The sequence below is a fragment of the Salmonella sp. SJTUF15591 genome (genome assembly GCF_043356435.1).
GTDB lineage: Bacteria > Pseudomonadota > Gammaproteobacteria > Enterobacterales > Enterobacteriaceae > Salmonella > Salmonella enterica.
The window spans coordinates 1-57,217 of record NZ_JBEUJO010000012.1 but is presented as its reverse complement, the minus strand read 5'-3'; the positions used below and the strand labels follow the sequence as shown (position 1 = coordinate 57,217).

General features: G+C 52.8%; 55 protein-coding genes, 4 tRNA genes, 1 rRNA gene and 1 pseudogene (1 of these 61 cut by a window edge). 44 read left to right on the top strand and 17 right to left on the bottom strand.

Annotation, left to right across the window (positions count from 1 at the left end):
• The 6 genes from wecG to ABVM99_RS21420 form a co-directional block, all read left to right on the top strand.
• Window positions 1-262: the 3' portion of a lipopolysaccharide N-acetylmannosaminouronosyltransferase gene (gene wecG / locus ABVM99_RS21445; RefSeq protein WP_000183617.1), read on the top strand. Its footprint begins 479 nt before the window's first position; 262 of the gene's 741 nt are visible here — the last part of the coding sequence; its start codon lies beyond the left edge, outside the window; its stop codon occupies window positions 260-262.
• A gap of 206 nt (window positions 263-468) precedes the next feature.
• Entirely contained in the window at window positions 469-1,854 is a 1,386-nt protein-coding gene (locus ABVM99_RS21440; RefSeq protein WP_000818378.1) for an amino acid permease, read from the top strand.
• 102 nt (window positions 1,855-1,956) lie between these two features.
• A tRNA-Arg gene (locus ABVM99_RS21435) sits at window positions 1,957-2,033 on the top strand.
• 54 nt (window positions 2,034-2,087) lie between these two features.
• A tRNA-His gene (locus tag ABVM99_RS21430) sits at window positions 2,088-2,163 on the top strand.
• A gap of 20 nt (window positions 2,164-2,183) precedes the next feature.
• A tRNA-Leu gene (locus ABVM99_RS21425) sits at window positions 2,184-2,270 on the top strand.
• Window positions 2,271-2,312: 42 nt separating this feature from the next.
• Window positions 2,313-2,389, top strand: a tRNA-Pro gene (locus ABVM99_RS21420).
• A gap of 581 nt (window positions 2,390-2,970) precedes the next feature.
• Here the strand turns inward: ABVM99_RS21420 and hemY are convergent.
• From hemY to hemC, 4 genes are read right to left on the bottom strand one after another with little or no spacing between them, the layout of a single operon-like run.
• Window positions 2,971-4,167: a protoheme IX biogenesis protein HemY gene (gene hemY, locus ABVM99_RS21415; protein ID WP_001546072.1), complete on the bottom strand. Its 1,197-nt coding sequence runs from the start codon at window positions 4,165-4,167 to the stop codon at window positions 2,971-2,973.
• 2 nt (window positions 4,168-4,169) lie between these two features.
• Window positions 4,170-5,339 (bottom strand): uroporphyrinogen-III C-methyltransferase, encoded by a 1,170-nt coding sequence (hemX, locus tag ABVM99_RS21410; protein WP_000138962.1) that lies wholly within the window; start codon window positions 5,337-5,339, stop codon window positions 4,170-4,172.
• A gap of 21 nt (window positions 5,340-5,360) precedes the next feature.
• Window positions 5,361-6,101 carry a uroporphyrinogen-III synthase gene (hemD, locus tag ABVM99_RS21405; protein WP_000025491.1) on the bottom strand — a complete coding sequence of 247 codons (741 nt, stop codon included), beginning with the start codon at window positions 6,099-6,101 and terminating at the stop codon, window positions 5,361-5,363.
• Window positions 6,098-7,039: a hydroxymethylbilane synthase gene (gene hemC / locus ABVM99_RS21400; RefSeq protein ID WP_001521319.1), complete on the bottom strand. Its 942-nt coding sequence runs from the start codon at window positions 7,037-7,039 to the stop codon at window positions 6,098-6,100. Before hemC ends, hemD begins: the two co-directional genes overlap by 4 nt.
• A gap of 376 nt (window positions 7,040-7,415) precedes the next feature.
• Here hemC and cyaA point away from each other — a divergent pair, with 376 nt between their 5' ends.
• From cyaA to ABVM99_RS21380, 4 genes are all read left to right on the top strand, one after another.
• A complete protein-coding gene (cyaA, locus tag ABVM99_RS21395; RefSeq protein WP_000281718.1) occupies window positions 7,416-9,962 on the top strand; it encodes a class I adenylate cyclase in 2,547 nt (848 codons plus the stop codon).
• Between the two features lie 107 nt (window positions 9,963-10,069).
• On the top strand, window positions 10,070-10,426 hold the full coding sequence (locus ABVM99_RS21390; RefSeq protein ID WP_000752580.1) for a hypothetical protein: 357 nt from the start codon (window positions 10,070-10,072) through the stop codon (window positions 10,424-10,426).
• Between the two features lie 185 nt (window positions 10,427-10,611).
• A complete protein-coding gene (locus tag ABVM99_RS21385) occupies window positions 10,612-11,154 on the top strand; it encodes an STM3941 family protein (RefSeq protein WP_001747560.1) in 543 nt (180 codons plus the stop codon).
• 11 nt (window positions 11,155-11,165) lie between these two features.
• On the top strand, window positions 11,166-11,528 hold the full coding sequence (locus ABVM99_RS21380) for a hypothetical protein (RefSeq protein WP_001651118.1): 363 nt from the start codon (window positions 11,166-11,168) through the stop codon (window positions 11,526-11,528).
• A 70-nt stretch (window positions 11,529-11,598) separates the two neighbouring features.
• Here ABVM99_RS21380 and cyaY read toward each other — a convergent pair whose 3' ends face one another.
• From cyaY to ABVM99_RS21360, 4 genes and pseudogenes are all read right to left on the bottom strand, one after another.
• Complete coding sequence (gene cyaY / locus ABVM99_RS21375) at window positions 11,599-11,919, bottom strand: iron donor protein CyaY (protein WP_000999920.1); 321 nt, start codon at window positions 11,917-11,919, stop codon at window positions 11,599-11,601.
• A gap of 69 nt (window positions 11,920-11,988) precedes the next feature.
• Window positions 11,989-12,378, bottom strand: a complete 390-nt coding sequence (locus tag ABVM99_RS21370; RefSeq protein ID WP_023194999.1) for a DUF3021 family protein — start codon at window positions 12,376-12,378, stop codon at window positions 11,989-11,991.
• Window positions 12,366-12,668 (bottom strand): annotated as a pseudogene (locus ABVM99_RS21365) (hypothetical protein); the annotation flags it as partial. The gene ABVM99_RS21370 and the pseudogene ABVM99_RS21365, both read right to left, overlap by 13 nt.
• Complete coding sequence (locus ABVM99_RS21360) at window positions 12,638-12,889, bottom strand: hypothetical protein (RefSeq protein WP_024145461.1); 252 nt, start codon at window positions 12,887-12,889, stop codon at window positions 12,638-12,640. The pseudogene ABVM99_RS21365 and the gene ABVM99_RS21360, both read right to left, overlap by 31 nt.
• A gap of 185 nt (window positions 12,890-13,074) precedes the next feature.
• Between ABVM99_RS21360 and ABVM99_RS21355 the strand changes: the two genes are divergently transcribed.
• The 8 genes from ABVM99_RS21355 (at window position 13,075) to corA (ending at window position 20,177) form a co-directional block, all read left to right on the top strand.
• A complete protein-coding gene (locus ABVM99_RS21355; protein ID WP_000799903.1) occupies window positions 13,075-13,278 on the top strand; it encodes a lipoprotein in 204 nt (67 codons plus the stop codon).
• 36 nt (window positions 13,279-13,314) lie between these two features.
• Window positions 13,315-14,139 (top strand): diaminopimelate epimerase, encoded by an 825-nt coding sequence (dapF, locus tag ABVM99_RS21350; protein WP_001160671.1) that lies wholly within the window; start codon window positions 13,315-13,317, stop codon window positions 14,137-14,139.
• Window positions 14,136-14,843 (top strand): DUF484 domain-containing protein, encoded by a 708-nt coding sequence (locus ABVM99_RS21345; protein WP_023194997.1) that lies wholly within the window; start codon window positions 14,136-14,138, stop codon window positions 14,841-14,843. The genes dapF and ABVM99_RS21345 overlap by 4 nt, the downstream gene beginning before the upstream one ends.
• Window positions 14,840-15,742: a tyrosine recombinase XerC gene (gene xerC / locus ABVM99_RS21340; protein ID WP_000132874.1), complete on the top strand. Its 903-nt coding sequence runs from the start codon at window positions 14,840-14,842 to the stop codon at window positions 15,740-15,742. The genes ABVM99_RS21345 and xerC overlap by 4 nt, the downstream gene beginning before the upstream one ends.
• Entirely contained in the window at window positions 15,742-16,458 is a 717-nt protein-coding gene (gene yigB / locus ABVM99_RS21335; protein ID WP_023194996.1) for a 5-amino-6-(5-phospho-D-ribitylamino)uracil phosphatase YigB, read from the top strand. Before xerC ends, yigB begins: the two co-directional genes overlap by 1 nt.
• A gap of 134 nt (window positions 16,459-16,592) precedes the next feature.
• On the top strand, window positions 16,593-18,755 hold the full coding sequence (gene uvrD, locus ABVM99_RS21330) for a DNA helicase II (protein ID WP_000383436.1): 2,163 nt from the start codon (window positions 16,593-16,595) through the stop codon (window positions 18,753-18,755).
• 259 nt (window positions 18,756-19,014) lie between these two features.
• Window positions 19,015-19,071, top strand: coding sequence for a YsgD/CorL family protein (gene ysgD, locus ABVM99_RS21325; RefSeq protein WP_213083418.1), 57 nt, complete (start codon window positions 19,015-19,017; stop codon window positions 19,069-19,071).
• A gap of 155 nt (window positions 19,072-19,226) precedes the next feature.
• A complete protein-coding gene (corA, locus tag ABVM99_RS21320) occupies window positions 19,227-20,177 on the top strand; it encodes a magnesium/cobalt transporter CorA (protein WP_000947139.1) in 951 nt (316 codons plus the stop codon).
• Between the two features lie 47 nt (window positions 20,178-20,224).
• On the opposite strand, the gene ABVM99_RS21315 is transcribed toward corA, so the two are convergent.
• Window positions 20,225-20,605 (bottom strand): hypothetical protein, encoded by a 381-nt coding sequence (locus ABVM99_RS21315; protein ID WP_023139942.1) that lies wholly within the window; start codon window positions 20,603-20,605, stop codon window positions 20,225-20,227.
• A gap of 174 nt (window positions 20,606-20,779) precedes the next feature.
• On the opposite strand from ABVM99_RS21315, the gene ABVM99_RS21310 reads away from it, so the two are divergent.
• Window positions 20,780-21,076: a hypothetical protein gene (locus ABVM99_RS21310; protein ID WP_001156607.1), complete on the top strand. Its 297-nt coding sequence runs from the start codon at window positions 20,780-20,782 to the stop codon at window positions 21,074-21,076.
• Window positions 21,077-21,115: 39 nt separating this feature from the next.
• On the opposite strand, the gene rarD is transcribed toward ABVM99_RS21310, so the two are convergent.
• Both rarD and yigI read right to left on the bottom strand, forming a co-directional pair.
• Window positions 21,116-22,003: an EamA family transporter RarD gene (gene rarD / locus ABVM99_RS21305; protein WP_000339081.1), complete on the bottom strand. Its 888-nt coding sequence runs from the start codon at window positions 22,001-22,003 to the stop codon at window positions 21,116-21,118.
• Window positions 22,004-22,046: 43 nt separating this feature from the next.
• Window positions 22,047-22,514, bottom strand: a complete 468-nt coding sequence (yigI, locus tag ABVM99_RS21300) for an acyl-CoA thioesterase YigI (RefSeq protein ID WP_001277136.1) — start codon at window positions 22,512-22,514, stop codon at window positions 22,047-22,049.
• A 164-nt stretch (window positions 22,515-22,678) separates the two neighbouring features.
• Between yigI and pldA the strand changes: the two genes are divergently transcribed.
• The 3 genes from pldA to rhtC all read left to right on the top strand — a co-directional run bounded on the left by pldA (window position 22,679) and on the right by rhtC (window position 26,145).
• Entirely contained in the window at window positions 22,679-23,548 is an 870-nt protein-coding gene (pldA, locus tag ABVM99_RS21295; protein WP_023194995.1) for a phospholipase A, read from the top strand.
• Between the two features lie 83 nt (window positions 23,549-23,631).
• Window positions 23,632-25,461, top strand: coding sequence for an ATP-dependent DNA helicase RecQ (recQ, locus tag ABVM99_RS21290; RefSeq protein ID WP_023194994.1), 1,830 nt, complete (start codon window positions 23,632-23,634; stop codon window positions 25,459-25,461).
• A 63-nt stretch (window positions 25,462-25,524) separates the two neighbouring features.
• Entirely contained in the window at window positions 25,525-26,145 is a 621-nt protein-coding gene (gene rhtC, locus ABVM99_RS21285) for a threonine export protein RhtC (RefSeq protein WP_000928814.1), read from the top strand.
• A gap of 39 nt (window positions 26,146-26,184) precedes the next feature.
• Here rhtC and rhtB read toward each other — a convergent pair whose 3' ends face one another.
• A complete protein-coding gene (gene rhtB / locus ABVM99_RS21280) occupies window positions 26,185-26,805 on the bottom strand; it encodes a homoserine/homoserine lactone efflux protein (RefSeq protein WP_023194993.1) in 621 nt (206 codons plus the stop codon).
• Window positions 26,806-26,915: 110 nt separating this feature from the next.
• Here rhtB and pldB point away from each other — a divergent pair, with 110 nt between their 5' ends.
• The 3 genes from pldB to ABVM99_RS21265 all read left to right on the top strand — a co-directional run bounded on the left by pldB (window position 26,916) and on the right by ABVM99_RS21265 (window position 29,728).
• Window positions 26,916-27,932 carry a lysophospholipase L2 gene (pldB, locus tag ABVM99_RS21275; protein WP_000487682.1) on the top strand — a complete coding sequence of 339 codons (1,017 nt, stop codon included), beginning with the start codon at window positions 26,916-26,918 and terminating at the stop codon, window positions 27,930-27,932.
• A 15-nt stretch (window positions 27,933-27,947) separates the two neighbouring features.
• A complete protein-coding gene (gene yigL, locus ABVM99_RS21270) occupies window positions 27,948-28,748 on the top strand; it encodes a sugar/pyridoxal phosphate phosphatase YigL (protein WP_000285338.1) in 801 nt (266 codons plus the stop codon).
• An 80-nt stretch (window positions 28,749-28,828) separates the two neighbouring features.
• Entirely contained in the window at window positions 28,829-29,728 is a 900-nt protein-coding gene (locus ABVM99_RS21265; protein WP_001196257.1) for a carboxylate/amino acid/amine transporter, read from the top strand.
• Here ABVM99_RS21265 and metR read toward each other — a convergent pair.
• Complete coding sequence (metR, locus tag ABVM99_RS21260; RefSeq protein WP_000569786.1) at window positions 29,616-30,569, bottom strand: HTH-type transcriptional regulator MetR; 954 nt, start codon at window positions 30,567-30,569, stop codon at window positions 29,616-29,618. The genes ABVM99_RS21265 and metR overlap by 113 nt on opposite strands.
• Before the next feature lie 248 nt (window positions 30,570-30,817).
• Here metR and metE point away from each other — a divergent pair, with 248 nt between their 5' ends.
• Window positions 30,818-33,082 carry a 5-methyltetrahydropteroyltriglutamate--homocysteine S-methyltransferase gene (gene metE, locus ABVM99_RS21255; RefSeq protein WP_023194992.1) on the top strand — a complete coding sequence of 755 codons (2,265 nt, stop codon included), beginning with the start codon at window positions 30,818-30,820 and terminating at the stop codon, window positions 33,080-33,082.
• A 334-nt stretch (window positions 33,083-33,416) separates the two neighbouring features.
• On the top strand, window positions 33,417-34,760 hold the full coding sequence (locus ABVM99_RS21250) for an anaerobic sulfatase maturase (RefSeq protein ID WP_021294455.1): 1,344 nt from the start codon (window positions 33,417-33,419) through the stop codon (window positions 34,758-34,760).
• Between the two features lie 79 nt (window positions 34,761-34,839).
• Here ABVM99_RS21250 and ABVM99_RS21245 read toward each other — a convergent pair whose 3' ends face one another.
• On the bottom strand, window positions 34,840-35,652 hold the full coding sequence (locus tag ABVM99_RS21245) for a dienelactone hydrolase family protein (protein WP_000213959.1): 813 nt from the start codon (window positions 35,650-35,652) through the stop codon (window positions 34,840-34,842).
• A 258-nt stretch (window positions 35,653-35,910) separates the two neighbouring features.
• Between ABVM99_RS21245 and udp the strand changes: the two genes are divergently transcribed.
• From udp to tatD, 9 genes are all read left to right on the top strand, one after another.
• On the top strand, window positions 35,911-36,672 hold the full coding sequence (gene udp, locus ABVM99_RS21240; protein ID WP_000045169.1) for a uridine phosphorylase: 762 nt from the start codon (window positions 35,911-35,913) through the stop codon (window positions 36,670-36,672).
• A gap of 139 nt (window positions 36,673-36,811) precedes the next feature.
• Window positions 36,812-38,242 (top strand): DNA recombination protein RmuC, encoded by a 1,431-nt coding sequence (gene rmuC / locus ABVM99_RS21235; RefSeq protein ID WP_023194991.1) that lies wholly within the window; start codon window positions 36,812-36,814, stop codon window positions 38,240-38,242.
• Window positions 38,243-38,337: 95 nt separating this feature from the next.
• Window positions 38,338-39,093, top strand: a complete 756-nt coding sequence (gene ubiE / locus ABVM99_RS21230) for a bifunctional demethylmenaquinone methyltransferase/2-methoxy-6-polyprenyl-1,4-benzoquinol methylase UbiE (protein WP_000229009.1) — start codon at window positions 38,338-38,340, stop codon at window positions 39,091-39,093.
• 9 nt (window positions 39,094-39,102) lie between these two features.
• Window positions 39,103-39,708, top strand: coding sequence for a ubiquinone biosynthesis protein UbiJ (gene ubiJ, locus ABVM99_RS21225; RefSeq protein WP_001116091.1), 606 nt, complete (start codon window positions 39,103-39,105; stop codon window positions 39,706-39,708).
• The gene (ubiB, locus tag ABVM99_RS21220; RefSeq protein ID WP_000187559.1) at window positions 39,705-41,345 is read left to right on the top strand and encodes a ubiquinone biosynthesis regulatory protein kinase UbiB; all 1,641 of its coding nucleotides are present in this window, start codon (window positions 39,705-39,707) and stop codon (window positions 41,343-41,345) included. The genes ubiJ and ubiB overlap by 4 nt, the downstream gene beginning before the upstream one ends.
• A 205-nt stretch (window positions 41,346-41,550) precedes the next feature.
• A complete protein-coding gene (gene tatA, locus ABVM99_RS21215; RefSeq protein WP_000508972.1) occupies window positions 41,551-41,805 on the top strand; it encodes a Sec-independent protein translocase subunit TatA in 255 nt (84 codons plus the stop codon).
• A gap of 3 nt (window positions 41,806-41,808) precedes the next feature.
• Window positions 41,809-42,357, top strand: a complete 549-nt coding sequence (gene tatB, locus ABVM99_RS21210; protein ID WP_000459612.1) for a Sec-independent protein translocase protein TatB — start codon at window positions 41,809-41,811, stop codon at window positions 42,355-42,357.
• Between the two features lie 2 nt (window positions 42,358-42,359).
• Window positions 42,360-43,139: a Sec-independent protein translocase subunit TatC gene (gene tatC / locus ABVM99_RS21205; RefSeq protein WP_000257554.1), complete on the top strand. Its 780-nt coding sequence runs from the start codon at window positions 42,360-42,362 to the stop codon at window positions 43,137-43,139.
• 41 nt (window positions 43,140-43,180) lie between these two features.
• The gene (gene tatD / locus ABVM99_RS21200) at window positions 43,181-43,963 is read left to right on the top strand and encodes a 3'-5' ssDNA/RNA exonuclease TatD (RefSeq protein ID WP_023194990.1); all 783 of its coding nucleotides are present in this window, start codon (window positions 43,181-43,183) and stop codon (window positions 43,961-43,963) included.
• A gap of 7 nt (window positions 43,964-43,970) precedes the next feature.
• Here tatD and rfaH read toward each other — a convergent pair whose 3' ends face one another.
• Window positions 43,971-44,459 (bottom strand): transcription/translation regulatory transformer protein RfaH, encoded by a 489-nt coding sequence (gene rfaH / locus ABVM99_RS21195; RefSeq protein ID WP_001192410.1) that lies wholly within the window; start codon window positions 44,457-44,459, stop codon window positions 43,971-43,973.
• A gap of 185 nt (window positions 44,460-44,644) precedes the next feature.
• Between rfaH and ubiD the strand changes: the two genes are divergently transcribed.
• From ubiD to ABVM99_RS21180, 3 genes are all read left to right on the top strand, one after another.
• Window positions 44,645-46,123 carry a 4-hydroxy-3-polyprenylbenzoate decarboxylase gene (gene ubiD, locus ABVM99_RS21190; RefSeq protein WP_024145460.1) on the top strand — a complete coding sequence of 493 codons (1,479 nt, stop codon included), beginning with the start codon at window positions 44,645-44,647 and terminating at the stop codon, window positions 46,121-46,123.
• 85 nt (window positions 46,124-46,208) lie between these two features.
• The gene (fre, locus tag ABVM99_RS21185) at window positions 46,209-46,910 is read left to right on the top strand and encodes an NAD(P)H-flavin reductase (protein ID WP_000209832.1); all 702 of its coding nucleotides are present in this window, start codon (window positions 46,209-46,211) and stop codon (window positions 46,908-46,910) included.
• A 253-nt stretch (window positions 46,911-47,163) separates the two neighbouring features.
• A complete protein-coding gene (locus ABVM99_RS21180) occupies window positions 47,164-48,987 on the top strand; it encodes an aryl-sulfate sulfotransferase (RefSeq protein ID WP_000669887.1) in 1,824 nt (607 codons plus the stop codon).
• Window positions 48,988-49,183: 196 nt separating this feature from the next.
• Here ABVM99_RS21180 and fadA read toward each other — a convergent pair whose 3' ends face one another.
• Both fadA and fadB read right to left on the bottom strand, forming a co-directional pair.
• Window positions 49,184-50,347, bottom strand: coding sequence for an acetyl-CoA C-acyltransferase FadA (gene fadA / locus ABVM99_RS21175; protein WP_000438783.1), 1,164 nt, complete (start codon window positions 50,345-50,347; stop codon window positions 49,184-49,186).
• A 9-nt stretch (window positions 50,348-50,356) separates the two neighbouring features.
• Window positions 50,357-52,546, bottom strand: coding sequence for a fatty acid oxidation complex subunit alpha FadB (gene fadB / locus ABVM99_RS21170; protein WP_000966001.1), 2,190 nt, complete (start codon window positions 52,544-52,546; stop codon window positions 50,357-50,359).
• 189 nt (window positions 52,547-52,735) lie between these two features.
• Here fadB and pepQ point away from each other — a divergent pair, with 189 nt between their 5' ends.
• The 5 genes from pepQ to ABVM99_RS21145 all read left to right on the top strand — a co-directional run.
• Window positions 52,736-54,067 (top strand): Xaa-Pro dipeptidase, encoded by a 1,332-nt coding sequence (gene pepQ, locus ABVM99_RS21165; RefSeq protein WP_023194988.1) that lies wholly within the window; start codon window positions 52,736-52,738, stop codon window positions 54,065-54,067.
• Window positions 54,067-54,681, top strand: a complete 615-nt coding sequence (locus tag ABVM99_RS21160) for an IMPACT family protein (protein ID WP_000378897.1) — start codon at window positions 54,067-54,069, stop codon at window positions 54,679-54,681. Before pepQ ends, ABVM99_RS21160 begins: the two co-directional genes overlap by 1 nt.
• 38 nt (window positions 54,682-54,719) lie before the next feature.
• A complete protein-coding gene (gene trkH / locus ABVM99_RS21155; protein WP_000545688.1) occupies window positions 54,720-56,171 on the top strand; it encodes a Trk system potassium transporter TrkH in 1,452 nt (483 codons plus the stop codon).
• 11 nt (window positions 56,172-56,182) lie between these two features.
• Window positions 56,183-56,728, top strand: a complete 546-nt coding sequence (gene hemG / locus ABVM99_RS21150) for a menaquinone-dependent protoporphyrinogen IX dehydrogenase (protein ID WP_000853982.1) — start codon at window positions 56,183-56,185, stop codon at window positions 56,726-56,728.
• A 377-nt stretch (window positions 56,729-57,105) separates the two neighbouring features.
• Window positions 57,106-57,217 (top strand): 16S ribosomal RNA (locus ABVM99_RS21145); the annotation flags it as partial.

Here is a 57,217-nt window from a genome sequence, read left to right as displayed (position 1 = left end):
CGCGAAAATTGTCACCGTCGCGATGGGATCGCCAAAACAGGAATTGCTAATGCGCGATTGTCGGGAAGTGCATCCCCATGCGTTATATATGGGGGTGGGCGGTACCTATGATGTGTTTACTGGTCACGTCAAACGCGCTCCAAAAATATGGCAGAACCTGGGGCTGGAGTGGTTGTATCGTCTGCTTTCGCAACCGAAGCGTATTACCCGCCAGATGCGTCTGCTGCGCTACCTTCGCTGGCACTATACTGGCGATCTCTAATTCTCCCTTCTGATGACTTGAGCAGCGGATTGTGCTTATGGCGCTGCTCATTTACAACATAATCGATGATTTTTTACACAATAAGTGCATTTTTTTAATGCTCCATTTGCCATTTGTCCAAATTTAAGAAAATATTCGCAACAATCGATGTACCCATAACAATAACCGGTACTACCGGAACCGTTGCAAACACGACATGAGGATTTATGGCAGAGAAAAAACCGGAGCTACAGCGTGGGCTGGAAGCTCGTCATATTGAATTGATTGCCCTCGGGGGCACCATCGGCGTCGGACTCTTTATGGGCGCCGCCAGTACGCTGAAATGGGCGGGCCCGTCAGTGCTGCTGGCGTATATCATCGCCGGATTGTTCGTCTTTTTCATCATGCGCTCGATGGGGGAGATGCTCTTTCTGGAACCTGTTACCGGCTCCTTTGCCGTGTACGCCCACCGGTATATGAGTCCTTTTTTTGGCTATCTTACCGCCTGGTCATACTGGTTTATGTGGATGGCGGTCGGGATCTCGGAAATTACCGCCATTGGGGTCTACGTCCAGTTCTGGTTTCCGGAGATGGCGCAGTGGATACCGGCGCTGATTGCCGTCGGACTGGTCGCGTTGGCGAATCTGGCTGCGGTGCGCCTGTATGGTGAAATCGAGTTCTGGTTTGCGATGATCAAAGTCACCACGATTATTGTGATGATCATCATCGGTCTGGGGGTGATTTTCTTCGGCTTTGGTAACGGAGGCCAGGCGATTGGCTTTGGTAATCTGACCGAGCATGGCGGCTTTTTTGCCGGCGGCTGGAAAGGCTTTCTGACCGCATTATGTATCGTGGTGGCCTCTTATCAGGGGGTTGAGTTGATCGGTATTACCGCCGGTGAAGCGAAGAATCCGCAGGTGACGTTGCGTAGCGCGGTGGGTAAAGTGCTGTGGCGTATCCTGATTTTTTATGTTGGCGCGATTTTCGTGATCGTCACCATTTTCCCGTGGAATGAGATTGGCAGCAACGGCAGCCCCTTTGTACTCACCTTCGCGAAAATCGGCATCACCGCCGCGGCGGGCATTATCAACTTTGTCGTGCTGACGGCGGCGCTCTCCGGCTGTAACAGCGGAATGTATAGCTGTGGGCGTATGCTTTACGCGCTGGCGAAAAACCGTCAACTGCCGGCGGCAGTCGCGAAAGTCTCTCGCCACGGCGTGCCGGTCGCGGGCGTGGCGCTCTCTATTTTGATTTTGCTGGTAGGTTCTTGCCTGAACTACATCATCCCCAATCCGCAGCGCGTCTTTGTTTACGTTTATAGCGCCAGCGTACTGCCGGGGATGGTGCCGTGGTTTGTCATTCTGATTAGCCAACTGCGCTTTCGTCGGGCGCATAAAGAAGCGATTGCGGATCATCCTTTTCGTTCCATTATGTTTCCGTGGGCGAACTATTTGACGATGGCGTTTCTGGTTTGCGTTTTAATCGGCATGTACTTTAATGAAGATACGCGCATGTCGCTGTTTGTCGGCGTCATCTTCCTGCTGGCCGTCACGCTGGTCTACAAAGTTTTCGGTCTGAATCGTCACGGAACCGCCCACAAGGTGGGGGAATAAGCGCCAAAATGCGCAAAGCATAACCAAACGCGCATTTTATTTAAAAAGGCACTGGACAGCGGGGTGTGAAGTCCGTATTATCCACCCCCGCAACGGCGCTAAGCGCCCGTAGCTCAGCTGGATAGAGCGCTGCCCTCCGGAGGCAGAGGTCTCAGGTTCGAATCCTGTCGGGCGTACCATTTATTTAGGTGCTTGAGCTGCGGTGGTTTAATACCGCGTAAAAAGTTTCAGTGGTGGCTATAGCTCAGTTGGTAGAGCCCTGGATTGTGATTCCAGTTGTCGTGGGTTCGAATCCCATTAGCCACCCCATTAATATAGAGTTGTGAAACGCGAAGGTGGCGGAATTGGTAGACGCGCTAGCTTCAGGTGTTAGTGTCCTTACGGACGTGGGGGTTCAAGTCCCCCCCCTCGCACCACGACTCAATGAATTGAACTAAAAATTCAAAAAAGCAGTATATCGGCGAGTAGCGCAGCTTGGTAGCGCAACTGGTTTGGGACCAGTGGGTCGGAGGTTCGAATCCTCTCTCGCCGACCAATTTTGAACCCCGCTTCGGCGGGGTTTTTTGTTTTCTGTCCATTTTCAACCACTTATCCCACACGTGTTGCCATTATAGTTTATTGGCGATATCCCAGACTTTATTTGTCGCTATTCGGTGACGAATAATCTATTGATTTATAATCACTTTATAAAAAGCATCCTGTTCTGTCTCCGCCGGGCGACACTCTAAAACCTCGCCAGCGGCGGGGGGATGTCAATCGCGTGAATTCTCTACGTTTTTTTAACGCCTGCGCCTGTTTTTTAGCGGTGCAAAGATGGCACGTTATGTGCAATAATGTACGGGTAGATGCTCATTCCATCTCTTATGTTCGCCTTCTGGCCTCATAAACTCAGGAATGATGCAGAGCCGTTTACGGTGCTTATCGTCCACTGACAGATGTCGCTTACGCCTCATCAAACACCCTGGACACAACGTTGAGTGAAGCACCCCTTTATGTTGTCATACAGACCTGTTTTGACGCCTGCCCCTTAACCGGGCAGGCGTTTTTTTATGCATTCCGAATGATTTTGCGTAGGCGGTAAGCCCGGTAAGCGAAGCGCCACCGGGCAAGAGGGAATTACTGCGGGGGATTGTTCTGTAATGTCAGCATCAGGCCGTCGCGCCGCATGGCGGCGGCCTCTTCCGGTTGATGCAGTCGATCAAGCGCATCGGCAAGCCAGGCATAATCATACGCGTCCGGGCGTTGTTTTAGCGCGGCGCGGAAAGCCAGGGTCGCCTCCTGCCATTCACCGTGTTTCATTAGCGACTGGCCGAGCGTGCTCCATAACAGTGGGCGATCGCCTACCGTCTTGATTTGCTGGCGCAGCACTTTCTCCAGTTGTTCCGGATTATTGGTTCTGAGGCGAGGAATGGGCAGCACCAGCCGATCGTCATACTGGCGTTTCAGACCGTCAATGATAATCTGCTGCGCCATATCATGATCGTCACATTCGATCAGATGCTCGGCCATTGCGACCTGCAGCGCCACCTGATGGCGGGTTTTACGGCTTTGGTTTTTCCACCAGGTGCGTAATCCTTCGCTGCCCTGCTCGGCGCGCGCCTGATCCATGAGTCCTATCCACGCCTGTTGTTCGAGCATGGCGCGATGCGCTTCATCGCCGACGTGCGCTTTCGCCATGGATGGGATGATATCCAGTAACGAACTCCATGCGCTGGTGCGAATATAGGCCTGCTCCGCCAGACGCAGAACTTCCGGGTGACGCGGCGTGACCTCCAGCAGTTTGTCCACGCCGTGACGCGCCGCGTGATTTTCATTGCGCGCCAGCTGTAAGCGCACGCGCGTGATCTCGACCGGGATGGTGTCGTTCCCCGCCAGCTCTGCCGCACGTTCAAGGTGCTGATTAGCGCGTGCTTCATCGCCGCGCTGCTGCGCCGCTTCTGCCGCCAGCAGATAATTTACCACCGGTTGTTCAGCATGGTCGGCATTTTTTGACATCAGCTTTTCAACCTGCTGATAGTCGCCCTCCGCCAGCTTCAGCAGTGCCTGTTCGGTCTGCTTGCGGGCGCGACGGCGTTTACGGCCGGCAAACCAACCGCGGGTGTGCGCGCCGGTACGAAACAGACGGCGTAGCAACCACTCAATGGCGAATAGCACCACCATAGCGACGATGAGAATGATCGCCAGTCCGGTGACGCTGGTTTCAATGTTGTAGTTATCGGTCTGGATTAACACATAGCCCTGGTGACCGGCTATCATCGGGCCGACCACGATACCCGCGAGCAACAACACAAAGAGCAATAATACTTTTAGCATCATTATTCTCCTTGCGGCGCGGCTGCCGGAGCGTCTGTCTGCGTGGCAGGCGCTGCCGTAGAGACTGTCGGTTGCGCCAGCAGATTACGCACGCGGGTTTGCATCAGTTTTTCAAGAATCGCCTGGCTTCCCAGGGTTTCCGGCAGATCCATCGTAATATTTTGCTGGCTTAATTTATCGACCTCCTCCAGGAAGGCTTTTGTCGCGGCGTCGTCAGTATCGTAATAAGCGCGAACCCAGGTCGAAACGTTATCCAGCGCCTGACGGTATGTTTCTTCCTGATGGCGTGGCACGGCCTGCGCGGCGACTAACAGGCGGGAGCGAATATTTTCGCGTAAATAGACGTCCTGGTTGGGCGCCAACAGCGGTACGGCGGTATCATCGCGGCGGCGAATGGTAATAAAGCTGTCCATAAAGTTCTGCCAGCTTTTTTGCAGGTTAACGCGCCATTCGCTTAGCGAGCTGGACAGTTCGCTGCTGTCTGAATCCATCGGCGAACCATCGGTATCGTTATCCGCCAGACGCAGGTTATCGATTTGGTTAGAGAGCTGATTGAGCTTGAGAATAATGCCGTCGTAGTCGATCTGCGCAACGGATGACAGGCTGGCGATATCGTCAGTAATCGCGCGTCGTGCGGTAATCAGGCTGGGGTCATTCATGTCCGCCAGACTGGCGTCAGCGCTTTTGAGCAGCGCAGCGGCGGTAGTGACGTCCTGATCGCTCCACAGCTTGCGTCCGGCGAGTTTCACCAGGAAATCAGCCTGCGCCAGCAGCCAGGTTTTAGCATCGCTGCCGGAAATGGTGGCGACTTTTTGTTGTACTTCATCAAGCTGTTTCGCCAGCGCCGCCTGTTGGCGATTCGCGTCATCTAACTGCGCCGCTTGTTTTTTGATAATCCCTTCCAGCTCCGCTTTTTGGCTCTCCTGCGCCTTTTGCAAGGCGGTCAGTTGCGTCGCCAGCGCATCGCTGGTTTCCGTTTGCGCGGTTGCTTGCTGTTTCCCCCAGCCATAAAGCCCAATACCTGCCGCCAGGGCAATCGCAATCGCCACCGCGCTTAATACCAGCGCGGCGCCGTTCTTACTTTTTTTCTCGGTATTAACTGGCTGTGGCGTGGTTTCCACGCTCTCCCTGGTCTCATCAACCACGGCGGAGGATTTTTCTTGTTCCGTCATTATGGCATCCCATTATGAGAGTTATTGTAATGCGCGCAACAGCGCATCGTTGTCGGCGTTATCAGCGACCTTAATATCTTGCCAGCCCAGCTCCCGGGCGAGGTGCGCCAGACGTTCACTGACGACCAATAGCCGACAGCGTAGTAACCAGTGCTCACGATACCACTGGGGAGTCAGCGACCAGAGCCGTTGCAACATCTCGCCGCTGGTAACAACAAGCGTTGTTACGCCGCGAGTATGCCAGCGCATCGCTTCTTCCGCGCCATCGTAATGTTTCGCACATCGTTGATAACATTCACAAAAACTGACTTCGGCTCCGCGAGCTGTCAGGGTTTCGCCCAGCAGTTCGCGGCCGCCATTGCCACGCAAAATCAGCGCGCGTTTGCCCGCAATATTTTGTAATTCAGGTAATTGTAGCAAGGCTTCGCTGATTTCCCGATCCAATGGATAACGAATATCGAACCCGCTAACGGTATGAAGGGCGAGCGCCGTGGTGCGGCCAATCGCGAAATAGCGCGGCGACGCAGGCCAGTTTCGACCATCCCGCTGGAGCTGGGCGTGAGCAAAGGCGACGGCGTGCTGTGAAAGGGCAAAAACCAGATCGTTTTCCGCGAGCGTCGCCAGGCGGTCGGCCAGGGTGGGTAGCTCCCGGCCGGCGACAAATTCAATCAGTGGAAAACTCCAGGCCACCTGCCCCAGTGCGCGCAGACGGCTCACTAACGCTTCCCCTGCGGGAGAGGGGCGGGTGATCAGAATACTCATGCGGGCGTCTCGCCGTTATAAACTTCCGTCAGAATCGCGCGCGCGCCGTTTTCCAGCAGTTCCTCTGCAAGCGAGATGCCCATTTGCTCCGCCTGCTCGGGAGAACCACGACGTTCGCCGCGCACCATCACCGAACCGTCCGGCGCGCCAACCAGCGCGCGTAGCCAAATTTCACCGTTGATGATTTCTGCATAGCTGCCAATCGGCACCTGACAACCGCCTTCCAGGCGGGTGTTCATAGCGCGTTCCGCCGTTACGCGCAGCGCGGTTTGCGAGTGATTCAACGGTGCGAGCAGCGCCTGCGTTCGCGCGTCGTCAAGACGACACTCAATCCCGACGGCGCCCTGGCCTACGGCAGGAAGCGAAACGTCGGGCGGCAAGGCTGTGCGAATGCGCGACTCCAGACCTAAGCGTTTCAGACCGGCCACGGCCAGGATAATGGCGTCATAGTCGCCGTTGTCCAGCTTGCCGAGACGTGTGCCGACGTTGCCGCGCAACGAACGGATAATGAGGTCCGGACGGCGTTCCGCCAGTTGACACTGGCGACGCAAACTGGACGTCCCGACGATACTACCCGCGGGCAGATCGTCCAGACTGTGATATTTATTCGAGACAAACGCGTCGCGCGGATCTTCGCGCTCGCAAATGGTCACCAGACCGAGACCGTCCGGGAAGGCCACCGGAACGTCTTTCATAGAGTGCACGGCGATATCAGCGCGTTTTTCCAGCAGCGCGATTTCAAGCTCTTTAACAAACAGTCCCTTACCGCCCACTTTAGCCAGGGGAGTATCAAGGATCACGTCGCCGCGTGTGACCATCGGCACCAGTTCTACCGTCAGTCCCGGATGGGTTGCCATCAATGCGTCTTTGACATAATGTGCCTGCCAAAGCGCAAGGGGACTTTGGCGTGTGGCAATTCTTAAAACATTGTCTAACATGCTTGTTACCGTCATTATCAATCATTGACCATCCTAACATCCTTATAGAGAGTATGTTAGTTTTCCGGTCACCGTGAGTGAGAGGATAAGGCGCAGTGTCGTCAATGACAGTGAATAATGACGAGAAACCGCCAGCCCGTATTTAAGAATTTACACGCAGCGAACGGTGCTACACTTGTATGTAGCGCATCTTTCTTTACGGTCAATGAGCAAGGTGTTAAATTGATCACGTTTTAGACCATTTTTTCGTCGGTATTAGATAAAAATATGCAGGCGAGAAAGGGTAACGGTTATTTTTGACATACGGTTTATCCCGAATGGCGACGGTCAAGTACTGACCTGCACCATGACGGGTAGCAACATCAGGCGATACGTCTTGTACCTCTATATTGAGACTCTGAAACAGAGACTGGATGCCATAAATCAACTGCGTGTGGATCGCGCGCTTGCTGCCATGGGACCCGCTTTTCAGCAGGTTTACAGTCTTCTGCCGACATTATTGCACTATCACCATCCACTGATGCCGGGTTACCTTGATGGTAACGTTCCCAGCGGTATTTGCTTCTACACGCCTGATGAAACCCAACGCCACTATCTGAACGAACTTGAGCTGTACCGCGGTATGACGCCGCAGGACCCGCCGAAGGGCGAGCTGCCGATTACCGGCGTTTACACCATGGGCAGCACCTCCTCGGTCGGGCAGAGCTGCTCGTCCGACCTGGATATCTGGGTGTGCCATCAGTCCTGGCTCGACGGCGAAGAGCGTCAGTTGCTGCAACGTAAGTGTAGCCTGCTGGAAAGCTGGGCCGCCTCGCTTGGCGTTGAGGTGAGCTTCTTCCTGATCGACGAGAACCGTTTCCGCCATAACGAAAGCGGCAGTCTGGGCGGGGAAGACTGTGGTTCTACGCAGCATATCCTGTTGCTTGATGAGTTTTATCGTACCGCTGTGCGCCTGGCCGGGAAGCGTATCCTGTGGAGTATGGTGCCGTGCGACGAAGAAGAGCATTACGACGACTATGTCATGACGCTCTACGCGCAGGGCGTATTAACGCCAAACGAATGGCTGGATCTGGGGGGCTTAAGCTCGCTCTCCGCCGAAGAGTACTTTGGCGCCAGCCTGTGGCAGCTATACAAGAGCATTGACTCGCCGTACAAAGCGGTGCTGAAAACGCTGCTGCTGGAAGCCTACTCATGGGAATATCCCAACCCACGTCTGCTGGCGAAAGATATTAAACAACGTCTGCATGACGGTGAAATCGTATCGTTTGGACTCGATCCCTACTGCATGATGCTGGAACGGGTCACTGAATACCTGACGGCGATTGAAGATCCGACGCGGCTGGATTTAGTCCGCCGCTGCTTTTACCTGAAAGTGTGCGAGAAATTAAGTCGCGAGCGTGCCTGCGTAGGCTGGCGTCGGGAAGTATTAAGCCAGTTAGTCAGTGAGTGGGGATGGGACGACGCGCGTCTGACCATGCTCGATAATCGCGCAAACTGGAAAATCGATCAGGTGCGCGAAGCTCACAACGAATTGCTCGACGCCATGATGCAAAGCTATCGTAATCTGATTCGCTTTGCGCGGCGCAACAACCTCAGCGTGAGTGCCAGCCCGCAGGATATCGGCGTACTGACGCGTAAGCTGTACGCCGCTTTTGAAGCGTTGCCGGGTAAAGTCACGCTGGTGAACCCGCAGATATCGCCGGATCTGTCCGAGCCGAATTTAACCTTTATCCATGTGCCGCCGGGACGCGCCAACCGTTCAGGCTGGTATCTCTACAACCGCGCGCCGAACATGGATTCCATCATCAGCCATCAGCCGCTGGAATATAACCGTTATCTTAATAAGCTGGTCGCGTGGGCGTGGTTCAACGGCCTGCTGACGTCGCGAACGCATCTGTTTATTAAGGGCAACGGTATTGTCGACCTGCCTAAGTTGCAGGAGATGGTCGCCGATGTTTCGCACCATTTCCCGCTGCGCTTGCCTGCTCCAACGCCGAAAGCGCTCTACAGCCCCTGTGAAATTCGCCATCTGGCGATTATCGTTAACCTCGAATATGACCCGACGGCGGCGTTTCGCAATAAAGTGGTCCATTTTGACTTCCGTAAGCTGGACGTTTTCAGCTTTGGCGAAGAGCAAAACTGTCTGATAGGCAGTATCGACTTGTTATATCGCAACTCGTGGAACGAAGTGCGTACTCTGCACTTTAACGGCGAGCAGGCGATGATCGAAGCGCTGAAAACGATTCTGGGGAAAATGCACCAGGATGCCGCGCCGCCGGATAGCGTCGAAGTGTTCTGCTACAGTCAGCATCTTCGCGGTCTGATTCGCACCCGCGTGCAGCAACTGGTCTCCGAATGTATCGAGCTACGTCTTTCCAGCACCCGTCAGGAGACCGGTCGCTTCAAGGCGCTGCGGGTTTCCGGGCAGACGTGGGGACTATTCTTCGAACGCTTGAATGTCTCGGTGCAGAAGCTGGAGAACGCTATCGAATTCTACGGCGCGATTTCGCATAACAAGCTGCACGGGCTGTCGGTACAGGTGGAAACCAACCAAGTGAAATTGCCGTCAGTGGTGGATGGCTTCGCCAGCGAAGGGATCATCCAGTTCTTCTTTGAAGAAACGGGCGATGAGAAAGGCTTTAATATTTATATTCTGGATGAAAGTAACCGGGCGGAAGTGTATCACCACTGCGAAGGTAGCAAGGAAGAACTGGTGCGCGACGTCAGTCGCTTCTATTCGTCATCGCACGATCGCTTCACGTATGGCTCCAGTTTTATCAACTTTAACCTGCCGCAGTTCTACCAGATAGTGAAAACCGATGGCCGCGCGCAGGTGATCCCATTCCGTACGCAGCCTATCAACACCGTGCCGCCAGCAAACCAGGATCATGACGCGCCGCTATTGCAGCAGTATTTTTCGTAAGTGCTGCGCCGGGCAAAGCTGCCCGGCCGGCGTTCACCGCTTCACATTAACTTCACCCAACTTCGTTACCGTGACCTCCGCATTTGGTTTACAGGAGGAGGTTTGAGGTGGCAGATGCGTTCATTTTGTTAGGGATAGTCATGGCGATGGTCAGCCTCGGCTTCATTCTTATAAATAAGTTATTCTGTTTTATATCCGCTGGGTGCCTGCTCTCGCTATGCGCCAGCATGGCCAGTTTTCAACTCTGGGATGCGTCTTACTGGGGGCGATGGGGAAAAGTATGTCCCGGTCTGGAGGATGTGATCATCTCCTGCGACAATTACCATTTTCTCTATGACTTGGGATGGGAATTGTACGGTATCGCCTTTTTGTTCTTTACCGCGTTAATGCTCACATGTGCGGCCATTATTCTTATCAATATGATTATGGCTTTAGAACGATACTGTGCCGGATGGCGGCGCTAACACGCCTTATCCAGCCTACATTCGAAGAATGCTCATTGAGCGGAACAAGGTTTAGACAATATTTTTTCTTATACAATTTATGTAGTAATATCCAGACCGTTCAAAACGCTATCGCGTCTTTCATTGTTTTCGTAAATATGTTTTGAAAAACCATATTAGAAACAAAAGCTCTTTAATGGTTTCTTATGGATGTTTTTATAAAAGGATATTATATGTCAATAAACAACCCTATTCTTATTTACGTGAATAAGAAACGACAAATAAAATTAGCTCTGTTTTATTCAGTGGTAGCTATAGCTCTTATGATGAGCCTCTTTCTAAATTATAGTATTATGCTAAAGATGGTGTGTGTTTTTTTAATACTCCTCATGATAGCAGGCGCAAGTGCTTACTGGTACTCCGCCTTTTCAGGAAAGCCACAGCTAACGTTGAACCAGGAGGGAGTAACATTACACACAACCAGGCTACCAATAGTTTACTGGCATGAAATCGACTATGTTGGTGAGCGTGTTAGCGATAATACGCCTGTGCTGGCCGTTTTTGTCAAAGATGTTGAGCTTTATTGTCAGCGAATTACTAATGAGAAAATGCGTAATAATTTTCTGTCATTATTAAATAAGCATGGAAGTAATCGCGTGATGAATATCTCTCTAAACGATCTCGATTATGATTCAGATGAGTTACAGGATATTTTTAAAATGGCTGTTGCCAGAAACCTGGAACAATAGGGTAGAGATATATGTTTTTTGTTATTACTCACCATATTGATGTGCTGCCTCTGGCAACCCTACCCACACATGAAACATGCCCTTATTGTAATAATCAGGATGTATGGTTGATTATTCGCCAAAAAAGGACCCGTACATGTGGTCTGTCTCAAGCGAGAAAAAGAGATAAGTTTGGTTTAGCGATATGCAATCATTGCAGCAATGAAATCAAGGAAAAACGTTGGTCACCAGCGTTACGTCAACTTTTTAACGAGCAGAAGCCACTATTTAACCTAACCTTTTGGCAACGCTACGGCTTTTGGGTTGGTTGGTTGAGTGTATGGCCCGCGCTGTTTCTGGCAACCTGGCTGTATTTCACATTTCGGGGTTGGTAATACGACCGCATATCTCGTTAAATATACGCAGGAAAGCGCTATTCTTCTGGCTCTCCTGCGGAATTAAAACTTAGCGAAAACTCACCTTTTCACCCGCTTGCTGCGTCGCCGCCTGCTCCAGCAGCTCCCAGAAGGTTTCGCCGCTGCGATCGCAAACCCACTCGTCGCCTTTCAGATCGAAATGATAGCCGCCCTGTTTGGTCGCCAGCCACACCTGGTGCAACGGCTCCTGACGGTTAATAATGATCTTACTGCCGTTTTCAAAGCTGATGGTCAACACGCCGCCGTTGATTTCACAGTCGATATCGCTGTCGCCGTCCCAGTTATCGAGGCGTTCTTCAATGGTGAGCCACAGGGCGTCAGCCAGGCGATGAAATTCACTGTCGTTCATTGTTTTATCCCGCTATTGAGTGATATCGCCAGTATAAGGGGAAGCGTCAGCTTCTGGAACCGATACGAATTACCGTTGTGAGCGGTAAAGGATAAAACCCAGCGGTAGATAAATGACGATAAATAGCGCACTGGTGATAAGTATGACGGACGCGTTAACCGGGAAATGGTTCAGCGCCGACAGCATTGCCACCATCAGCGCGACGCAGCCGCCGCAGAGGAGAAAATGCAACAGGATTAAGGGGGCGCGCGGCTTTGCTTTGATATCCAAAAGAGCGCTAAGCAGACCGAGTACCGCGCTTATCGTCAGAACCCCGGCAGCTTCAACACCGTTTATCGTGCCGTGCATAACGCTTTCAACAATGACGTAAATGCATGAACCGATCCCCACGCCCCGAAGGGCGTTTTTCAGATGTTTAATCAAGTGCGCAAAACGGTTTAGCGGCGTCATTTTTGGCATTCCTCCGCCTGCGTTATGATGATGATATCTTTATTATTGGTGTACATGACGTTCCTATTCAGAGTATGCGTCTTATCCGGGCAGGGGGATGCTGTTCGGTAAAGCTGGCTGCCAATCCACGTATAAACATAGCGGTTGTCATACGCAAAACGCTCGGTGACTTTTAGCGGCCCATTGATGCTAAAGACATGAATACCCTGACCTTGCTGGCTATCACGCATAAAATAGCCATGCTCTTTTCCGGCGTTAATTTCCCGGTTCAGGAAGGGGGCTGTGCTATCCAGTTCCAGCCCTGAGTTGCCGGGTTAATCAATGAATTGGGTAACCGACGCAGGCGTTTGAAATTCACCTCCGGCAACGAAAGATTGTTCTCCTCTTCTGGCTGGAGATAAACCACGCCGCTGCCTTGCCGTTGATAAACATTGTGCGGAGGTTCACTCAGCCGACATCCCCTGGCGGGAGACAGCAGAAGTGAAAGCGAAAAAAGGCAAAACAAATTACGATATTGCATAAGGTCATCCGGGCGTGGTACGTAAACCTGAAGTGATTAGCAAAGCATGTTTCCTGATGTAAATGCGCAATAATCATGGCAACGCGCCGCTTTTCAGATTTTATAAAGAGCCCCTAAACGCTTGCTTTTACGCCTTCTCCTGCGATGATAGAAAATAGAAAGCATGAACTTACAGGCAATCCATAATGAAAAACGTGTTTAAGACACTCGCTGTACTTCTGACTCTGTTCAGCCTGACGGGCTGCGGTTTGAAAGGGCCGCTTTATTTCCCGCCAGCCGATAAAAATGCGCCGCCGCCGACGAAAAAAGTCGATTCGCAAACGCAGTCCACGATGCCCGATAAGAACGATCGCGCAACGGGAGATGGCCCGTCCCAGGTCAATTACTGAGGATAGTTTTCTGTCCCCGCGTGAACGGAGTGAATGATGCAATTCTCTAAAATGCATGGCCTTGGCAACGATTTTATGGTCGTCGACGCGGTAACGCAGAATGTCTTTTTTTCGCCGGAACTGATTCGTCGGCTATCCGACAGACACCTGGGCGTAGGGTTCGATCAGCTGCTGGTGGTTGAGCCGCCCTATGATCCTGAGTTGGACTTTCATTACCGCATCTTCAACGCCGACGGCAGTGAAGTCTCGCAGTGCGGCAATGGCGCGCGCTGTTTCGCGCGATTTGTTCGCCTGAAAGGGCTAACCAATAAACGCGACATTCGGGTCAGTACCGCGAATGGCCGGATGGTACTGAGCGTCACGGAAGATGAACTGGTGCGGGTGAATATGGGGGAGCCAAACTTTGAACCCGCGCAGGTGCCTTTTCGCGCCAACAAAGCGGAAAAGACGTATATTATGCGAGCGGCGGAACAGACCATACTGTGCGGCGTGGTTTCAATGGGCAATCCGCACTGTGTCATTCAGGTTGATAACGTCGACACGGCGGCCGTTGAAACACTGGGGCCGGTTCTGGAAAGCCATGAGCGTTTTCCGGAACGCGCCAACATTGGTTTTATGCAGGTTGTAAGACGTGAGCATATCCGGCTGCGAGTCTATGAACGCGGCGCAGGGGAGACCCGCGCGTGCGGTAGCGGCGCGTGCGCTGCCGTTGCCGTGGGGATTCAGCAGGGACTGCTGGCTGAAGAAGTACGCGTGGAATTACCGGGCGGTCGGCTGGATATCGCCTGGAAAGGTCCGGGTCATCCGTTATACATGACTGGTCCGGCGGCACATATCTACGACGGATTTATCCATTTATGAAGCAACCAGAGGAAGAACTACAGGAAACGCTCACGAAACTGGACGATCGAGCGGTCGTCGATTACCTGCGCCACCACCCTGAGTTTTTTATCCGTAACGCCCATGCCGTGGAAGCGATGCGTGTTCCACATCCCGTGCGGGGAACGGTTTCGCTCGTTGAGTGGCATATGGCCCGCGCGCGTAATCACATCAATGTGCTTGAAGAAAATATGACGCTGCTGATGGAACAGGCTCATGCCAATGAAAGCCTGTTTTATCGCTTGCTGCATCTGCAAAGCCGTCTGGTCGCCGCGGATAGTCTGGATGAGATGCTGGTGCGGTTTCACCGCTGGGCGCGCGATTTGGGGCTTGCCGGCGCGACGCTGCGTTTGTTCCCGGATCGGTGGCGTCTTGGCGCGCCATCGCGCTATACGCATCTGGCTTTAAACCGTCAGGCCTTCGAGCCGCTGCGTATTCAACGACTGGGACAGTCGCAGCATTATCTTGGCCCGCTAAACGGCCCGGAACTGCTGGTGGTCTTGCCGGAGGCGAAGGCTGTAGGCTCGGTAGCCATGTCGATGATGGGCAGCGATGGCGACCTCGGGGTGATTCTCTTCAGCAGCCGTGACCCGCACCACTATCAGCCGGGACAGGGGACGCAGCTTTTACAGGAGATCGCGCTGATGCTGCCGGAACTGCTGGAACGCTGGATTAAACGCGTATGACGGATGTCGCGCTTTCTCAGGACGTCTCGCGGTTCCTGCGCTATTTAGGCGTGGAGCGCCAGCTTAGCCCTATTACCCTGCTGAACTACCAGCGTCAGCTTGATGCCATTATCGCTTTAGCCGGAGAAACCGGGCTGAAAAGCTGGCAACAATGTGACGCTGCGATTGTGCGCAGTTTTGCGGTGCGCAGTCGGCGCAAAGGGCTTGGCCCTGCCAGTCTGGCGCTACGTCTCTCGGCATTGCGAAGCTTTTTTGACTGGTTAGTCAGTCAGGGCGAATTGAAAGCTAACCCGGCGAAGGGCGTCTCCGCACCGAAAGCGCCGCGTCATCTGCCGAAAAATATTGATGTCGACGACGTTAACCGCCTGCTGGACATCGATCTTAACGATCCGCTCGCCGTACGTGATCGGGCGATGCTGGAGGTCATGTACGGCGCGGGACTGCGTTTATCCGAACTGGTTGGCCTGGATATAAAGCACCTCGATCTCGATACCGGAGAAGTGTGGGTAATGGGTAAAGGCAGCAAAGAGCGACGCCTGCCGATTGGCCGTAACGCGGTGACGTGGATTGAGCACTGGCTGGATCTGCGCGGCCTGTTCGCCAGCGACGAAGAGGCGTTATTCCTGTCGAAGCTCGGCAAGCGTATCTCCGCGCGCAATGTCCAAAAACGGTTCGCCGAATGGGGCATAAAGCAGGGGCTAAACAGCCACGTGCATCCACATAAGCTGCGCCATTCGTTCGCGACCCATATGCTGGAATCGAGCGGCGATCTGCGCGGCGTGCAAGAGCTGCTGGGTCATGCCAACCTTTCCACCACCCAAATTTATACTCATCTTGATTTTCAACATCTTGCTTCAGTGTACGACGCGGCGCATCCGCGCGCTAAACGGGGGAAATAATGCGTTTTTACCGGCCTTTGGGGCGTATTGCCGCGCTCACCTTTGACCTGGATGATACCCTTTATGATAACCGTCCGGTGATTTTGCGTACTGAGCAGGAAGCGCTCGCTTTTATGCAAAATTATCACCCGTCGCTACGTTCGTTTCAAAACGTCGATTTACAGCGGATACGGCAGGCGGTGCGTGAAGCGGAGCCGGAAATCTATCATGACGTTACCCGTTGGCGCCATCGCGCGATAGAGCAGGCCATGCGGGATGCGGGATTATCGGCGCAGGAGGCCATTGCCGGCGCGAATGCGGCGATGATGCATTTTGCCAAATGGCGCAGCCAGATTGAGGTTCCGCAGGCTACCCATGAGACGTTACAGCAGCTTGCGAAAAAATGGCCGCTGGTGGCGATCACTAACGGCAACGCCCAGCCGGAACTGTTTGGCCTCGGCGATTACTTTAAGTTTGTACTGCGCGCCGGCCCAGATGGGCGTTCCAAGCCGTTTAGCGACATGTATTTCCTGGCGGCGGAAAAGCTGCATGTGCCGATCTGCGAGATCCTGCATGTCGGCGACGATCTGACTACCGATGTGGCTGGCGCTATTCGCTGTGGGATGCAGGCCTGCTGGATTAAACCTGAAAATGCCGACCTGATGCGGACGCAGGACAGCCGTTTACTGCCGCATATCGAAATTTCGCGGTTGGCATCTCTCACCTCGCTGATATAATCACCAGTAGTTCTGTATAAATTCCCAGTTATTCTGGTGGATGGCGCTATGCTTATCCGCCCTACGATAAGTAGCCCCGGTAAGCGAAGCGCCCCGGGCGTTTTTAGTTTTCATGTTTTTACGCGGCGGTGCCAATGGACGTTTCTTACCTGCTCGACAGCCTTAATGATAAACAGCGCGAAGCGGTGGCCGCGCCACGTAGCAACATGCTGGTGTTGGCGGGCGCGGGAAGCGGGAAAACCCGCGTGCTGGTGCACCGTATCGCCTGGTTACTGAGCGTAGAAAACAACTCGCCATACTCCATCATGGCGGTGACCTTTACCAACAAAGCGGCGGCGGAAATGCGCCATCGTATTGGCCAGTTGATGGGGACCAGCCAGGGCGGAATGTGGGTAGGGACGTTCCACGGTCTGGCGCACCGCCTGCTGCGCGCGCATCATATGGACGCTAATTTGCCGCAGGATTTCCAGATTCTCGACAGCGAAGATCAGATGCGTTTGCTTAAACGCCTGATTAAGGCGATGAATCTTGATGAGAAGCAGTGGCCGCCGCGTCAGGCGATGTGGTACATCAATAGCCAGAAAGACGAAGGGCTACGCCCGCACCATATCCAAAGCTATGGCAACCCGGTGGAGCAGACCTGGCAGAAGGTGTATCAGGCCTATCAGGAAGCGTGCGATCGCGCTGGTCTGGTGGATTTTGCCGAGCTACTGCTGCGCGCTCATGAACTATGGCTGAACAAGCCGCACATCCTGCAACACTATCGCGAGCGGTTTACTAACATCCTGGTGGACGAATTCCAGGATACCAACAACATTCAGTACGCCTGGGTTCGTCTGCTGGCGGGCGATACCGGTAAGGTGATGATTGTCGGCGACGATGACCAGTCGATCTACGGCTGGCGCGGGGCCCAGGTAGAGAACATCCAGCGCTTCCTCAATGATTTCCCCGGTGCGCAGACCATTCGTCTGGAGCAGAATTACCGCTCGACCAGCAACATCCTTAGCGCGGCGAACGCTCTGATTGAGAATAACAATGGGCGTTTGGGTAAAAAGCTGTGGACTGACGGCGTTGATGGCGAACCGATATCGCTGTACTGCGCTTTCAACGAGCTGGATGAAGCGCGCTTTGTGGTTAACCGTATAAAAACCTGGCAGGACAACGGCGGCGCGCTTGCGCAATGCGCCATCCTTTATCGCAGCAACGCCCAGTCGCGCGTGCTGGAAGAAGCGTTATTACAGGCCAGTATGCCGTACCGGATTTACGGTGGTATGCGCTTCTTCGAACGCCAGGAGATCAAAGATGCGCTCTCTTATCTGCGTTTGATTGCCAATCGCAACGATGATGCCGCCTTTGAACGCGTGGTGAATACCCCAACGCGCGGCATCGGCGACCGCACGCTGGACGTGGTGCGCCAGACCTCGCGCGATCGCCAGCTAACATTGTGGCAGGCGTGCCGTGAATTGTTACAGGAAAAAGCCCTGGCCGGGCGTGCGGCCAGCGCGCTGCAACGCTTTATGGAACTGATCGACGCCCTGGCGCAGGAAACTGCCGACATGCCGCTGCATGTGCAGACTGACCGGGTGATCAAAGATTCCGGCCTGCGCACCATGTATGAGCAAGAAAAAGGCGAGAAAGGCCAGACGCGCATCGAAAACTTAGAGGAACTGGTGACGGCGACGCGGCAGTTCAGCTACAACGACGAAGATGAAGATTTGATGCCGTTGCAGGCCTTCCTCTCTCACGCGGCGCTGGAAGCGGGCGAGGGGCAGGCGGATACCTGGCAGGATGCGGTACAGCTGATGACGCTGCACTCGGCCAAAGGCTTGGAGTTTCCGCAGGTGTTTATCGTCGGCATGGAAGAGGGCATGTTCCCCAGCCAGATGTCGCTGGATGAGGGCGGGCGTTTGGAAGAGGAGCGTCGTCTGGCCTACGTCGGCGTTACCCGTGCCATGCAGAAACTGACGCTAACCTATGCGGAAACGCGTCGTCTGTACGGTAAAGAGGTCTACCATCGCCCGTCGCGTTTTATCGGCGAACTGCCGGAGGAGTGCGTGGAAGAGGTCCGTCTGCGCGCCACCGTCAGCCGTCCGGTGAGCCATCAACGAATGGGAACGCCGCTGGCGGAAAACGACACAGGCTACAAACTCGGCCAACGCGTGCGCCATGCGAAGTTCGGCGAGGGAACTATTGTCAACCTGGAGGGCAGCGGCGAGCATAGCCGGTTGCAGGTGGCTTTTCAGGGGCAAGGGATCAAATGGCTGGTTGCCGCGTATGCGAAGCTGGAAACGGTTTGACCGGCTCTCATATTGCCGGATGGCACCTCTTATCCGGCCTACGCGCTGGCTAACATTTTGATTTGTAGGCCGGATAAGGCGAAGCCGCCATCCGGCGATATAGTGATGTTAATATTCTGAAATCATAGATAAATACTCTCACTCTGCTAACCTTTCTGCATAAGGGGAAATTATTGCTTTTTCGCGTTTCGTTGCGTGTTGACGGCAAATTTTTGCTGGCGTAACATGCGCCCACGATTACGCTAAGAGGACATTCGCCTTGGACACACCCAGTAGATACTGGCTCATTATCCTGTTATCCAGGATCAACTCCTAAGGCTATCCCTTTTTGCTGATAGCCTTAGCGGTTGTCAGCGACCTTTCATTTTTTCCCGTCGCGTTGAGTCAGGCTGTTTAATGGTCTGAAACCCAATTTGTTTCTGTGTGCCCATCTGAACTGTCCGATATTTTTACGCATTGGGAGTCCCGGTCATGCTGAGCGCATTTCAACTGGAAAAAAACCGACTGACCCGGCTGGAAGTCGAGGAGTCACAAAGCCTGATTGATGCCGTATGGGTTGATTTGGTCGAACCGGACGACGACGAGCGATTGCGCGTACAATCTGAGCTGGGCCAGAGTCTGGCGACGCGTCCTGAACTGGAAGATATCGAAGCATCCGCGCGCTTCTTTGAAGACGAAGACGGATTGCATATCCACTCCTTCTTCTTCTTCGAAGATGCGGAAGATCATGCCGGTAACTCTACGGTGGCATTCACTATTCGCGATGGCCGTCTGTTTACGCTGCGTGAACGCGAACTGCCCGCCTTCCGTCTGTATCGTATGCGCGCCCGCAGCCAGGCGATGGTCGACGGTAATGCATACGAATTACTGCTCGATCTGTTCGAAACCAAAATTGAACAGTTAGCGGATGAAATCGAAAACATCTACAGCGATCTGGAAAAACTGAGCCGCGTCATTATGGAAGGGCATCAGGGCGATGAATACGACGAAGCGCTCTCCACGCTGGCGGAACTGGAAGATATCGGCTGGAAGGTACGCCTGTGTCTGATGGATACCCAGCGCGCGCTGAACTTCTTGGTGCGCAAGGCGCGCTTACCGGGCGGGCAGCTGGAGCAGGCGCGTGAGATCCTGCGCGATATCGAATCTCTGCTGCCGCACAATGAATCGCTGTTCCAGAAGGTGAACTTTCTGATGCAGGCGGCGATGGGTTTTATCAACATCGAGCAGAACCGCATTATCAAAATCTTCTCGGTGGTTTCCGTGGTGTTCCTGCCGCCGACGCTGGTCGCTTCCAGCTATGGGATGAACTTCGAGTTTATGCCGGAACTGAAGTGGAGCTTTGGTTATCCAGGCGCGATTATCTTTATGATTCTGGCGGGGCTTGCGCCGTATTTGTACTTTAAGCGCAAGAACTGGCTGTAAAATCAACGGACTGGCGATTAAATCGCCAGTCCGTTGGAAGTTCTTCATCATGAGGAAAGTTCTTGTTTTGAAGAAGCGATGAAAGATAGCAGTAGTGTTGTGAGTATTACCCAGGCAATATTGAGTTGTATACCAATATTATCGCAATCAGCCCCATTGAGTGCGACACTGACTGTACAGAAGACATTTACACCTATAGACAATGCGATGAAATAAAGTGCCCTGCAACCTGAATCTCTGATTCTCTTCGCGCCAATATTAATATGGATATAGGTATTGACAATAATAAATATTAAATCAAGATATTGGTTTTTAGGCATTATAGTAAATAATATTATCCATGATGATAATGTATAAATAACAAACTTTGCTCGCTTCAATGTATCCTTGGGGGAAGGGTGAAAAATATCTTTAATAATCCTAATCATATTATTTTTTCCATATTGATAACCAACTTCAGGTCTCACATGTAAATATATCACACTGAATTTTCTAATGACAGTAATGGTAAATAATGGCATGATAATTACGTTGCACAGCAATAGATAATAATTAAATATATTATCTGGTAATTAACAATTTCAATGAATGGATTTCATAAAATGCAAGAGAAAAATTTCTGGCAAGTTTATTTTGGTAAAGACCCTTTTTCTAAAGCCGAATTCATTAAAGCCTGGATTGGATGGTGGGTGATTGCTATTGTCCTGCTCGTTGTACTGTCGATTTGTACTTCATTAAATTTGAGGGGGATTGGAATAGCGTTGGGATTCGGCTTTTGCCAGATCCATGCCCGTTATTTAACGTTTGTTGGTTGGAATAAGTTTATTGGTGTGTTGGGCGTGTTTCCAGTAACAAATATTATATTATTTATTGTATTGCTATTTACTAAAAAGAAATAACATAAAATGGCAGCCAGATAATAGCTGCCATTTTATTATTTAATGCTTACGCCGTTGCGTATAAATCGCATCCATCACGAAAATCGCCAGCGCGACCCAGATAAACGCAAATGTCACCATCTTATCCGCGCCCGGCACTTCGCCATAAAACGTCACCGCCAGTAAAAACATCAGCGTTGGGCCGATATACTGGAAAAAGCCCAGTGTAGAAAGACGCAGACGCGTAGCCGCTCCGGTGAAGCACAGCAGCGGAATCGTAGTGACCACACCCGCCGCCATTAACAGCAAGTTCAACGATAGTGCGTTTTGCCCCATATGGCTGGTAGGGCTATCGGCGATGCCAAACAGATAAATCGCGGCGACCGGCAACAGCCATAGCGTTTCGACCAGCATACCCGTCTGCGCTTCAACGGCGATCTTCTTACGCACCAGGCCGTAAAACGCAAAACTAAACGCCAGCCCCAGCGCGATAATCGGCAGCGAGCCAAAGGTCCAGAGTTGCACCAGCACGCCGCACACCGCCAGAATCACCGCCAGCCACTGCATTCGACGGAAGCGTTCGCCAAGAAAAATCATCCCCAGCAAGATGTTAACCAGCGGATTAATGAAATAACCCAGGCTGGCCTCCAGCATATGGTGATTATTTACCGCCCAAATGAACAATAGCCAGTTACCGCCGACCAGTACGGCGGACAGGGCCAGCAGGAAAATCTTCTTTGGCGTTTTCAGTAAGCGCTTAACCTGTCGCCACTGCCGGCTGACGCTAAGCAGCGCCACCATAAAGAAAAATGACCAAATCACGCGGTGCGTCAGGATCTCATCTGCGGGAACGTAATAGATCAGCTTGAAATACGCGGGGGCGATCCCCCAAATAAAATAGGCGGCAAGAGCGAGTAATACGCCCTGCCGTGTTTGTTTTGCGTCCATCTGGAAAACTCGTATCTGAAGTGTAACAACAGTTTACCTGCTTTTATCCCACCATATAAGTAGCGGTGGCGCTGGCGATGTACAGCTGATCTTCATTGTGTAATTCCACGCGGGCGACGGCCACTTTATTCCCTGCGCGCAGCAGGCTACTGGTGGCCGTAAAGCGGTTGCCTCTGCCCGGACGCAGGTAATCGACGCGCAGGTCAATCGTTCCCATCCGCGACAGGCGCTGGCGTAGTTCATCTTCGCTGATGGTTTCGTGGCGAGTTAGCGTGCTGCCGACGCATACCAGTCCGGCGGCGACATCCAGCGCAGAGGCGATCACGCCGCCGTGTAAAATGCTTTGCGCCCAGTTGCCGACCATCATCGGCTGGTTGTTGAAGGCCAGTTGGGCGAACGCTTTTTCATAGCGTTCCAGCTCCAGCCCTAACGCCCGATTAAACGGCATGTGGTAGACAAACATTTCACCCACTAATTTCAGAGCTTGTTCAGCGGTAAGTACAGCGGACATAGATTCCTGACACCTCATTGGTTAATGAAATGTTGATATTATGCTTCTTAATTGTTGTTTTCTACTTTAAGAAGGGATAACTAACGGCTATGTGTGTAAATATGTAAAAATGGTTGGCAGAGAATGATTCAAGCTGAAAATACTTCGTCAGGAGAACGTCAAGAATGCGGGCGATTTTGAGAGGGTTGTTGCCAGCCACGCTACTGCCATTAGCGGCATATGCACAAGAAGCTACGATAAAAGAGGTTCATGATGCGCCTGCAGTACGGGGAAGTATCATCGCTAACATGCTACAGGAGCATGATAACCCTTTTACGCTTTACCCTTATGACACGAACTACTTGATCTACACGAACACCAGCGATCTGAACAAAGAGGCCATAAGTACCTACAACTGGTCTGAAAACGCACGTAAAGATGAAGTGAAATTTCAGTTGAGCCTGGCGTTTCCGCTGTGGCGCGGAATACTGGGGCCGAACTCGGTACTGGGCGCTTCCTATACGCAGAAATCCTGGTGGCAGCTTTCCAACAGTAAAGAGTCTTCGCCGTTTCGCGAAACCAACTACGAACCGCAGCTTTTTCTTGGTTTTGCTACCGATTATCGCTTTGCCGGCTGGACGCTGCGCGACGTAGAGATGGGCTACAACCATGACTCTAACGGACGTTCGGACCCCACCTCGCGTAGCTGGAACCGTCTGTATACCCGTCTGATGGCCGAAAACGGTAACTGGCTGGTAGAGGTCAAACCGTGGTACGTGATTGGCAGTACCGACGATAATCCGGACATCACCAAATATATGGGTTATTACCAGCTTAAAATCGGTTATCACCTGGGCGAGGCGGTATTAAGTGCCAAAAGCCAGTACAACTGGAATACAGGCTACGGCGGCGCGGAAGTTGGATTAAGCTATCCGGTCACCAAACATGTCCGGCTTTATACCCAGGTGTACAGCGGCTATGGCGAATCGCTGATCGACTATAATTTTAATCAGACACGTGTCGGCGTCGGCGTGATGCTTAACGATATCTTCTGATTGGATTGTGTTTTAAACATTGCAGTTTCTCTCGCAGGCGCTGAAAATAGCGCCTGTTTTGATTTATGGTGAACGGGGTTAATGTGGCGCAGGCGGAAGTGTTGAATCTGGAATCAGGGGCCAAACAGGTTTTGCAGGAAACCTTTGGCTACCAACAGTTTCGCCCGGGCCAGGAAGCGATTATTGATACTGCGCTCTCCGGTCGCGACTGTCTGGTCGTCATGCCCACCGGCGGCGGCAAATCTCTGTGCTATCAAATCCCGGCGTTGTTGCTGGACGGATTGACCGTCGTCGTTTCGCCCCTGATCTCGTTGATGAAAGACCAGGTCGATCAGCTACTGGCGAACGGGGTGGCGGCGGCCTGTCTGAACTCCACTCAAAGCCGCGAGCAGCAGCTTGAGGTGATGGCGGGGTGCCGTACCGGACAGATTCGTCTGCTGTATATTGCGCCGGAACGCCTGATGCTGGACAACTTTCTTGATCATCTGGCGCACTGGAATCCGGTATTGCTGGCGGTGGATGAAGCGCACTGTATCTCGCAATGGGGGCATGATTTCCGTCCGGAATATGCGGCGCTCGGTCAGCTTCGCCAGCGTTTTCCCGCTTTGCCGTTTATGGCATTGACCGCCACCGCCGACGACACCACGCGCCAGGATATTATTCGTCTGCTTGGGCTTAACGATCCGTTAATCCAGATCAGTAGCTTTGACCGACCGAATATCCGCTACATGCTGATGGAGAAGTTTAAGCCGCTCGACCAGCTAATGCGCTATGTTCAGGAGCAACGCGGCAAATCGGGTATCATCTACTGCAACAGTCGGGCGAAAGTGGAAGATACCGCCGCGCGCTTGCAAAGTCGCGGCATTAGCGCGGCGGCCTATCATGCGGGGCTGGAAAACACTATTCGCGCCGATGTGCAGGAAAAATTTCAGCGCGACGATCTGCAAATCGTGGTGGCGACCGTCGCTTTTGGAATGGGCATAAACAAACCTAACGTACGTTTCGTCGTGCATTTCGATATCCCGCGCAATATTGAATCCTACTATCAGGAAACGGGCCGCGCCGGGCGCGACGGACTGCCTGCGGAAGCCATGCTATTTTACGATCCGGCTGATATGGCCTGGCTACGTCGTTGTCTGGAAGAGAAACCAGCCGGACAGCTTCAGGATATTGAACGGCATAAACTGAATGCGATGGGCGCTTTTGCCGAAGCGCAAACCTGCCGCCGCCTGGTATTGCTTAATTACTTTGGCGAAGGCCGACAAGAACCGTGCGGCAACTGCGATATCTGTCTCGATCCGCCCAAACAATATGATGGCTTAAACGATGCCCAGATTGCGCTTTCTACCATTGGTCGGGTTAACCAGCGTTTTGGCATGGGCTACGTTGTCGAGGTGATCCGCGGCGCGAATAACCAACGCATTCGCGATTTCGGTCATGACAAACTCAAGGTTTATGGCATGGGACGCGAAAAGAGCCATGAGCACTGGGTGAGCGTGATTCGCCAGCTCATTCATCTGGGGCTGGTAATGCAAAATATTGCGCAGCACTCCGCATTACAGTTGACGGATGCCGCGCGTCCGGTACTCCGTGGAGACGTTCCGCTAAAGCTTGCGGTGCCACGCATCGTCGCCCTCAAACCCCGCGTGATGCAGAAATCGTTCGGCGGTAATTACGATCGCAAATTGTTCGCTAAGTTGCGCAAGCTGCGTAAAGCTATCGCTGATGAAGAGAATATCCCGCCGTATGTGGTCTTTAACGACGCCACGCTGATAGAAATGGCGGAACAGATGCCGGTTTCCGCCAGCGAGATGTTAAGCGTTAACGGGGTTGGGATGCGCAAACTGGAGCGCTTCGGGAAAGAATTCATGGCGCTCATCCGCGCGCATGTCGATGGTGATGACGAAGAGTAGTCAGCCCGGCAAAAAAGTGCCAGGATGGTGACTCACTGAACTATTTCCCCGCGAGCCATTTTTATGTTGATGCTATTTTTCACCGTGGCAATGGTGCACATCGTTGCGCTAATGAGCCCCGGCCCCGACTTTTTCTTCGTGTCTCAAACTGCTGTCAGCCGTTCGCGTAAAGAAGCGATGATGGGCGTACTGGGCATTACCTGCGGCGTGATGGTATGGGCGGGCGTGGCGCTGCTTGGCCTGCATCTCATCATCGAAAAAATGGCCTGGCTGCATACGATCATTATGGTAGGCGGCGGCCTGTACCTGTGCTGGATGGGCTATCAGATGCTGCGCGGCGCGCTGAAAAAACAGGATGCGGCGGCGTCTTCTCCGCACATTGAACTGGCGCAGAGCGGGCGCAGTTTTCTCAAAGGGCTGCTGACCAATCTGTCGAATCCGAAAGCGATTATCTATTTTGGTTCCGTTTTTTCACTGTTTGTCGGCGATAACGTCGGCGCTGCGGCGCGCTGGGGTATTTTCGCGTTAATCACCCTGGAAACGCTGGCCTGGTTTACCGTAGTCGCCAGCCTGTTCGCGCTGCCGAAAATGCGCCGCGGCTATCAGCGTCTGGCGAAATGGATTGATGGCTTTGCCGGCGCTCTGTTTGCGGGCTTTGGTATTCACCTGATTATTTCGCGCTAATTTACCTCCGGGCCGGATAAACATCATCCGGCACGACTATCACGCGTGTCTTGCCGACGCCAGGAGCGCGCCTACCAGCATAAACAACGAACCAAACGCTTTATTCAGCGCCTTCATCTGCTTTGGTCCTTTAATCCAGGTGGCAATGCGCTGCGCCAGCGTGGCGTAACCGGTCATCACAATCATATCCACCACAATCGTGGTGACGCCGAGAATGAGGTACTGCGCCAGTTGCGGTTGCTGCGGCATGATGAATTGCGGAAACAGGGCGGCAAGAAAGACAATGCTTTTGGGATTGGTTAGATTGACAAATATCGCCCGTTTGAACAGCCGACCCCGCGATTGCGTCTGGGCGAGAGTATGCAGATCGATAGCGCCTGCGGCGCGCCATTGCTGGATACCCAGCCAGATAAGATAAGCCGCGCCAGCCCATTTCAGAATTTCAAAAGCGAGGAGCGAGCGCGAAAAGAGCGTACCCAGTCCGACGCCCACCAGTACGATATGTATCCCCAGTCCGGTCTGGAGTCCGGCGATAGAAGCCGCTGCGCCACGATATCCATGGTTGATAGACGTCGTCATGGTATTGATGGCGCCTGAACCCGGAGAAAGACTCAGCAGAGTTGAGGTCAGTAGATAGGCGAACCACCATTCAAAGGTCATGCGAAACTCCCTGGTTGTCTGTTTTTGTGCCACAATACGCTACTGCCGCTGTGTTGTGTCAGGCACGACGCAAAAAACGATTTTACCTGGTAAACGAGGCCGAAAACCCGATGTTTCAGCAGCAAAATGACTGGGAAACAAGAGAAAATGCGTTTGCCGCTTTTGCTATGGGGCCGCTGACCGATTTCTGGCGTCAGCGGGAAGAGGCGGAGTTTATCGGCGTGGGTAACATTCCGGTGCGCTTTGTCCGTTTTCGAAATGATTCCAACGATCGGACGATCGTCATTTGTCCTGGCCGCATTGAGAGTTATGTAAAATACGCTGAACTGGCGTATGACCTTTTTCATCTCGGTTTTGATATCTTCATCATCGACCACCGTGGTCAAGGGCGCTCCGGGCGGATGTTATCGGACCCGCATCGGGGCCACGTTGATCATTTTAACGATTATGTTGAGGACTTGGCGGCGTTCTGGCAGCAGGAAATTGAGCTGGGGCCGTGGCGTAAGCGTTATATCCTGGCGCACTCAATGGGGGGCGCGATAGCCACCCTGTTCCTGCAACGCCATCGTGTGCGGTGCGACGCTATTGCGCTCACCGCGCCGATGTTTGGTATTGTGATACGCTTGCCTTCCTTTATGGTGCGCCATATTCTCGACTGGGCCGAAGGGCATCAGCGTATCCGTGAAGATTACGCTATTGGTACCGGTCAGTGGCGGGCGTTGCCGTTTGGGATGAATGCGCTGACCCACAGCCGTCAGCGTTATCAGCGCAACTTACGATTTTATGCCGACGAGCCGCAGCTGCGCGTTGGCGGCCCCACCTGGCATTGGGTACGCGAAGGCATTCTGGCGGGTGAGCAGGTTCTGGCTGGGGCGAGCGATGACACGACGCCTACGCTACTGATTCAGGCGGAAGAAGAGCGGGTAGTGGATAACCGCACCCACGATCGTTTTTGTGAAATTCGCGCCGCGGCGGGATACCCTTGTGAAGGGGGAAAACCGCTGGTTATCAAAGGCGCGTACCATGAGATCCTTTTTGAAAAGGACGCCATGCGCTCAGTCGCGCTTAACGCCATTGTTGAATTTTTCAACAAGCCTAATTTATCCAGCGGAAATCGCTTTGCTTAGAGGTTAAATTTTATTATGTATCAGGTTGTTGCGTCTGATTTAGATGGCACGCTGCTCTCCCCCGACCATACGTTGTCCCCTTATGCCAAAGAGACTCTGAAGCTGTTGACCGCACGCGGCATCCATTTTGTCTTTGCCACTGGTCGTCATCATGTCGATGTAGGGCAAATCCGCGATAATCTTGAAATCAAGTCTTACATGATCACCTCCAACGGCGCGCGAGTGCACGATACCGACGGGAATTTGGTTTTTACGCATAATCTGGACAGCGACATTGCCAGCGACCTGTTCGGGGTGGTGAATGCGAACCCGGACATCGTGACTAACGTTTATCGCGACGACGAATGGTTTATGAATCGTCATCGCCCCGATGAAATGCGTTTTTTCAAAGAGGCGGTATTTAACTACTCGTTGTTTGAGCCTGCGCTGCTGGAGCCGGAGGGCGTCAGCAAAGTGTTTTTCACCAGCGACACTCATGAAAAGTTGTTGCCGCTGGAGCAGGCGATTAACGCGCGCTGGGGCGATCGGGTAAACGTGAGCTTCTCTACGCTAACCTGTCTGGAAGTGATGGCGGGCGGAGTGTCGAAAGGTCATGCGCTGGAAGCGGTCGCTCAGGCGATGGGGTACAGCCTGAAAGAGTGTATCGCCTTTGGCGACGGAATGAACGACGCTGAAATGCTCACGATGGCGGGCAAAGGCTGCATCATGGGCAATGCGCACCAGCGTCTGAAAGACCTGTATCCCGAACTTGAGGTGATCGGCATCAACGCGGATAACGCCGTGCCGCATTACCTGCGCGATCTTTTCTTACGCTGATGTGATTGTTTGTTAGTTGACCAGTTGTCAACTTCACTCTCCGCTACAATGGGTGTTCCCTGTTTTAAGAGACATCCATTGTGGCGCTACTCATCATTACCACTATCCTGTGGGCTTTCTCCTTTAGTCTATTTGGCGAGTATCTTGCCGGGCATGTCGATAGCTATTTCGCGGTGTTGATACGCGTTGGGCTGGCGGCGCTCGTTTTTCTGCCGTTTTTGCGTACTCGCGGGCACAACCTAAAAACCATCAGCCTGTATATGCTGGTGGGGGCGATGCAGCTTGGCATCATGTATATGTTGAGCTTCCATGCTTACCTCTACCTGACCGTATCCGAACTGCTGCTGTTTACCGTTCTGACGCCGCTCTATATCACGCTGATTTACGATGTGATGAGTCAGCGTCGTTTGCGCTGGGGCTATGCATTTAGCGCGTTGCTGGCGGTGATTGGCGCCGGGATTATTCGCTACGATCGCGTGACCGACCATTTTTGGGTCGGTTTGCTCCTGGTGCAGCTTTCTAATATCAGTTTCGCTATCGGAATGGTGGGGTATAAACGTCTGATGGAGACCCGTCCCATGCCGCAGCACAACGCCTTTGCGTGGTTCTATCTGGGGGCGTTTTTGGTGGCGGCGGTGGCGTGGTCGCTGTTGGGGAACGCGCAAAAGCTGCCGGAAACCACGCTGCAATGGAGCATTCTGGTGTTTCTCGGCGTGGTGGCGTCCGGCATTGGCTACTTTATGTGGAACTATGGCGCTACCCAGGTAGACGCCGGGACGCTGGGTATCATGAATAATATGCATGTTCCCGCAGGACTGCTGGTTAATCTTGCCATCTGGCATCAGCAGCCCCACTGGCCAAGCTTTATTACAGGCGCGGCTGTGATCCTGGCTTCGCTGTGGGTGCATCGAAAATGGGTCGCTCCGCGCTCCGCACAAACGGCAGATGATCGCAGGCGTGATCCCGCGTCGAGCGAATAAACGCCTCGGTCACCGCCTGACGCTGGTCGCCGTCGCGCACGGCGGCATACAGGCGGCTCCACAGACCATCGCCCAGGGTTTTGGTCACCACCAGACCCTGGCGCTCAACGCTTTCCACCACCCAGTGCGGCAGGGCGGCAATACCCATTCTGGCCGCCACCATCTGAATCAGCAGTAGCGTATTATCCACGCTTTTCAGCAGCGGACTGATACCCGCCGGTTGCAGGAAATGTCGCCAGACATCCAGTCGGCTGCGCTGTACCGGGTAAATCAACAGCGTTTCGCTGGCTAAATCTTCCGGCGTAATCTGCGTTTTGCTGGCCAGCGGATGGTCGGGCGCCAGCACCAGTCGGACTTCAAAATCAAACATCGGCGAATAATGCAGCCCGCTGCGCGGCAAAATATCCGACGTCATCACCAAATCCAGCTCACCTTGTTGCAAGGCCGGTTGCGGATCAAAAGTGACGCCGGATGTGAAATCCATTTCTACCTGCGGCCAGCTTGCACGGAAGTTTTCCAGCGCCGGGGTCAGCCACTGAATACAGCTATGACATTCAATAGCGATGCGCAGACGAGTTTGCTGCGGTTCGTTGCACGCCTGCAGCGCACGGCTGATTTGCGGCAGCACCTGGTTTGCCAGTTGCAGCAGAACTTCCCCCTGCGGCGTAAAGCGCAGCGGCTGGCTTTTACGCACGAACAGGCGGAAGCCAAGACGTTGTTCCAGATCGCTGAACTGATGAGACAGAGCGGATTGGGTCTGGTGCAGCACCGCCGCCGCGGCAGCCAGCGATCCACTATTCCGCAATGCCTGGAGTGTTTTCAGATGTTTAATTTCGATCATGAAAGTCCTTCACTTCGCCATGAACAAATTGCGCTTGAGGAATATACAGTACCTTTACATTATGGATGTGTAAACATCCAGACGTCTAAAACTCGTCATATTTCGACTTGCAGATGCGTTGGCTTCCTTGCTTACCCCAGTCACTTACTTCAGTAAGCTCCTGGGGATGCGCTGTGTCGCCGCCTTCCTGCAAGCCGAACTATTTAGAGTTTTACTTTCAGATTCAATAAAATAAGAGAGGAAGTAAAATGACAATATTGACTCATACCCTCGGTTTTCCTCGCGTTGGCCTGCGTCGCGAGTTGAAAAAAGCGCAAGAGAGCTACTGGGCGGGGAACTCAACGCGTGAAGCGTTACTGGCGGTGGGGCGCGAACTGCGCGCGCGTCACTGGGAGCAGCAGAAACAAGCGGGTATTGACCTGTTACCGGTAGGCGACTTTGCCTGGTACGACCATGTTCTGACCACCAGCCTGCTGTTAGGCAATGTGCCGGCTCGTCATCAGAACAACGACGGTTCCGTGGACATCGACACTCTGTTCCGCATTGGTCGCGGTCGCGCGCCAACCGGCGAACCGGCGGCGGCAGCGGAAATGACCAAATGGTTTAATACTAACTATCACTACATAGTACCGGAGTTCAGCAAAGGCCAGCAGTTCAGACTCACCTGGACACAATTGCTGGAGGAAGTGGACGAAGCGCTGGCGCTGGGGCATAAGATCAAACCCGTACTGCTGGGGCCTGTCACGTATCTGTGGCTGGGTAAAGTGAAAGGCGAACCGTTTGACCGCCTGACGTTGCTGAAAGACATTTTGCCGGTGTATCAGCACGTACTGGCTGAACTGGCAAAACGTGGTATTGAGTGGGTCCAAATTGATGAGCCAGCGCTGGTGCTGGAACTGCCGCAGGCGTGGCTGGATGCCTTCAAACCGGCTTACGACGCGCTCGCCGGCCAGGTGAAGCTGTTGCTGACGACCTATTTTGAAGGCGTGACGCCAAACCTGGACACTATTATCGCGCTACCGGTACAGGGGCTACATGTTGACCTCATTCATGGCAAAGATGATGTAGCGGAACTGCATCAACGTCTGCCGGTCGACTGGCTGCTTTCCGCAGGCTTGATTAACGGGCGTAATGTCTGGCGCGCCGATTTGACCGAAAAATACGCGCAGATTAACGCCCTTGTGGGCAAACGCGCGCTGTGGGTAGCATCCTCCTGCTCTTTGCTGCACAGCCCGATCGATCTCAGCGTCGAAACGCGTCTGGATACGGAAGTTAAAAGCTGGTTTGCCTTTGCGCTGCAAAAATGCGGTGAACTGGCGTTGCTGCGCGATGCGCTGAACAGCGGCGAAACGGCGGCGCTTGAGGAATGGAGCGCACCGATTCAGGCTCGTCGTCACTCCCGTCGCGTACATAATGCCGCGGTAGAAAAACGCCTGGCGGCGATCACCGCGCAGGACAGCCAGCGTGAGAATCCGTATGAGGTGCGCGCTGAAGCGCAACGCGCCCGCTTTAAACTTCCCGCCTGGCCGACGACGACTATCGGTTCGTTTCCGCAAACCACGGAAATTCGCGGTCTGCGTCTGGACTTCAAAAAGGGCAACCTCGACGCGAATAACTACCGCACCGGCATCGCCGAACATATCAAACAGGCTATCATCGAGCAGGAGCGTTTAGGGCTGGATGTGCTGGTACACGGCGAAGCCGAGCGAAACGACATGGTGGAATACTTCGGCGAGCATCTGGACGGCTTCGTCTTTACCCAGAATGGTTGGGTGCAAAGCTATGGCTCCCGCTGTGTGAAACCGCCGGTAGTGATTGGCGATATCAGCCGTCCGGCACCGATTACCGTGGAGTGGGCGAAATATGCCCAGTCGCTGACCAACAAGCCGGTAAAAGGGATGTTGACCGGCCCGGTGACTATTCTTTGCTGGTCATTCCCCCGCGAAGACGTGACCCGCGAAACGATTGCGAAACAGATTGCGCTGGCGCTGCGTGATGAAGTCGCGGATCTGGAGGCGGCGGGGATTGGGATTATTCAGATCGACGAACCGGCGCTGCGCGAAGGTCTACCGCTGCGTCGCAGCGACTGGGACGCCTATCTGGAATGGGGTGTGGAAGCCTTCCGCATCAACGCGGCGGTGGCGAAGGATGAAACCCAGATCCACACCCACATGTGTTACTGCGAGTTCAACGACATTATGGATTCGATCGCCGCGCTGGATGCGGATGTGATCACCATTGAGACCTCCCGCTCGGATATGGAGTTGCTGGAGTCGTTCGAAGCATTCGACTACCCGAACGAAATCGGGCCGGGCGTGTACGATATTCACTCGCCGAACGTGCCGAGCGTCGAGTGGATTGAAGCCCTGCTGAAGAAGGCGGCACAGCGTATTCCGGCACAACGCCTGTGGGTGAATCCGGACTGCGGTCTGAAAACTCGCGGTTGGCCGGAAACCCGCGCGGCGTTAGCGAACATGGTCAAAGCGGCGCACAATCTGCGTCAGGCGAAATAACCCATCCTGGCCGCTGCGTTTATCCGGCAGCAATGCGGCGCTACCCTTTGACGGGTAGCGCCCGTGTCTGACCTGATTAACAGCGCCTCTTTCTTCTCATTTCCCTTTTTCTTATTTTCCGCGCTGTCTTTTTCAGGATCTGGCTATTTGGCGATCTTGATAATAAAAAGGTTCTCCGTATGAATGACAACCAGGCGGATAGCGTCCCCGGAAGCAGCGCGGCGGCTTTTATTGCCTCGCAGATCGTTTTTCCTGTCATGATCGCCCAGCGCTCTCATAGCACAAAACGAGGTTTTCCATTCTGTTATGTTCCCTGGCGACGATAAACGTCGCATTGTCTCATGGCGCTGGTGAACCTTATTTTTTAACGGAGATGTCTGACATGGCGGTAGCAGGTTGTCACGTAATGGCCAAACCCGGCGGCGCGATTTGCAATATTGATTGCACATATTGCTTCTATCTTGAAAAAGAGGCGCTGTACCCGGAACGCAATAAAAACTGGCGGATGTCGGACGAGACGCTGGAACAGTTTATACGCCAGCATATTGCCGCGCAGAGTGGCGACCGCATTGACTTTGCCTGGCAGGGCGGCGAACCGACCATGATGGGGCTACCGTTTTTCCGCCGGGTTGTCGCATTATGTGAAAAGTACGGCGATGGGCGAAAAATCACTCATGCGTTGCAGACGAACGGCATCCTGGTGAATGACGAGTGGGCGCGCTTTTTCGCTGAACAGCATTTTCTCATCGGTCTCTCTATCGACGGCCCGGCGTCGTTACACAACCACTATCGGCTTAATCGCGCTGGAAAAGGAACTCATGAACAGGTCGTCGCAGCAATGGCGCGGCTTAAAGCGCACCATGTCGACTTTAATACCTTAACCGTCGTGGGAAAACATAACGTCGGTCATGCAGCAGACGTCTACGAATTTCTTCTGGCGGCGGGATCGCGTTTTATTCAGTTTATCCCGCTGGTGGAGCGAATGAGCACCGATAACTCATCGGTACTTAATCTGGTGATGCCCGGCGAAAGCGCGGCGACGCTGGCGCCATGGACGGTACCGTCGTGGCAATATGGCGAATTTCTCAACCAGATCTTTGATATCTGGGTTCGTCGCGACGTAGACCGCGTCTATGTGCAGATGTTTGACGTGGCGTTAGCCGCCTGGACGGCGCAGCAGCCGGTACTGTGTGTACATTCCGAGACTTGTGGACATGCCTTCGCGTTGGAGTCGAACGGCGATCTCTACAACTGCGACCACTTTGTCTACCCGGAGCATCTGCTGGGGAATATCCACCAGCACAGCATCAAAACCTTAAATAATAGCGAGCGGGCTATTGCGTTTGGCGAGGCCAAGCGGGAGACCCTGACCGCCGATTGTCGTCGCTGTGACTACCGCTTTGCGTGTCATGGCGGCTGTCCGAAGCATCGCTTTGCCGTCTCGCCGTCCGGTCATCCTGCGCATAATTACTTGTGTGCGGGCTATAAGCATTTTTTCCAGCACGTTACGCCGTATATGAATGTCTGGCGGGAGCTGCTGGCGCAAGGCTATCCGATGGCATCGATCATGCGCTGGCTGGCGCAGGACGCGCGTAAAGACACAGGAGCCGTCAGTCGTAACCATCTCTGTCCCTGCGGCAGCGGCAAAAAATATAAAAAATGCTGTGGTAAAGCATAGCTAACGTGGCGATGACGCTTTGTTGAGCCTACACCGACTCCGGTCTCGTAGGCCCAACAAACATCGTAATGCGCTGTGGTTAGCCTTTTTTCCCGCCGTACTGCGCGAACCATTCCAGCATTCTTTGCCAGCCGTCTTTCGCCGAGGCTTCGTGGTAGCCCGGACGATAATCGGCATTAAACGCGTGCCCTGCATCGGGATAGACCACGATTTCCGCCTTCGCATTAGCGGCGCGTAGCGCCTGACGCATGGTTTCCACGCTCTCCTGTGGAATACTGGTATCCTGTCCGCCGTATAAACCCAGTACCGGCGCGTTAAGATCGGTGGCAATGTCAACGGGATGCTTCGGCGAATTGAGTGACGTGTCGCCCACCAGCTTGCCGTACCACGCTACCGCCGCTTTTAACTGTGGGTTGTGCGCGGCGTATAGCCAGGTAATCCGGCCTCCCCAACAAAAACCGGTGATCATTAGCCGATGCGCATCCCCGCCGTTGCGCGAAGCCCAACTGGCGACGTGATCCAGGTCGGCAAGGACTTGCGAATCGGGTACTTTAGCCACCAGCCCGCTCAATAATGTGGGTATATCGGCGAAATCATTGGGGTCGCCTTCGCGGAAATAGAGCTCCGGCGCGATAGCGAGATAGCCTTCCAGCGCCAGTCGTCGGCAAATATCGCGAATGTGTTCATGTACGCCAAAAATTTCCTGTACCACAATGACCACAGGCAGCGCGCCGTCGCTTGCCTTTGGTCTGGCGTAATAGGCTGGCATATCGTCGCCCTGAGAGGGGATCGACGTTATCCCCGCGCTAATGGCCCCATCAGGCGTATGAATCATCGTAGGGGCAAGTGGGGAAGCTGCAGGTGCAAAGCCGGATGGATGTGTCGTTGTCATGGTATTCTCCGTACCCTTAAAAAATAGCGCAATCTTAACTATAGACAGTGTGTAACAAACCACATTGCCTTAAAGCGGCTATCTTTTGTTCAATGCCTGGCGATACTGATTATTTATTGTGATGCGCATCACTTTTTAATGGTAAACGAGTGCAATTGTTTTACGTCATAGTGATGGCTGTCACGAAAATATCTTTATGCCTTAGGTAAAGTGTCTCTTTGCTTCTTCTGACAAACCCGATTCACAGAGGAGTTTTATATGTCCAAGTCTGATGTTTTTCATCTCGGCCTCACCAAAAACGATTTACAAGGGGCCCAGCTCGCCATCGTCCCTGGCGATCCTGAGCGTGTGGAAAAGATCGCCGCGCTGATGGATAAGCCGGTTAAGCTGGCATCTCACCGCGAATTCACCTCCTGGCGCGCTGAGCTGGATGGCAAAGCAGTTATCGTTTGCTCTACCGGTATCGGCGGCCCGTCTACCTCTATTGCCGTGGAAGAACTGGCGCAACTGGGTATTCGTACCTTCTTGCGTATCGGCACCACGGGGGCTATTCAGCCGCACATCAACGTCGGCGACGTTCTGGTAACGACCGCATCCGTACGTCTGGATGGGGCGAGCCTGCATTTTGCGCCGATGGAATTCCCGGCGGTTGCCGACTTTGCCTGCACCACTGCGCTGGTTGAAGCCGCGAAATCGATTGGCGCCACGACTCACGTTGGCGTAACCGCCTCTTCCGACACTTTCTATCCGGGTCAGGAACGTTACGACACCTATTCTGGCCGCGTTGTTCGCCGCTTCAAAGGCTCTATGGAAGAGTGGCAGGCGATGGGCGTGATGAACTACGAAATGGAATCCGCTACGCTGTTAACCATGTGCGCAAGCCAGGGTTTACGCGCAGGTATGGTGGCGGGCGTTATCGTTAACCGTACCCAACAAGAGATTCCGAATGCGGAAACGATGAAACAAACTGAAAGCCACGCGGTGAAAATCGTCGTGGAAGCGGCCCGTCGTCTACTGTAATTCTCCTCTCTTTTGCAAAGGCCGACGCGTTCGGCCTTTTCTTTTTGCGTGGCGCCTCGCAGGAAATCCCTTTTAAACTGGACGTTTATACAGCACAATTCTATTTTGTGCAGGACAGTGTGGTTCCAGGAGAGGTGTTGTGGATATTACTCTTATGATAAGCGCCGTCGTGGCGCTGGCGGCTGGGGCGGTGATTGGCTGGCTGGCGACGAAAGCGCACGCCGATCAAATCCGCGCCGATCTTATCGAAGAACGGCGTGATCTGGATATCGAACTTAGCGCGGCCCGGCAGCAATTAGCGCAAGAAGCGCACTGGCGCAGTGAGTGCGAGTTACTTAATAACGAACTGCGTAGCCTGCACAGTATTAATACCTCTCTGGAAGCCGATCTGCGTGAAGTCACGACCCGTCTGGAAGCGACTCAGCAACACGCGGAAGACAAAATCCGTCAGATGATCAACAGCGAACAGCGTTTAAGCGAGCAGTTTGAAAATCTGGCGAACCGTATCTTTGAACACAGTAATCGTCGCGTAGACGAACAAAACCGACAAAGCCTGAATAGCCTGCTGACGCCGCTGCGTGAGCAACTGGACGGTTTTCGCCGCCAGGTTCAGGAGAGTTTTGGCAAAGAAGCGCAGGAGCGGCATACGCTGGCGCACGAAATTCGTAATTTGCAGCAGCTTAACGCGCAAATGGCGCAGGAAGCGATCAACCTGACGCGCGCTTTGAAAGGGGACAATAAGGCGCAAGGAAACTGGGGCGAAGTTGTGCTGGCGCGGGTGCTGGAGGCATCCGGACTGCGTGAAGGCTACGAATACGAAACCCAGGTCAGTATTGAGAACGATGCGCGCTCGCGGATGCAGCCGGATGTCATCGTCCGCTTGCCGCAGGGCAAAGATGTGGTCATCGACGCTAAAATGACGTTGGTCGCCTACGAGCGTTACTTTAACGCTGAAGATGACTACACGCGCGAGGCCGCTTTACAAGAGCACATCGCCTCGGTGCGCAATCATATTCGCTTACTGGGGCGTAAAGACTACCAGCAGCTTCCCGGCCTCCGCTCGCTGGACTATGTTCTGATGTTTATCCCCGTAGAACCCGCTTTCCTGCTGGCGTTAGATAAACAGCCCGAACTGATAACCGAGGCGCTAAAAAATAACATTATGCTGGTAAGCCCCACGACGCTGCTGGTGGCGTTACGGACAATCGCCAACCTGTGGCGCTATGAACACCAGAGCCGCAATGCGCAGCACATCGCGGACAGAGCCAGTAAGCTCTACGATAAAATGCGGTTGTTCGTTGATGATATGTCAGCGATCGGTCAGAGTCTGGATAAAGCGCAGGATAACTACCGCCAGGCGATGAAAAAACTTGCGTCGGGGCGTGGCAACGTTTTGGCTCAGGCGGAGGCTTTCCGGGGGCTAGGCGTGGAAATCAAACGCGAGATTAATCCGGATTTAGCGGAACAGGCCGTTACGCAAGATGAAGAATATCGTTTACGATCGATCCCTGAAGGGCGGCAGGATGAACATTATCCCAATGATGAACGGGTGAAGCAGCAGTTAAGTTAACCCATACGGAGTAGTTTAGTCCTGGCGCAGAGTAGGGCAAATTGGCCCAATCTGTTACACTTCTTGAACATTTTTATCGATAAGCAGGCACTGAGATGGTGGAAGATTCACAAGAAACGACGCACTTTGGCTTTCAGACCGTCGCTAAAGAGCAGAAAGCTGACATGGTGGCCCACGTTTTTCATTCTGTGGCGTCAAAGTACGATGTGATGAATGACTTAATGTCATTTGGCATTCATCGTTTGTGGAAGCGCTTCACCATTGATTGCAGTGGCGTGCGTCGTGGACAAACCGTTCTCGATTTAGCGGGCGGGACGGGCGATCTTACCGCGAAATTTTCACGTATGGTCGGGGAAACTGGCAAAGTTATCCTGGCGGATATTAATGATTCCATGCTCAAAATGGGGCGTGAGAAGCTGCGTAATATCGGCGTGATCGGCAACGTAGAGTATGTGCAGGCGAATGCCGAAGCTCTGCCTTTCCCTGATAATACGTTTGATTGCATTACCATTTCGTTTGGTTTGCGCAATGTAACGGAAAAAGAAAAAGCGCTGCGGTCAATGTTCCGTGTGTTGAAACCCGGCGGACGTTTACTGGTGCTTGAATTTTCCAAGCCTATCATTGAGCCGCTGAGTAAAGCGTATGACGCCTATTCTTTCCATATTTTACCGCGTATTGGCTCGATGGTCGCGAACGATGCGGATAGCTATCGGTATCTCGCGGAATCCATCCGTATGCATCCCGATCAGGATACCTTAAAAGCCATGATGCAGGACGCCGGATTTGAGAGCGTGGATTATTACAATCTGACGGCGGGTGTTGTGGCATTGCACCGTGGTTATAAATTCTAGGAGGGTGGAATGCCTTTTAAACCCTTAGTGACCGCAGGAATTGAAGGTCTCCTCAATACGTTTCTGTATCGTTCGCCAGCGCTGAAATCAGCCAGAACGCGCTTACAGGGAAAAGTACTGTGTGTGAAACTAAAGGGATTTTCGACGCCATTAGTCCTGGTATTCAGCGAACGCCAGGTTGATGTGCTGGGGGCATGGGAAGGCGAAGCGGACTGTACGGTAATCACTCAAGCTAGCGTTTTGCCAAAACTACGCGATCGTCAGCAGTTGGCCGCGCTTATTCGCAGCGGCGAACTGGAAGTGCAGGGCGATATTCAGGTCGTGCAAAATTTTGTGGCGCTCGCCGATCTCGCCGAATTCGATCCTGCGGAGCTGTTGGCGCCATACACGGGTGATATTGCGGCGGAAAGTATCGGTAAGGTCGTGCGTGGCGGGGCTAAATTCCTGCGCCACGGGTTTCAACGCCAGCAGCGTTATGCCGCTGAAGCGATCACTGAAGAGTGGCGTATGGCGCCTGGCCCGCTGGAAGTCGCATGGTTTGCCGAAGAAACCGCGGCTATTGAGCGCGCCGTAGATTCTCTGACCACACGGCTGGAAAAACTGGAGGCCAAATGACGCCAGGTGAAGTACGGCGCCTATATTTCATCATCCGCACGTTTTTAAGCTACGGCCTTGATGAACTCATCCCCCGAATGCGTCTTACACTGCCACTCCGATTATGGCGCTATTCGCTGTTCTGGATGCCAAACCGGCATAAAGATAAATTGCTGGGTGAACGATTAAGACTGGCGTTGCAAGAGCTGGGACCGGTCTGGATCAAATTTGGTCAGATGCTCTCCACGCGCCGTGACCTGTTCCCGCCGCAAATCGCCGATCAGCTCGCTTTGCTCCAGGATAAAGTCGCGCCATTCGATGGTCGGCTGGCGAAAGCCCAGATTGAAGAGGCGATGGGGGGGCTACCAGTCGAAGCCTGGTTTGACGACTTTGATATCCAGCCTTTAGCGTCGGCGTCAATCGCCCAGGTACATACCGCGCGATTGAAATCAAACGGTAAAGAAGTGGTTATTAAGGTCATTCGCCCGGATATTTTGCCGGTAATTCAGGCAGACCTGAAACTGATTTATCGCCTTGCTCGCTGGGTGCCACGCCTGTTGCCGGATGGGCGTCGTCTGCGTCCGACGGAAGTGGTGCGTGAGTATGAGAAAACGCTGATCGATGAGCTGAATCTGCTACGGGAATCGGCCAACGCGATTCAGTTACGCCGCAATTTTGAAAATAGTCCCATGCTGTATATCCCGGAGGTGTACTCCGATTACTGTAGCCAGAACATGATGGTGATGGAGCGGATATACGGCATTCCGGTTTCGGATGTGGCGGCGCTGGAAAAGAACGGCACCAACATGAAACTGCTGGCGGAACGCGGGGTTAAAGTTTTCTTCACCCAGGTTTTCCGCGACAGCTTTTTCCATGCGGACATGCATCCGGGAAATATTTTTGTCAGCCATGAACACCCTGAAAACCCGCAATATATCGGCATTGACTGCGGTATCGTCGGGTCGCTAAACAAAGAAGATAAGCGCTATCTGGCAGAAAACTTTATCGCGTTCTTTAATCGCGATTACCGAAAGGTGGCAGAACTGCATGTCGATTCAGGCTGGGTTCCGCCAGATACCAACGTTGAAGATTTTGAGTTTGCCATCCGCACCGTCTGTGAACCTATCTTTGAAAAGCCGCTCGCGGAAATCTCGTTTGGTCATGTGTTGTTAAACCTTTTCAATACAGCGCGTCGATTTAACATGGAAGTCCAGCCGCAACTGGTGTTGTTGCAGAAAACATTATTGTATGTTGAAGGGGTTGGGCGGCAACTTTATCCTCAGCTTGATTTGTGGAAAACGGCGAAGCCGTTTCTTGAGTCCTGGATCAAAGATCAGGTGGGTATTCCGGCTCTCACGCGGGCTCTTAAAGAAAAAGCGCCGTTCTGGGTCGAAAAAATGCCAGAAATACCTGAACTGGTGTACGACAGTTTGCGCCAGGGCAAATATTTACAGCACAGTGTTGATAAGATTGCGCGCGAGTTACAGGTAAACCATGTGCGCCAAAGTCAGTCTCGTTATTTATTGGGAATTGGCGCAACGCTGTTACTGAGCGGGTCATTCTTACTCGTCAACCGCCCTGAATGGGGATTGATGCCTGGCTGGCTCATGGTCGGCGGCGTAGTTGTCTGGCTGGTTGGCTGGCGTAAAACTCGTTGAGATTTTTTATCGCTCAACGCCGGTTGTGTCACGCAGGTACATATTATCACTCGAGGCAATACTCAGGCCGCAAGTCAATGTCGTCCCGGTCGTATGTAAAAGTATGTGAATAGGGCGGGCGAAAGCGGTTAACAAAGAGGCAGCGCGAAGGATAATGTGTATAATGCGGCCCTATTAATTCATCATCTATCACAGAGGAACATGTATGGGTGGTATCAGTATTTGGCAGTTGTTGATTGTTGCCGTTATCGTCGTACTGCTGTTCGGCACCAAAAAACTCGGTTCCATCGGTTCCGATCTTGGCGCGTCTATCAAAGGCTTTAAAAAGGCCATGAGCGATGATGATGCCAAACAGGATAAAACCAGTCAGGACGCTGATTTTACCGCTAAATCTATCGCGGATAAGCAAGGCGAAGCGAAAAAGGAAGACGCTAAAAGCCAAGATAAAGAGCAGGTATAATCCGTGTTTGATATCGGTTTTAGCGAACTGCTGTTAGTGTTCGTTATCGGCCTCATTGTGTTGGGGCCGCAACGATTGCCAGTAGCGGTAAAAACGGTAGCGGGCTGGATTCGCGCGTTGCGATCCCTTGCGACAACGGTTCAGAATGAACTGACTCAGGAACTGAAACTTCAGGAGTTCCAGGACAGTCTGAAAAAAGTCGAAAAGGCGAGCCTGGAAAATCTGACTCCCGAACTGAAAGCATCTATGGATGAACTGCGTCAGGCCGCGGAGTCGATGAAACGCACCTACAGCGCTAACGATCCCGAACAAGCGAGCGATGAAGCGCATACCATCCATAATCCGGTGGTAAAAGGGAACGAAACGCAGCATGAGGGCGTCACCCCTGCCGCCGCTGAAACACAGGCGAGCGCGCCGGAACAAAAGCCGGAGCCCGTTAAAGCTAACGTGCCTGAGTCGACGGAAACCGCTTCCGTAGCCACGATAGACGCCGAGAAGAAATCCGCTGCGCCTGTTGTCGAATCTTCCCCCTCGTCGAGTGATAAACCGTAAACATGGCTGTAGAAGATACTCAACCGCTTATCACGCATCTGATCGAGTTGCGTAAGCGCCTGCTAAACTGCATCGTCGCAGTACTTCTGATTTTTCTGGCGTTAATTTATTTCGCCAATGATATTTATCATTTAGTCGCCGCACCGCTGATTAAACAGATGCCGCAAGGGGCGACAATGATTGCGACGGATGTGGCGTCGCCGTTTTTTACGCCTATCAAACTCACCTTCATGGTGTCTTTGATCTTATCCGCGCCTGTCATTTTGTACCAGGTTTGGGCCTTTATCGCCCCGGCGCTGTATAAGCATGAGCGTCGTCTGGTCGTACCGCTGCTGGTATCCAGCTCGCTGCTTTTCTACATTGGTATGGCCTTCGCCTATTTTGTCGTATTCCCTTTGGCCTTTGGTTTCCTGACGCATACGGCGCCGGAAGGGGTACAGGTTTCGACAGATATCGCCAGCTATCTTAGCTTTGTTATGGCGCTTTTTATGGCCTTTGGCGTAGCCTTTGAAGTGCCGGTGGCGATTGTGTTGCTGTGCTGGATGGGCATCACGACGCCAGAAGATTTGCGTAAAAAACGGCCTTATATCCTGGTCGGGGCATTCATTGTGGGAATGCTGCTTACGCCGCCAGATGTTTTCTCGCAAACGTTGCTGGCGATACCGATGTACTGCCTGTTTGAAATTGGCGTTTTCTGCTCACGCTTTTATGTCGGTAAGCGACGGACGCGCGACGAAGATAACGAGGCCGAAACCGAAAAGGCCGAGCACACTGAAGACTAAACACAACCGCCCGCCAGGGCGGTTGTCATATGGGGGCAAGCATGTTTGATATTGGCGTTAATTTAACCAGTAGCCAGTTTGCAAAAGATCGTGATGATGTGGTCGCCCGTGCGTTTGCGGCGGGAGTAAAAGGTATGCTACTGACCGGAACGAACATCCATGAAAGTCAGCAGGCGTTAAAATTGGCGCGGCGCTACCCCCATTGTTGGTCGACGGCTGGCGTCCATCCCCATGACAGCAGTCAGTGGTCATCCGCGTCTGAAGACGCCATTATTGCGCTGGCGAACCAGCCGGAAGTCGTCGCTATCGGTGAGTGCGGGCTGGATTTCAATCGCAATTTTTCCACGCCGCAGGAGCAGGAGCGTGCCTTTCAGGCGCAGCTACAAATTGCCGCCGAATTGCAGATGCCAATCTTTATGCACTGCCGGGACGCGCATGAGCGATTTCTGGCATTGCTTGATCCCTGGCTGGATAGTCTTCCGAGTGCAATACTGCACTGCTTTACCGGTTCACGCCAGCAAATGCAGGCCTGTGTGGACAGAGGGCTCTATATCGGTATTACCGGGTGGGTTTGCGACGAACGACGCGGGCTTGAGCTACGTGAACTCTTACCGTTTATTCCAGCGGAAAAGCTACTGATAGAAACCGACGCGCCGTATCTGTTGCCTCGCGATCTTACGCCGAAACCAACGTCACGACGCAACGAGCCCGCGTATCTGCCTCACATCCTGGAGCGCATTGCGCTATGGCGTGGTGAAGATCCGCAATGGTTAGCGGCGATGACAGATGCCAACGCCAGAACCTTATTTGAGGTCGTATTCTGAATGATCGCTAAATCTTGCGAAAACCGGTGTTTTTTACGCTCTGCTTCACTTCTTTATTGAGTAAATTAAGCAGTAACATCGAACGCGTTTCGCCATCCGGTTCGGTAAAAATCGCTTTCAGCCCTTCAAATGCGCCTTCCGTGATGATGACGCTATCGCCGGGATAGGGGGTTTCAGGATCGACAACGCCTTCGGGCTTGTAGATAGAAAGCTGATGAATAACGCTGGAAGGCACGATCGCAGGATGCGCGCCAAAGCGCACAAAATGGCTGACGCCGCGCGTGGCGTTGATTGTAGTGGTATGTATCACTTCCGGATCAAATTCAACGAACAGATAATTAGGAAAGAGCGGTTCGCTGACGGAGGTACGTTTTCCGCGTACCATTTTTTCCAGGGTGATCATCGGTGTCAGGCAACTTACCGCTTGTCTTTCGAGGTGTTCCTGAGCACGCTGAAGTTGCCCGCGTTTGCAGTACAGTAAATACCAGGATTGCATAATGACTCTTATCCGCTTGTTCGGGGCGCAAGCATAGCAAAAGCCATGCGCGAAGTTAATTATACACTTCATCCTTTAAGCCGTATCTGGATTAGCGTTGGTTGCCAGAGTTCACGCTAATTTAACAAAAATACAGCATCCCGATGATGAACGCCGTATAATGATGCGCTTACCAAGAGGCTACAATGGACGCCATGAAATATCACGATTTACGCGACTTCCTGACGCTACTTGAGCAGCAGGGGGAACTAAAACGCATCACGCTACCTGTGGATCCTCATCTGGAAATCACGGAAATCGCTGACCGCACGCTGCGTGCCGGTGGACCGGCGTTGCTGTTTGAAAATCCTAAAGGTTACGCCATGCCGGTGCTGTGCAACCTTTTTGGCACGCCAAAACGCGTGGCGATGGGCATGGGCCAGGATGATGTTTCCGCATTACGGGAAGTGGGTAAATTATTAGCGTTTCTGAAAGAACCTGAGCCGCCGAAAGGCTTTCGCGATCTGTTTGACAAGCTGCCGCAGTTTAAGCAAGTGCTGAATATGCCGACGAAACGGTTACGCGGCGCGCCTTGCCAACAGAAAATCGCGTCTGGCGATGATGTCGATTTAACGCGTCTTCCTGTCATGACCTGTTGGCCGGACGACGCCGCGCCGCTGATTACCTGGGGACTGACGGTAACGCGTGGCCCGCACAAAGACCGGCAAAACCTGGGCATTTATCGTCAGCAGTTGATAGGTAAAAATAAGCTGATTATGCGCTGGCTGTCTCACCGCGGCGGCGCGCTGGATTTTCAGGAGTGGTTAGCCGCGCGTCCGGGTGAACGTTTCCCGGTCTCCGTCGCATTGGGCGCCGATCCGGCGACGATTCTTGGTGCCGTGACTCCTGTTCCCGATACTCTGTCGGAGTATGCCTTTGCGGGCCTGCTGCGCGGCACGAAAACTGAAGTGGTTAAATGCCTTTCTAACGATCTGGAAGTGCCTGCCAGCGCCGAGATTATCCTTGAAGGTTACATTGAGCCGGGAGAGATGGCGCCGGAAGGACCGTATGGCGATCATACGGGCTATTATAATGAAGTGGATAGCTTTCCGGTCTTTACCGTCACGCATATTACGCAGCGTGAGGATGCCATCTATCACTCCACCTATACCGGGCGTCCGCCCGATGAGCCTGCGGTATTAGGGGTGGCGCTCAATGAAGTCTTCGTGCCTATTCTGCAAAAACAGTTTCCGGAAATCGTCGACTTTTATCTGCCGCCGGAAGGGTGTTCTTACCGCCTGGCGGTAGTGACGATGAAAAAGCAGTACGCTGGTCATGCGAAACGCGTCATGATGGGCGTCTGGTCGTTTTTGCGCCAGTTTATGTATACGAAATTTGTTATCGTTTGCGATGATGACGTTAACGCACGCGACTGGAATGATGTGATCTGGGCGATTACCACCCGTATGGACCCTGCGCGGGATACGGTGCTGGTTGAAAATACGCCGATTGACTACCTGGATTTTGCCTCGCCGGTCTCCGGGCTGGGTTCAAAAATGGGGCTGGATGCCACAAACAAATGGCCGGGCGAAACCCAACGCGAGTGGGGTCGTCCTATTGTTAAAGATCCTGAAGTTACCGCGCGTATTGATGCGATTTGGGATGAGCTGGCTATCTTTAAATAACTGAAAGCGGACATCGACATTTCAGGCTGCGGCGACTCGGCTTAAAAAATGTCGGTATTGACCCGACACCCGACAGAGGGAGCGCATGACAACCTTAAGCTGTAAAGTGACCTCGGTAGAAGCTATCACCGATACCGTATATCGGGTTCGTTTAGTGCCGGACGCGGCGTTTTCATTCCGCGCTGGTCAGTATTTGATGGTCGTGATGGACGAGCGTGACAAACGCCCGTTTTCGATGGCCTCAACGCCGGACGAGAAAGGGTTTATTGAATTACACATTGGCGCCTCCGAGCTCAATCTGTATGCGATGGCGGTCATGGATCGAATTCTGAAAGACCGGGAAATCGTCGTCGATATTCCGCATGGCGACGCCTGGCTACGTGACGATGAAGAGCGTCCGTTGATTCTGATCGCGGGCGGTACGGGCTTTTCTTATGTGCGCTCCATCCTGTTGACGGCGTTAGCGCGCAACCCGAACCGCGATGTTACTATTTACTGGGGCGGCCGCGAAGAAAAACACCTCTATGATCTCTCTGAGCTGGAAGCACTCTCTGTTAACCATCCGAATTTGCGTATTGAACCTGTTGTCGAGCAGCCGGAAGAAGGCTGGCGTGGGCGTACAGGAACGGTACTTACGGCGGTATTGCAGGATTATGGTACGCTGGCGGGGCACGATATTTATATTGCCGGACGTTTTGAGATGGCGAAAATCGCCCGCGATCTGTTCTGTCATGAGCGTAACGCGCGGGAAGATCGTCTGTTTGGCGATGCGTTCGCATTTATTTAACTATTTTATGGGACGCAGTAGCGTCCCTTTTTACGTTAGCCTACCTAAAAGTCCTCTTAAATATTAATTAATCGTCAACTATAAAACGTTATGATATTGAATATCTACAGGCTTTGTATTGCGTGTAATAAATTAAGTAATATTATGTCCTGAGGCTATCAATAAAAATAGTTAATTATATATGCTTCATTTATTTTTATAAAAGAAACATAAAATGGAAAGTTAGTTATTTATTTATAAGGTGGAGAGTGTTATGAAATTTAAATATGCTTTAACTTCTCTCGCATTATCTGTTGCAATTTTGTCATCAGTACCTTCTACTGCTTTCGCCATCGGCGGCGCCAGCGGCGCTAAAGTGGACTATCAGGTCCAGGGAAAAATTGGCGAAGTTGTTATGAACCCCTATGATATCGCGCCGCTAACCGCCGTTATTCGTAATGGCGGTTACCAGTTACGTGACGTGCATGTACGGATTGTCCCCAAAGAAAATGGCCAGGAGATCGCGTATAAAGTTAATAATAAATACCTTTTAACGTATGGCGGTATCCCCGTCTTTGGTCTTTACCCAGATTATGTCAATACCGTTGAAGTTGAATATACAAGGATCCAGGGTAGTAAAACCGAAAATATAAAAGAAAGCTATAAAATGTATGCGCCGCCTGCCTATATTGAATCGGCGGGTACAAAAGAAGAACAATCAGCACTCTTTACTATCGATGTTAAAAAGGTTTCCCCAGAATTTAAAGATCGCTTGTATCTTTTGAATAATACGAAAGATAAGTCTGGGAATGGAACGCGTACTGTCTGGAACAACCCTACTGGGGGTGCATTAGAATGGAACTTCACTACAGCTAACGCTATTATCGACACCTCCGGTGATATTCGTTGGTTTATGAATCCAAGTTCAATTTATGATTTAAAGTCAATTTATCGTGCTGGCGTTATGATGGGCTTTAAACAAAACCAGGATGGCGCACTATCGTGGGGCTACGGTCAGCGTTATGTGAAATACGATATCATGGGGCGTGAAATCTTCAACCGCCGCCTGCCGGATAATTATAACGATTTTTCACACTCAATGGATAACGCGGCCAACGGTCACTACTTCCTGCGTGTAGCCAGCTCTAACTATAAACGTCCTGATGGGAAAAATGTTCGTACCGTGCGTGATGTGATTGCCGAAGTTGATCAGAACGGCGTGGTAGTGGATGAATGGCGTCTGTTTGATATCCTCGATCCTTATCGTGATGTGATAATGAAAACCCTCGATCAGGGCGCTGTGTGCCTGAATATCGACGCCAGCCAGTCCGGCCATACGTTGAGCGAAGAAGATCTGGCGGCGCTGGACTCCTCCGACAAATTCGGGGATATCGTGGGTAGTGGGGCTGGCCGCAACTGGGCGCATGTCAACAGCGTCGACTATGACAGTGAAGATGATTCCATCATCATCAGCTCCCGCCACCAGAGTGCGATTATCAAAATCGGCCGCGATAAGAAAGTGAAGTGGATACTGGGTACGCCTGCTGGCTGGAAAGCGCCATTTAATGCCGCAATTCTGACGCCTGTGGATAGCAAAGGCCAAAAAATCGCCTGCCAGGACAGTGGCTGCGAGGGTGACTTCGACTGGACATGGACGCAACATACGGCCTTTAAAATTGATAGTAAGAGTAAAGGCGATATCTTATACCTTTCCGCTTTCGACAATGGCGATGGCCGCGGCTTAGAACAGCCTGCTATGCAGAGTATGAAATACAGCCGCTCCGTGATTTACAAAATCGACCAGAAAAACAAGACAGTCCAACAGATCTGGCAATACGGTAAAGAGCGCGGGAACGAGTGGTTTAGCCCGGTAACCTCTATCACCGAGTACCAGACTGACAAGAATTCTGTGTTCGTGTATTCCGCAACAGCAGGTGGTGCGTTTGATTTGTCGGTAGGCGCATTTACCAGCTTACCTAATCCGTATCTGGAAGAGTTCAAATGGGGAGAAAAAGAGCCTGCGGTCGAAATGCAAATACATGGTGCGCGTGGATATCAGGCTATGCCATTTAGCCTGACCAAAGCGCTTACTGAGTAGAACGGGCCATACGGTGAAAAAACCCGCCCCTGACGGGCGGGAAAAACGGCAACTAAACTGTTTCCCGTCATAATTCGCGCAGCCTCTTTGTTGGCTGCCTTTGCTCACCCCGGGCACATGGTTATCTATGTGCCCGGGGATTCGCTCAGTTGCCGCTGCGCTGCAATGCGAGTTATTTAGGGGATATTATCTTTGATTAAACCCGCTCAAACACCGTGGCGATGCCCTGACCCAGACCAATACACATCGTCGCCAGACCAAACTGCGCGTCTTTGCGCTCCATCAGGTTGATAAGCGTGGTGCTGATACGTGCTCCGGAGCAGCCGAGCGGATGACCAAGCGCGATCGCGCCGCCGTTGAGGTTGATCTTCTCGTCTATCTGCTCCATCAATCCCAGATCCTTAATGCATGGCAGGATCTGTGCGGCAAACGCTTCGTTCATCTCAAACACATCGATATCGCTGGCTGACAGTCCCGCTTTTTTCAACGCCAGTTTTGACGCCGGAACCGGCCCGTAACCCATAATTGACGGATCACAACCCACCACTGCCATTGAGCGAATACGGGCGCGAGGTTTCAGGCCCAGCTCACGGGCACGACTTTCGCTCATTACCAGCATGGCGGCTGCGCCATCGGAAAGCGCGGATGAGGTGCCCGCCGTGACCGTGCCACTAACCGGATCAAATGCCGGACGCAGCGTTGATAGCGCTTCGACCGTGGTTTCCGGGCGGATCACTTCATCGTAGCTAAACTGCTTCAACACGCCGTCTGCATCATGACCGCCAGTCGGGATAATCTCCGTTTTGAATGCGCCAGACTGGGTGGCGGCCCAGGCGCGAGCGTGAGAACGCGCGGCGAACTGGTCCTGCATTTCCCGGCTAATGCCGTGCAGGCGGGAGAGCATTTCCGCCGTTAGCCCCATCATCCCTGCCGCTTTGGCGACGTTGCGACTCAGACCCGGGTGAAAATCCACACCGTGACTCATCGGCACGTGCCCCATATGCTCCACGCCGCCAACCAGACAAACCTGCGCATCGCCGGTCATGATCATTCGCGCTGCATCGTGTAACGCCTGCATCGAGGAACCACACAGACGGTTGACGGTGACCGCCGGTACCGAATGGGGAATTTCTGCCAGCAGCGCGGCGTTACGGGCAATGTTGAAGCCTTGCTCCAGCGTTTGTTGTACGCAGCCCCAGTAAATATCATCGAGGGTGGCCGCTGTAAGCGACGGATTACGCGCCAGCAGGCTACGCATTAAGTGGGCGGAGAGATCTTCTGCCCGCACGTTGCGAAACGCGCCGCCCTTCGAACGGCCCATCGGGGTGCGAATAGCATCGACAATGACAACCTGTTCCATTGTGACTCCTTAAGCCGTTTTCAGAGAACCAACCGGACGGGCTGGTTCAACCGGGGGATAATACGGTTCGTTATGGCGCGCTTTATTACGCAGCCCTTCCGGCACTTCATACAGCGGGCCGAGGTGTTGATACTGCTGCGCCATATCAAGATATTTCGCGCTGCCCTGTGTATCCAGCCAGCGGAATGCGCCGCCATGGAACGGAGGGAAGCCCAGGCCGTAGACCAGCGCCATATCGGCTTCCGCCGGGCTTGCGATAATGCCTTCTTCCAGACAGCGAACCACTTCGTTAATCATCGGGATCATCATACGGGCGATTATCTCGTCGTCGCTGAAGTCGCGTTTCGGCTGACTGACGCTTGCCAGCAGGTCATCCACCGCAGCATCTTCTTCTTTCTTCGGCTTACCCTTGCTGTCTTCTTTATAGCGCCAGAAGCCCAGACCGTTTTTTTGCCCAAAACGGCTGGCGTCAAACAATGCGTCGATCGCGTCGCGATACTCTTTCTGCATCCGTTGTGGGAAGCCTGCCGCCATTACCGCCTGCGCGTGGTGGGCGGTATCAATACCCACCACGTCGAGCAGATAGGCCGGGCCCATCGGCCAGCCGAACTGTTTTTCCATCACTTTATCGACTTTGCGGAAATCCGCGCCGTCGCGCAGCAGTTGACTGAAACCGGCGAAATAGGGGAACAGCACGCGGTTAACAAAGAAGCCGGGGCAGTCGTTAACTACAATCGGTGTCTTGCCCATTTTGCTGGCCCAGGCGACGACTTTGGCAATGGTTTCGTCTGAACTCTTCTCGCCGCGAATGATTTCAACCAGCGGCATCCGGTGTACCGGGTTGAAGAAGTGCATTCCGCAAAAGTTTTCCGGACGTTCCAGGGCGCTTGCCAGTTCGCCAATTGGGATGGTGGAGGTATTTGAGGCCAGCACGGTTTCCGGGCGCACTTTCTGCTCGGTTTCCGCCAGTACCGCTTTTTTGACTTTCGGATTTTCGACTACCGCTTCGACAACAACATCTACGCGATCGAAACCGGCATAATCGAGAGTCGGGTGGATGGTCGAAATGACGCCCGCCAGCTTCAGCCCGTCGATCTTGCCGCGCTCCAGCTGTTTGTTCAGCAGCTTGGCCGCTTCGGTCATGCCGAGGTTCAACGATTTATCGTTGATATCTTTCATGATGACCGGTACGCCTTTCCAGGCCGACTGGTAAGCGATACCGCCGCCCATAATACCCGCGCCCAGTACGGCTGCCTGTTTCGGCGTCTCAATATCTTTGGTCAGCTTTTTGGCTTTACCTTTTACATATTGATCGTTGAGGAAGATACCGACCAGCGCACGAGCCTCATTGGTATGCGCCAGCGGAACAAAGCTTTTATTTTCCAGATTCAACGCTTCTTCACGACCAAAACGCGCGGCGGCTTCAATGGTTTTCACTGCGGTCATCGGCGCCGGATAATGTTTACCCGCCGTTTGTGCGACCATGCCTTTAGCGATGGTAAAGCTCATCGCCGCTTCAATCTTACTGAGTTTCAACGGTTCCAGTTTCGGCTGGCGTTTAGCTCTCCAGTCGAGATCGCCGGTAATGGCCTGGCGTAACACCGCTATCGCGCCTTCAATTAGCTTCTCTTGTTTGACCACGCCGTCCACAAGGCCGATTTTCAGCGCGTGCTCAGCACCGACATCTTTACCTGCCGCGATAATCTCCAGAGCGCTGTCTGCGCCCAGCATACGCGGCAGACGAACGGAGCCGCCGAAACCCGGCATGATGCCCAGTTTAGTTTCCGGCAGACCAATACGGAGGTCTGGCGTCGCCAGACGGTAATCGGTGGCCAGTACGCATTCGCACCCGCCCCCCAGCGCATAGCCGTTTACGGCGGCAAGGGTCGGTACGGGTAAATCTTCCAGACGGTTAAAGACGCTATTAGCGAAATGCAGCCATTGGCTTAACTGCTCTTCGGGGACGAGGAACAGTGAAAGAAATTCGGTGATGTCCGCGCCGACAATAAAGGCCGCTTTATTCGAGCGCAGCAGCAGCCCTTTTAAATCGTGTTGCTTTTCCAGCACCTCAAGCGCCTGGCCGAGGCTGGCGACGGTTGCGGTGTCGAGTTTATTGACCGAGCCTGGAGCATCGAACACCAGTTCGGCGATGCCATCTTCCAGCCAGTCGAGGTACAGGGTGTCGCCTTTATAAAGCATGTCAGTCTCCTGAATCCACAAGGTGATCTGGTCGTACCAGATGAAGCGAAGTGTGTATTTTGTGTTAATAAAATGCAAATAAATGATTAAAGAAATGCCGGTGTGATCACGCTCGGCAGAGATCACGCTCTCGTGGGGCGATGTGCTAAGATGCGGAAACTTGAGGTCAAAAAAACAGAAGGGTAAAAAATGGAATCACTGGCCGCGCTCTATAAAAATCATATTGTTACCTTACAAGAACGGACGCGCGATGTTCTGGCGCGCTTTAAGCTGGATGCGTTACTTATTCATTCCGGCGAGCTTTTCAACGTCTTTCTCGACGATCACCCTTATCCGTTTAAGGTCAATCCGCAGTTTAAAGCGTGGGTGCCGGTAACTCAGGTTCCAAATTGCTGGCTGCTGGTCGATGGCGTCAACAAACCCAAATTGTGGTTTTATCTGCCGGTCGATTACTGGCATAACGTTGAACCGCTGCCAACGTCATTCTGGACAGAAGAAGTCGAGGTCGTCGCCTTACCGAAAGCGGATGGCATCGGCAGCCAACTTCCTGCCGCGCGTGGCAATATCGGCTATATCGGCCCGGTTCCTGAGCGCGCGCTACAATTGGATATCGTCGCCAGCAACATCAACCCGAAAGGTGTTATCGACTATCTGCATTACTACCGCGCCTATAAAACGGATTATGAACTGGCCTGTATGCGCGAAGCGCAGAAAATGGCGGTGAGCGGTCATCGGGCGGCGGAAGAGGCCTTCCGTTCCGGCATGAGCGAGTTTGACATCAACCTGGCGTACCTGACCGCCACGGGACATCGCGATACCGATGTTCCGTACAGCAACATTGTGGCGCTGAACGAACATGCCGCCGTGCTGCATTACACGAAACTGGATCATCAGGCACCGTCTGAAATGCGCAGTTTCCTGCTGGATGCGGGCGCGGAATACAACGGCTACGCGGCGGATCTGACGCGGACCTGGTCGGCGAAAAGCGATAACGACTACGCCCACCTGGTGAAAGATGTTAACGACGAACAGTTGGCGCTGATCGCTACCATGAAGGCGGGCGTTAGCTATGTGGATTATCATATTCAGTTCCATCAGCGCATCGCGAAGCTGCTGCGTAAACATCAAATCATTACCGACATGAGTGAAGAGGCGATGGTGGAAAATGATCTCACCGGGCCGTTTATGCCGCACGGTATTGGTCATCCGTTGGGTCTGCAGGTACACGATGTGGCCGGGTTTATGCAGGATGATTCCGGTACGCATCTCGCCGCGCCGTCCAAATACCCGTATCTGCGCTGCACGCGTGTGTTACAGCCGCGAATGGTGTTGACCATCGAACCGGGGATTTACTTCATCGAATCGCTGTTAGCGCCGTGGCGCGAAGGCCCGTTCAGCAAGCACTTCAATTGGCAGAAAATTGAAGCGCTCAAGCCTTTCGGCGGTATTCGCATTGAAGATAACGTGGTCATCCACGAAAACGGCGTGGAAAACATGACGCGGGATTTAAAACTGGCGTAATGGACAGTTGGTTAATCCCTGCAGCGCCGGTCACCGTTGTTGAAGAGATCAAAAAAAGCCGCTTTATTACGCTATTGGCGCATACCGATGGCGTAGACGCGGCGAAAGCGTTTGTTGAGTCAGTCAGAGCTGAGCACCCTGATGCGCGCCACCATTGTGTGGCGTGGGTGGCGGGTGCGCCGGACGACTCACAACAACTGGGCTTTTCAGACGACGGCGAGCCGGCGGGAACGGCAGGCAAGCCGATGCTTGCGCAATTGATGGGCAGCGGCGTCGGAGAAATTACTGCCGTCGTCGTGCGCTACTATGGTGGTATTCTGCTGGGTACGGGCGGGCTGGTAAAAGCCTATGGCGGCGGTGTGAATCAGGCATTACGTCAGCTTGCCACACAACGCAAGACGCCATTAACCGAATATACTTTGCAGTGTGAGTACGGTCAGTTGGCTGGAATCGAAGCATTATTAGGACAGTTTGCCGGGAAGATCGTTTCCAGCGATTATCAGGCGTCTGTTCGGCTCAGGGTGGCGCTTCCTTTTGCTCATGTGAATGCATTTTCCACAAAACTGGCGGATTTTAGCCGTGGTTCATTGCAATTGTTAGCGATTGAAGAATAATCCCCACCTCATTTTTAAGAATAAAGGAAGCGGCAGAGATGCATTTTCGCGCCATTACCCGAATCGTTGGACTACTGGTTATCTTATTTTCGGGGACAATGATTCTCCCGGGACTGGTAGCGCTAATATATCGTGATGGCGCAGGAAGAGCGTTCACGCAGACCTTTTTTGTCGCGCTGGCGATCGGTTCCATACTGTGGTGGCCAAACCGTAGGGAAAAGGGCGAGCTGAAATCCCGCGAAGGATTTCTTATCGTGGTGCTGTTCTGGACCGTGCTGGGCAGCGTGGGTGCGCTACCGTTTATTTTCTCGGAAAGCCCAAACCTCACCATTACCGATGCTTTTTTTGAATCGTTCTCCGGGTTAACCACCACGGGCGCCACTACGCTGGTGGGGCTGGATTCATTACCGCACGCCATTCTCTTTTATCGTCAGATGCTGCAATGGTTTGGCGGTATGGGGATCATTGTGCTGGCGGTGGCGATTCTCCCTATCCTCGGCGTCGGGGGGATGCAGCTCTATCGGGCAGAAATGCCGGGGCCGCTCAAAGATAACAAAATGCGCCCGCGTATTGCCGAGACGGCGAAAACGCTGTGGCTTATCTATGTTTTGCTAACGGTAGCCTGCGCGCTGGCGCTATGGTTTGCAGGGATGCCCGCGTTTGACGCTATCGGACACAGCTTCTCCACTATCGCTATCGGCGGCTTCTCAACGCATGACGCCAGCGTAGGCTATTTTGATAGTCCCACTATTAATACCATCATCGCTATTTTCCTGCTGATCTCCGGTTGTAACTATGGCCTGCATTTCTCTTTATTAAGCGGGCGTAGCCTGAAGGTATACTGGCGCGATCCGGAATTCCGCATGTTCATCGGCGTACAGTTGACGCTGGTGGTGATCTGCACGCTGGTACTGTGGTTCCATAATATCTACGACTCGGCGCTGACAACGCTAAATCAGGCATTCTTCCAGGTCGTGTCGATGGCGACAACGGCAGGGTTTACCACGGACAGCATTGCGCGCTGGCCGCTGTTTTTGCCCGTCTTGCTGCTATGTTCCGCGTTTATTGGCGGTTGCGCCGGGTCAACGGGCGGGGGGTTAAAGGTCATCCGTATTCTGTTGTTGTTTAAACAGGGGAACCGCGAACTCAAACGTCTGGTGCATCCGAATGCCGTTTACAGTATTAAGCTGGGGAACCGGGCGCTGCCAGAACGTATTCTGGAAGCCGTCTGGGGATTCTTTTCTGCCTACGCGCTGGTATTTATCGTCAGTATGCTGGCTATTATCGCTACAGGCGTAGATGATTTCTCGGCTTTCGCCTCGGTAGTGGCTACGCTTAATAACCTGGGACCGGGGCTGGGGGTGGTTGCTGATAACTTCGCCAGTATGAATCCGGTTGCGAAATGGATACTCATCGCCAACATGCTATTTGGTCGTCTGGAAGTATTCACTTTGCTGGTACTTTTTACCCCGACTTTCTGGCGTGAATAATGGAGTAACACGTGAAAACATTGATTCTTTTCTCTACCCGGGACGGGCAAACGCGCGAAATTGCCTCTTATCTGGCTTCTGAACTCAAAGAGATGGGGATCTGGGCCGATGTCGTTAATCTGCATCGTGCAGAAGAGCCGGACTGGGATAGCTATGATCGCGTAGTGATTGGCGCGTCTATTCGTTATGGCCATTACCACAGCGCCTTTCAGGAGTTCGTTAAGAAATACGCCACGCGGTTGAACGGAATGCCGAGCGCCTTTTATTCCGTTAACCTGGTGGCGCGTAAAGCTGAAAAACGGACGCCGCAGACTAACAGCTATGCGCGTAAGTTTTTAATGAGCTCTCCGTGGCGACCTGACTACTGTGCCGTCATTGCAGGCGCGCTTCGCTATCCCCGCTATCGCTGGTATGACCGTCTGATGATCAAGCTTATTATGAAGATGTCGGGCGGCGAAACGGATACCAGTAAAGAAGTGGTGTACACCGACTGGGAGCAGGTTGCGCACTTTGCCCGTGAAATAGCCCATTTAACCAACAAATCGTCGGCAAAATAAACGCAAAGAATAAAAAGTGCGCACTCAGAAAATTATTTTAAATTTCCTCTTGTCAGGCAGAAATAACTCCCTATAATGCGCCACCACTGACACGGAACAACGGCACACAGGCCGCCGGGTCAGCGGGGTTCAGACCAGAACCTCACGGAGAAAAGCGAAAATAAACGCTTGACTCTGAAGCGGGAAGGCGTAATATGCACACCCCGCGCCGCTGAGAAAAAGCGAAGCGGCACTGCTCTTTAACAATTTATCAGACAATCTGTGTGGGCACTCGAAGATACGGATTCTTAACGTCCTTGGACGAAAAATGAATACCAAGTCTCAAGAGTGAACACGTAATTCATTACGAAGTTTAATTCTTTGAGCATCAAACTTTTAAATTGAAGAGTTTGATCATGGCTCAGATTGAACGCTGGCGGCAGGCCTAACACATGCAAGTCGAACGGTAACAGGAAGCAGCTTGCTGCTTTGCTGACGAGTGGCGGACGG

Bases quoted from the DNA above. Each gene is read 5' to 3' on its own strand.
- ABVM99_RS21315 (WP_023139942.1), bottom strand. From the start codon at position 20,605: ATGATTAGGATTATTAAAGATATTTTTCACCCTTCCCCCAAGGATACA.
- yigL (WP_000285338.1), top strand. From the start codon at position 27,948: ATGTATCAGGTTGTTGCGTCTGATTTAGATGGCACGCTGCTCTCCCCC.
- ABVM99_RS21370 (WP_023194999.1), bottom strand. From the start codon at position 12,378: ATGCCAAAAATGACGCCGCTAAACCGTTTTGCGCACTTGATTAAACAT.
- trkH (WP_000545688.1), top strand. From the start codon at position 54,720: ATGCATTTTCGCGCCATTACCCGAATCGTTGGACTACTGGTTATCTTA.
- ABVM99_RS21360 (WP_024145461.1), bottom strand. From the start codon at position 12,889: ATGCAATATCGTAATTTGTTTTGCCTTTTTTCGCTTTCACTTCTGCTG.
- ABVM99_RS21345 (WP_023194997.1), top strand. From the start codon at position 14,136: ATGAAGCAACCAGAGGAAGAACTACAGGAAACGCTCACGAAACTGGAC.
- cyaY (WP_000999920.1), bottom strand. From the start codon at position 11,919: ATGAACGACAGTGAATTTCATCGCCTGGCTGACGCCCTGTGGCTCACC.
- dapF (WP_001160671.1), top strand. From the start codon at position 13,315: ATGCAATTCTCTAAAATGCATGGCCTTGGCAACGATTTTATGGTCGTC.
- ABVM99_RS21440 (WP_000818378.1), top strand. From the start codon at position 469: ATGGCAGAGAAAAAACCGGAGCTACAGCGTGGGCTGGAAGCTCGTCAT.
- rarD (WP_000339081.1), bottom strand. From the start codon at position 22,003: ATGGACGCAAAACAAACACGGCAGGGCGTATTACTCGCTCTTGCCGCC.
- rhtC (WP_000928814.1), top strand. From the start codon at position 25,525: ATGTTGATGCTATTTTTCACCGTGGCAATGGTGCACATCGTTGCGCTA.
- tatD (WP_023194990.1), top strand. From the start codon at position 43,181: ATGTTTGATATTGGCGTTAATTTAACCAGTAGCCAGTTTGCAAAAGAT.
- pldB (WP_000487682.1), top strand. From the start codon at position 26,916: ATGTTTCAGCAGCAAAATGACTGGGAAACAAGAGAAAATGCGTTTGCC.
- corA (WP_000947139.1), top strand. From the start codon at position 19,227: ATGCTGAGCGCATTTCAACTGGAAAAAAACCGACTGACCCGGCTGGAA.
- fadA (WP_000438783.1), bottom strand. From the start codon at position 50,347: ATGGAACAGGTTGTCATTGTCGATGCTATTCGCACCCCGATGGGCCGT.
- fadB (WP_000966001.1), bottom strand. From the start codon at position 52,546: ATGCTTTATAAAGGCGACACCCTGTACCTCGACTGGCTGGAAGATGGC.
- hemY (WP_001546072.1), bottom strand. From the start codon at position 4,167: ATGCTAAAAGTATTATTGCTCTTTGTGTTGTTGCTCGCGGGTATCGTG.
- ABVM99_RS21385 (WP_001747560.1), top strand. From the start codon at position 10,612: ATGGATGTTTTTATAAAAGGATATTATATGTCAATAAACAACCCTATT.
- ABVM99_RS21160 (WP_000378897.1), top strand. From the start codon at position 54,067: ATGGACAGTTGGTTAATCCCTGCAGCGCCGGTCACCGTTGTTGAAGAG.
- rfaH (WP_001192410.1), bottom strand. From the start codon at position 44,459: ATGCAATCCTGGTATTTACTGTACTGCAAACGCGGGCAACTTCAGCGT.
- ubiE (WP_000229009.1), top strand. From the start codon at position 38,338: ATGGTGGAAGATTCACAAGAAACGACGCACTTTGGCTTTCAGACCGTC.
- hemX (WP_000138962.1), bottom strand. From the start codon at position 5,339: ATGACGGAACAAGAAAAATCCTCCGCCGTGGTTGATGAGACCAGGGAG.
- metE (WP_023194992.1), top strand. From the start codon at position 30,818: ATGACAATATTGACTCATACCCTCGGTTTTCCTCGCGTTGGCCTGCGT.
- ABVM99_RS21245 (WP_000213959.1), bottom strand. From the start codon at position 35,652: ATGACAACGACACATCCATCCGGCTTTGCACCTGCAGCTTCCCCACTT.
- hemD (WP_000025491.1), bottom strand. From the start codon at position 6,101: ATGAGTATTCTGATCACCCGCCCCTCTCCCGCAGGGGAAGCGTTAGTG.
- rhtB (WP_023194993.1), bottom strand. From the start codon at position 26,805: ATGACCTTTGAATGGTGGTTCGCCTATCTACTGACCTCAACTCTGCTG.
- xerC (WP_000132874.1), top strand. From the start codon at position 14,840: ATGACGGATGTCGCGCTTTCTCAGGACGTCTCGCGGTTCCTGCGCTAT.
- yigI (WP_001277136.1), bottom strand. From the start codon at position 22,514: ATGTCCGCTGTACTTACCGCTGAACAAGCTCTGAAATTAGTGGGTGAA.
- tatC (WP_000257554.1), top strand. From the start codon at position 42,360: ATGGCTGTAGAAGATACTCAACCGCTTATCACGCATCTGATCGAGTTG.
- ubiD (WP_024145460.1), top strand. From the start codon at position 44,645: ATGGACGCCATGAAATATCACGATTTACGCGACTTCCTGACGCTACTT.
- metR (WP_000569786.1), bottom strand. From the start codon at position 30,569: ATGATCGAAATTAAACATCTGAAAACACTCCAGGCATTGCGGAATAGT.
- hemC (WP_001521319.1), bottom strand. From the start codon at position 7,039: ATGTTAGACAATGTTTTAAGAATTGCCACACGCCAAAGTCCCCTTGCG.
- ABVM99_RS21310 (WP_001156607.1), top strand. From the start codon at position 20,780: ATGCAAGAGAAAAATTTCTGGCAAGTTTATTTTGGTAAAGACCCTTTT.
- ABVM99_RS21380 (WP_001651118.1), top strand. From the start codon at position 11,166: ATGTTTTTTGTTATTACTCACCATATTGATGTGCTGCCTCTGGCAACC.
- pldA (WP_023194995.1), top strand. From the start codon at position 22,679: ATGCGGGCGATTTTGAGAGGGTTGTTGCCAGCCACGCTACTGCCATTA.
- ubiJ (WP_001116091.1), top strand. From the start codon at position 39,103: ATGCCTTTTAAACCCTTAGTGACCGCAGGAATTGAAGGTCTCCTCAAT.
- fre (WP_000209832.1), top strand. From the start codon at position 46,209: ATGACAACCTTAAGCTGTAAAGTGACCTCGGTAGAAGCTATCACCGAT.
- ABVM99_RS21180 (WP_000669887.1), top strand. From the start codon at position 47,164: ATGAAATTTAAATATGCTTTAACTTCTCTCGCATTATCTGTTGCAATT.
- udp (WP_000045169.1), top strand. From the start codon at position 35,911: ATGTCCAAGTCTGATGTTTTTCATCTCGGCCTCACCAAAAACGATTTA.
- pepQ (WP_023194988.1), top strand. From the start codon at position 52,736: ATGGAATCACTGGCCGCGCTCTATAAAAATCATATTGTTACCTTACAA.
- ABVM99_RS21355 (WP_000799903.1), top strand. From the start codon at position 13,075: ATGAAAAACGTGTTTAAGACACTCGCTGTACTTCTGACTCTGTTCAGC.
- uvrD (WP_000383436.1), top strand. From the start codon at position 16,593: ATGGACGTTTCTTACCTGCTCGACAGCCTTAATGATAAACAGCGCGAA.
- tatA (WP_000508972.1), top strand. From the start codon at position 41,551: ATGGGTGGTATCAGTATTTGGCAGTTGTTGATTGTTGCCGTTATCGTC.
- ubiB (WP_000187559.1), top strand. From the start codon at position 39,705: ATGACGCCAGGTGAAGTACGGCGCCTATATTTCATCATCCGCACGTTT.
- yigB (WP_023194996.1), top strand. From the start codon at position 15,742: ATGCGTTTTTACCGGCCTTTGGGGCGTATTGCCGCGCTCACCTTTGAC.